44 protein-coding genes and 2 pseudogenes are annotated in these 45410 nt (G+C 34.5%); 15 read left to right on the forward strand and 31 right to left on the reverse strand.

Annotation, left to right across the window (positions count from 1 at the left end):
* Positions 1-182: 182 nt before the first annotated feature.
* A pseudogene (locus tag HMPREF3239_RS03525) lies at positions 183-989 on the forward strand (VOC family protein).
* Positions 990-1090: 101 nt separating this feature from the next.
* Here the strand turns inward: HMPREF3239_RS03525 and HMPREF3239_RS03530 are convergent.
* The 4 genes from HMPREF3239_RS03530 to HMPREF3239_RS03545 all read right to left on the reverse strand — a co-directional run bounded on the left by HMPREF3239_RS03530 (position 1091) and on the right by HMPREF3239_RS03545 (position 4948).
* Entirely contained in the window at positions 1091-1393 is a 303-nt protein-coding gene (locus HMPREF3239_RS03530) for a TM2 domain-containing protein (RefSeq protein ID WP_070854732.1), read from the reverse strand.
* A 117-nt stretch (positions 1394-1510) separates the two neighbouring features.
* Positions 1511-2419, reverse strand: a complete 909-nt coding sequence (locus tag HMPREF3239_RS03535; protein ID WP_070854733.1) for a phosphate/phosphite/phosphonate ABC transporter substrate-binding protein — start codon at positions 2417-2419, stop codon at positions 1511-1513.
* Positions 2420-2575: 156 nt separating this feature from the next.
* The gene (locus HMPREF3239_RS03540; protein WP_070854734.1) at positions 2576-4069 is read right to left on the reverse strand and encodes an aldehyde dehydrogenase family protein; all 1494 of its coding nucleotides are present in this window, start codon (positions 4067-4069) and stop codon (positions 2576-2578) included.
* 222 nt (positions 4070-4291) lie between these two features.
* A complete protein-coding gene (locus HMPREF3239_RS03545; RefSeq protein WP_070854735.1) occupies positions 4292-4948 on the reverse strand; it encodes an NAD(P)H-dependent oxidoreductase in 657 nt (218 codons plus the stop codon).
* A gap of 318 nt (positions 4949-5266) precedes the next feature.
* Between HMPREF3239_RS03545 and HMPREF3239_RS03550 the strand changes: the two genes are divergently transcribed.
* Complete coding sequence (locus HMPREF3239_RS03550; protein ID WP_053028806.1) at positions 5267-6259, forward strand: D-lactate dehydrogenase; 993 nt, start codon at positions 5267-5269, stop codon at positions 6257-6259.
* A 66-nt stretch (positions 6260-6325) separates the two neighbouring features.
* Here the strand turns inward: HMPREF3239_RS03550 and HMPREF3239_RS03555 are convergent, their stop codons facing one another.
* Both HMPREF3239_RS03555 and srtA read right to left on the reverse strand, forming a co-directional pair.
* A complete protein-coding gene (locus HMPREF3239_RS03555; RefSeq protein WP_053028808.1) occupies positions 6326-7123 on the reverse strand; it encodes a Cof-type HAD-IIB family hydrolase in 798 nt (265 codons plus the stop codon).
* A 270-nt stretch (positions 7124-7393) separates the two neighbouring features.
* Positions 7394-7996 carry a class A sortase SrtA gene (gene srtA / locus HMPREF3239_RS03560; RefSeq protein ID WP_053028810.1) on the reverse strand — a complete coding sequence of 201 codons (603 nt, stop codon included), beginning with the start codon at positions 7994-7996 and terminating at the stop codon, positions 7394-7396.
* Positions 7997-8153: 157 nt separating this feature from the next.
* On the opposite strand from srtA, the gene HMPREF3239_RS03565 reads away from it, so the two are divergent.
* On the forward strand, positions 8154-8648 hold the full coding sequence (locus HMPREF3239_RS03565) for a GNAT family N-acetyltransferase (RefSeq protein ID WP_053028812.1): 495 nt from the start codon (positions 8154-8156) through the stop codon (positions 8646-8648).
* Between the two features lie 232 nt (positions 8649-8880).
* On the opposite strand, the pseudogene HMPREF3239_RS12590 reads toward HMPREF3239_RS03565, so the two are convergent.
* From HMPREF3239_RS12590 to pgsB, 10 genes and pseudogenes are all read right to left on the reverse strand, one after another.
* A pseudogene (locus HMPREF3239_RS12590) lies at positions 8881-9048 on the reverse strand (hypothetical protein); the annotation flags it as partial.
* 180 nt (positions 9049-9228) lie between these two features.
* Positions 9229-10125, reverse strand: a complete 897-nt coding sequence (gene sdaAA / locus HMPREF3239_RS03575) for an L-serine ammonia-lyase, iron-sulfur-dependent, subunit alpha (protein ID WP_053028816.1) — start codon at positions 10123-10125, stop codon at positions 9229-9231.
* Positions 10126-10138: 13 nt separating this feature from the next.
* On the reverse strand, positions 10139-10825 hold the full coding sequence (locus HMPREF3239_RS03580; protein ID WP_053028817.1) for a serine dehydratase beta chain: 687 nt from the start codon (positions 10823-10825) through the stop codon (positions 10139-10141).
* A gap of 2 nt (positions 10826-10827) precedes the next feature.
* Complete coding sequence (locus tag HMPREF3239_RS03585) at positions 10828-11874, reverse strand: PTS sugar transporter subunit IIC (RefSeq protein WP_070854737.1); 1047 nt, start codon at positions 11872-11874, stop codon at positions 10828-10830.
* Between the two features lie 519 nt (positions 11875-12393).
* Entirely contained in the window at positions 12394-13887 is a 1494-nt protein-coding gene (gene xylB / locus HMPREF3239_RS03590; RefSeq protein WP_176747941.1) for a xylulokinase, read from the reverse strand.
* A gap of 356 nt (positions 13888-14243) precedes the next feature.
* Positions 14244-15839, reverse strand: a complete 1596-nt coding sequence (locus tag HMPREF3239_RS03595) for a gamma-glutamyltransferase (RefSeq protein ID WP_070854739.1) — start codon at positions 15837-15839, stop codon at positions 14244-14246.
* Position 15840: 1 nt separating this feature from the next.
* Positions 15841-16002, reverse strand: a complete 162-nt coding sequence (locus HMPREF3239_RS12420) for a hypothetical protein (protein WP_174841346.1) — start codon at positions 16000-16002, stop codon at positions 15841-15843.
* Positions 15992-17065: a CapA family protein gene (locus HMPREF3239_RS03600; protein WP_053028825.1), complete on the reverse strand. Its 1074-nt coding sequence runs from the start codon at positions 17063-17065 to the stop codon at positions 15992-15994. Before HMPREF3239_RS03600 ends, HMPREF3239_RS12420 begins: the two co-directional genes overlap by 11 nt.
* A gap of 23 nt (positions 17066-17088) precedes the next feature.
* Positions 17089-17541 carry a poly-gamma-glutamate biosynthesis protein PgsC gene (gene pgsC / locus HMPREF3239_RS03605; protein ID WP_053028826.1) on the reverse strand — a complete coding sequence of 151 codons (453 nt, stop codon included), beginning with the start codon at positions 17539-17541 and terminating at the stop codon, positions 17089-17091.
* 1 nt (position 17542) lies between these two features.
* Positions 17543-18700 (reverse strand): poly-gamma-glutamate synthase PgsB, encoded by a 1158-nt coding sequence (gene pgsB / locus HMPREF3239_RS03610; RefSeq protein WP_053028827.1) that lies wholly within the window; start codon positions 18698-18700, stop codon positions 17543-17545.
* Positions 18701-19127: 427 nt separating this feature from the next.
* Here pgsB and HMPREF3239_RS03615 point away from each other — a divergent pair, with 427 nt between their 5' ends.
* Positions 19128-19448, forward strand: coding sequence for a hypothetical protein (locus tag HMPREF3239_RS03615; protein WP_070854740.1), 321 nt, complete (start codon positions 19128-19130; stop codon positions 19446-19448).
* A 17-nt stretch (positions 19449-19465) separates the two neighbouring features.
* Here the strand turns inward: HMPREF3239_RS03615 and HMPREF3239_RS03620 are convergent, their stop codons facing one another.
* Positions 19466-20350, reverse strand: coding sequence for an AraC family transcriptional regulator (locus tag HMPREF3239_RS03620; RefSeq protein ID WP_053028829.1), 885 nt, complete (start codon positions 20348-20350; stop codon positions 19466-19468).
* 114 nt (positions 20351-20464) lie between these two features.
* Here HMPREF3239_RS03620 and HMPREF3239_RS03625 point away from each other — a divergent pair, with 114 nt between their 5' ends.
* Entirely contained in the window at positions 20465-21379 is a 915-nt protein-coding gene (locus tag HMPREF3239_RS03625) for an EamA family transporter (RefSeq protein ID WP_239469306.1), read from the forward strand.
* A 108-nt stretch (positions 21380-21487) separates the two neighbouring features.
* Here the strand turns inward: HMPREF3239_RS03625 and HMPREF3239_RS03630 are convergent, their stop codons facing one another.
* Positions 21488-22459, reverse strand: a complete 972-nt coding sequence (locus tag HMPREF3239_RS03630; RefSeq protein WP_070854742.1) for an alpha/beta hydrolase fold domain-containing protein — start codon at positions 22457-22459, stop codon at positions 21488-21490.
* Positions 22460-22622: 163 nt separating this feature from the next.
* On the opposite strand from HMPREF3239_RS03630, the gene HMPREF3239_RS03635 reads away from it, so the two are divergent.
* The gene (locus HMPREF3239_RS03635) at positions 22623-23582 is read left to right on the forward strand and encodes an L-lactate dehydrogenase (protein WP_070854743.1); all 960 of its coding nucleotides are present in this window, start codon (positions 22623-22625) and stop codon (positions 23580-23582) included.
* Positions 23583-23611: 29 nt separating this feature from the next.
* Here HMPREF3239_RS03635 and HMPREF3239_RS03640 read toward each other — a convergent pair whose 3' ends face one another.
* Positions 23612-23968, reverse strand: a complete 357-nt coding sequence (locus tag HMPREF3239_RS03640; RefSeq protein WP_053028833.1) for a thioredoxin family protein — start codon at positions 23966-23968, stop codon at positions 23612-23614.
* A 20-nt stretch (positions 23969-23988) separates the two neighbouring features.
* Positions 23989-24393: an acyl-CoA thioesterase gene (locus HMPREF3239_RS03645; RefSeq protein ID WP_053028834.1), complete on the reverse strand. Its 405-nt coding sequence runs from the start codon at positions 24391-24393 to the stop codon at positions 23989-23991.
* 201 nt (positions 24394-24594) lie between these two features.
* On the opposite strand from HMPREF3239_RS03645, the gene HMPREF3239_RS03650 reads away from it, so the two are divergent.
* Positions 24595-25647: a zinc-dependent alcohol dehydrogenase family protein gene (locus HMPREF3239_RS03650; RefSeq protein ID WP_053028835.1), complete on the forward strand. Its 1053-nt coding sequence runs from the start codon at positions 24595-24597 to the stop codon at positions 25645-25647.
* A 206-nt stretch (positions 25648-25853) separates the two neighbouring features.
* Positions 25854-26411 carry a LysE family translocator gene (locus HMPREF3239_RS03655; RefSeq protein WP_256323734.1) on the forward strand — a complete coding sequence of 186 codons (558 nt, stop codon included), beginning with the start codon at positions 25854-25856 and terminating at the stop codon, positions 26409-26411.
* 59 nt (positions 26412-26470) lie between these two features.
* Here the strand turns inward: HMPREF3239_RS03655 and ptsG are convergent, their stop codons facing one another.
* The 5 genes from ptsG to HMPREF3239_RS03680 form a co-directional block, all read right to left on the reverse strand.
* Positions 26471-28537, reverse strand: coding sequence for a glucose-specific PTS transporter subunit IIBC (gene ptsG / locus HMPREF3239_RS03660; RefSeq protein WP_070854744.1), 2067 nt, complete (start codon positions 28535-28537; stop codon positions 26471-26473).
* A gap of 389 nt (positions 28538-28926) precedes the next feature.
* Entirely contained in the window at positions 28927-30666 is a 1740-nt protein-coding gene (locus tag HMPREF3239_RS03665) for a pyruvate oxidase (RefSeq protein ID WP_070854745.1), read from the reverse strand.
* A gap of 52 nt (positions 30667-30718) precedes the next feature.
* Complete coding sequence (locus tag HMPREF3239_RS03670; RefSeq protein ID WP_070854746.1) at positions 30719-31405, reverse strand: LrgB family protein; 687 nt, start codon at positions 31403-31405, stop codon at positions 30719-30721.
* 1 nt (position 31406) lies between these two features.
* Positions 31407-31793, reverse strand: a complete 387-nt coding sequence (locus HMPREF3239_RS03675; RefSeq protein WP_070854747.1) for a CidA/LrgA family protein — start codon at positions 31791-31793, stop codon at positions 31407-31409.
* Positions 31794-32106: 313 nt separating this feature from the next.
* Positions 32107-32991, reverse strand: a complete 885-nt coding sequence (locus tag HMPREF3239_RS03680) for a cidABC operon transcriptional activator CidR (protein WP_053028840.1) — start codon at positions 32989-32991, stop codon at positions 32107-32109.
* 192 nt (positions 32992-33183) lie between these two features.
* Between HMPREF3239_RS03680 and HMPREF3239_RS03685 the strand changes: the two genes are divergently transcribed.
* Positions 33184-33399 carry a sterile alpha motif-like domain-containing protein gene (locus tag HMPREF3239_RS03685; RefSeq protein ID WP_053028841.1) on the forward strand — a complete coding sequence of 72 codons (216 nt, stop codon included), beginning with the start codon at positions 33184-33186 and terminating at the stop codon, positions 33397-33399.
* 327 nt (positions 33400-33726) lie between these two features.
* A complete protein-coding gene (locus HMPREF3239_RS03690; protein ID WP_070854748.1) occupies positions 33727-34161 on the forward strand; it encodes a CHAP domain-containing protein in 435 nt (144 codons plus the stop codon).
* A gap of 100 nt (positions 34162-34261) precedes the next feature.
* Here the strand turns inward: HMPREF3239_RS03690 and HMPREF3239_RS03695 are convergent, their stop codons facing one another.
* Together HMPREF3239_RS03695 and HMPREF3239_RS03700 are read right to left on the reverse strand one after the other, a co-directional pair.
* Complete coding sequence (locus HMPREF3239_RS03695) at positions 34262-35536, reverse strand: hydroxymethylglutaryl-CoA reductase, degradative (protein WP_070854749.1); 1275 nt, start codon at positions 35534-35536, stop codon at positions 34262-34264.
* 4 nt (positions 35537-35540) lie between these two features.
* A complete protein-coding gene (locus HMPREF3239_RS03700; RefSeq protein ID WP_053028844.1) occupies positions 35541-36692 on the reverse strand; it encodes a thiolase family protein in 1152 nt (383 codons plus the stop codon).
* Between the two features lie 295 nt (positions 36693-36987).
* On the opposite strand from HMPREF3239_RS03700, the gene HMPREF3239_RS03705 reads away from it, so the two are divergent.
* A complete protein-coding gene (locus HMPREF3239_RS03705; protein ID WP_070854750.1) occupies positions 36988-38154 on the forward strand; it encodes a hydroxymethylglutaryl-CoA synthase in 1167 nt (388 codons plus the stop codon).
* An 84-nt stretch (positions 38155-38238) separates the two neighbouring features.
* On the opposite strand, the gene HMPREF3239_RS03710 is transcribed toward HMPREF3239_RS03705, so the two are convergent.
* Positions 38239-38760 carry a methylated-DNA--[protein]-cysteine S-methyltransferase gene (locus HMPREF3239_RS03710; RefSeq protein WP_053028846.1) on the reverse strand — a complete coding sequence of 174 codons (522 nt, stop codon included), beginning with the start codon at positions 38758-38760 and terminating at the stop codon, positions 38239-38241.
* A gap of 91 nt (positions 38761-38851) precedes the next feature.
* Here HMPREF3239_RS03710 and HMPREF3239_RS03715 point away from each other — a divergent pair, with 91 nt between their 5' ends.
* A complete protein-coding gene (locus HMPREF3239_RS03715) occupies positions 38852-39172 on the forward strand; it encodes a YrhK family protein (RefSeq protein ID WP_070854751.1) in 321 nt (106 codons plus the stop codon).
* Positions 39173-39399: 227 nt separating this feature from the next.
* Here HMPREF3239_RS03715 and HMPREF3239_RS03720 read toward each other — a convergent pair whose 3' ends face one another.
* The gene (locus HMPREF3239_RS03720) at positions 39400-40350 is read right to left on the reverse strand and encodes a CorA family divalent cation transporter (protein WP_070854752.1); all 951 of its coding nucleotides are present in this window, start codon (positions 40348-40350) and stop codon (positions 39400-39402) included.
* Between the two features lie 161 nt (positions 40351-40511).
* The gene (locus HMPREF3239_RS03725; RefSeq protein ID WP_070854753.1) at positions 40512-40982 is read right to left on the reverse strand and encodes a hypothetical protein; all 471 of its coding nucleotides are present in this window, start codon (positions 40980-40982) and stop codon (positions 40512-40514) included.
* 274 nt (positions 40983-41256) lie between these two features.
* Here HMPREF3239_RS03725 and HMPREF3239_RS03730 point away from each other — a divergent pair, with 274 nt between their 5' ends.
* Together HMPREF3239_RS03730 and HMPREF3239_RS03735 are read left to right on the forward strand one after the other, a co-directional pair.
* Positions 41257-41805, forward strand: a complete 549-nt coding sequence (locus tag HMPREF3239_RS03730) for a TetR/AcrR family transcriptional regulator (RefSeq protein ID WP_070854754.1) — start codon at positions 41257-41259, stop codon at positions 41803-41805.
* Positions 41806-41938: 133 nt separating this feature from the next.
* Complete coding sequence (locus HMPREF3239_RS03735; RefSeq protein ID WP_053028851.1) at positions 41939-42388, forward strand: VOC family protein; 450 nt, start codon at positions 41939-41941, stop codon at positions 42386-42388.
* 133 nt (positions 42389-42521) lie between these two features.
* Here HMPREF3239_RS03735 and pruA read toward each other — a convergent pair whose 3' ends face one another.
* Positions 42522-44066: an L-glutamate gamma-semialdehyde dehydrogenase gene (pruA, locus tag HMPREF3239_RS03740; protein WP_053028852.1), complete on the reverse strand. Its 1545-nt coding sequence runs from the start codon at positions 44064-44066 to the stop codon at positions 42522-42524.
* A gap of 280 nt (positions 44067-44346) precedes the next feature.
* Between pruA and HMPREF3239_RS03745 the strand changes: the two genes are divergently transcribed.
* Positions 44347-45297: an NAD-dependent epimerase/dehydratase family protein gene (locus HMPREF3239_RS03745; RefSeq protein WP_053028853.1), complete on the forward strand. Its 951-nt coding sequence runs from the start codon at positions 44347-44349 to the stop codon at positions 45295-45297.
* Positions 45298-45410 lie beyond the last annotated feature (113 nt).

Genomic DNA, 45410 nt, shown 5'->3' on the forward strand with positions numbered 1-45410 from the left:
AAGCAAAGCAAGTTGGGAGAGGGACAACGAATTTTAAAAGAATTCTGTCCATCTCCCTTTTTTCATGCATTTAAATTTAGAAAACAACTTTCTTGCTTAATTTAATGATTAGTAGTATATTTATTATACTTAATATAAATAATAAATAAAGATGACCCTTTCATCTTAGGAGGCACTACATTATGAATGCATTTCACACTACTGAAGCAACACAAGTTACGAATATTACATTGAACGTTGAAGACTTAACTAAAATGACTAACTTTTATAAAAACATTCTTGGATTTTCAATTAAAGAACAAGACGACCAACACGTTATTTTCAATGTTGGCGCAAATGGACATACATTAACTTTACATTATCTTGAAGATGGACGTCGTCCAGGATTTAGAGAAGCTGGTTTGTTCCATATTGCTTACTTACTCCCTACACGTACAGATTTAGCAAACTTTTTATTCCACGCTAGTCGTTTAAACGTACCTGTAGGTGGTGGCGATCACCTTGTTAGTGAAGCATTATACTTTAATGATCCAGAAGGTAACGGCATTGAAGTATATCAAGATCGTCCATCTGAAGAATGGCAATGAGATGGTCATTTCGTAAAAATGGATACACTTGCTGTAGATGCAGATGATTTAATTGCACAACGTACAGAAGACGGTTGGGCTGGTTGGCCAGCTGATGGCAAAATCGGTCACTTACATCTTAAAACACACGATTTAGGACAGGCACGTGACTTTTATATTGAACAAATTGGATTAGAACATATTTCTAATTTCCCACAAGCCTTATTCATGTCTACACAAAATTATCATCATCATATCGCCGCTAATGTTTGGCAATCAAATCAAGTTAGAACAGATAATGACAATACTTACGGCTTAGTTCACTTTGATATCTATAAACCAAACGCTAAAGAAGAAAATATAACGTCACCTGAAGGTTTCGATATTACAATTCATAGTGATACAAGCGTAGTTCCTGGATAGAATGATTCGTTTAATCACTACTTGCCATCGTTTAATAAACATGTCATTTTAAAAGGATTGAGAGAAGATAAATGACTTTGTCTTCTCTCAATCCTTATTTTTTATGATTTCATATTATTTACTTCTCGCATTGCAAATTGACGGACTCGATTTTCATCCTCTTTAACCCATCCAGGTATTAAAAATGCATCAATAATCACCCAGATTAATGTTGGGATACCAAAGGTAAACCATGCTGTTAATATGGTAAGTACTAATAAACCTACTGCGGAACCCGTTTTACCATGATAAAAACGATGTCCACCAAATCCACCTAGGAAGAACCATAATACATAAGAGATAAGCGCTGTTTTTGAACGGTTCGCTACTTGTTGCTCAATATACGTTTTTTCTTCTAAATTCATCACATTGTCCCCATTCCTAAATATTAAATTAGTTGATGATTAAGCTATCAATTTAATCCTAATTCAAATCATATTATATTTATCAGGATGGTCACATATTGTCCTTAGCTTATTTTTTTATTCTTCAACAAGCTTGCGATACTTTCTTACTGTGTCAAAATCGCTATCTTTCGCTTTCTCATAGCCTTGATGTCCATAAATATCTGTCAGTATTGTTTGACCTTTCTTTGTTTTACTCATCTCTAAAAATGCGTTACTGATTTTTGTTTTCCATTGTTGATCCATATCACTACGCACTGAAATCGTATCATTAGGTATTTTTTCTGTTCTATAAATCACTTTAGTATCTTTATAGATATTTGGGTAATCACGTTTTAAATCTGCACGTGCATCCTGGTATGTTGCTACAGCATCGACATCACCATTTAACAATGCTATCAATGCTTGATCATGACCTTTGATTTGAGCAATTTTAATGTCATTTTGATGGATATGTACCTTTTTTAAGCTAGCCATAGGATAAATATATCCAGATGTAGATTCTGGATCTTGTAATCCTACCTTCTTACCTTTTAAATCTTCTAACGTCTGTAAATGACTATATTGACGTACTACAATTTGTGAACGATAGTAGTCGACCAATTTCGAAGTTGGATCTCCTTTATCATCTACCAAATAGCCTTTAGATTTTAATAGTACATCTGCAGCACCTTGATCATGCGCAATTGTATAAGACACAGGGGAAATAAAGGCCACATCTACTTTTTTTGATTTTAATGCTTCTACCATCGTATTATAGTTAGTTGCTATATGTACCTTCACAGGAATGCCTAATTCCTTTGATAGCAGTTGTTGTAAAGGTTTAACTTTAGCATCTAATGTCTTTGCATTTTGTGAAGGTACAAATTCAACATTTAGCGTTTCTGGTTTATAATCGTTTGAACGTTTGTCCTCTTTTGGTGAGCAACCACTGAGTGCGACGACAAGCACGATAAAGCTCATGAATAATACAATTATTTTTTTCATCATTTTTCCTTTTGTAAAATATAAATTTTAAAGACTTAAATTGTATTATAACGTATTTCTATTATAAAGAAGTGTAAATGTATAAAAAAGCTATCCACAAAGTCTTTGACTTTGCAGATAGCCCTGATTCAGTTTGTAACTGATATACGTATTAACTTAGTATAAGCCTTTAGTTTCATTACTTGTATCGATAAAGATGTTTTTAACTTGTTGATAGTTTTTGATTGCATCTTTATAAATTTCTCGACCGATACCTGATTTTTTATAACCGCCGAATGGTGCACCAGCTGGGAATTGATTGTACGTATTAATCCAAATACGACCTGTTCTTATCGCTTTAGCCACGTTTAATGCACGGTTAATATTTGTCGTGAAGATACCGCCTGCTAAACCATATTCAGAATCGTTCGCAATTTGGATTGCTTCTGCTTCATCTTCGAATTTCTCAACAACGACAACTGGTCCGAAAATTTCTTCTTGTGCCAATTGATGGCTATTGTCGTTAATTTCAATAATTGTTGGTTCGAAGAAATATCCTTTATCACGTCCATTGTCAGTTAAGCGATGACCACCTGTTAAGATATTGGCATTGCTATCTTCTTCGGCAATTTTAACGTAACTTTCAATTTTTTCAAGTTGTTCTGGACCTGTTTGCGCACTCATTTTGACATCTTCATCGAATGGGTCGCCTACTTTAATATTTTCAAACGCTTCTTTAAGTTTCGGCATTACTTTATCATAAATTGATGATTGGACTAATAAACGTGAGCCTGCACTACAAACCTCACCTTGGTTAAATAAGATACCTAATTGAACGCCTTCAATCACTAAATCTAAATTAGCATCATCAAAAATGATATTTGCACTTTTACCACCGAGTTCTAATGTTGTTGGTACAATGCGTTCAGCGCCTGCTTTAGCAACACCATAACCTACATCCGTAGAACCTGTGAATGATAATTTATTAACGCCTTCATGATTGAAAATCGCGTCACCTGATTCAGAACCTTTACCTGTTAAGATGTTCACAACACCTTTAGGTAATACGTCTTGGAAAATTTTTGCAAGTTCAATTAATGATAAAGGTGTTGAAGACGACGGTTGGATTACAATCGTATTACCTGCAGCTAATGCTGGCGCTAGTTTCCAAGAAGCTAACAGAATTGGGAAGTTCCATGCAACGACAGCACCAACGACACCAACTGGTTCATTGATCACTAAACTCATTGTATTGTCATCAATTTCATTGACTGAACCTTCATCAGTCGTTAATACACTTGCGAAATATTTAAATTGATTGGCTGTTAATGGCACATCAATTGTTGATGTTTCTCGATAAGGCTTACCATTTTGAAGTGATTCAATTGTCGCGAAGTGTTCAACCTTTTCGTGAATTCGACGACTAATTTCTAATAAATAATCCGCACGTTCTTCTTTAGATGTTTTACTCCAACTGTCAAAAGCATCTTGTGCAGCTTTAACTGCTTTATCAACATCAGATTTACTTGCTTTGGCTACTTTAGCTAAAGCTTCACCATTAGCGGGGTTAGTTACAGTTAATGTCTCTCCACTTTCACTTGCTTGAAATTCACCGTTGATAAATAAACCGTATTGTTCCTCTAAGAAATCTTTAACGTTTACTTTTGTCATTTTTCATCATCCCTTTATAAAAATTTATGAAAAACCATGTGTGCGTTGTGTTTACATCAAATGTAAGCGTTCGCTTAAAGCTAATGCTATTTTACCTTATTTAAATTTTTAAATACACTAACTTGCTTGTATTTCGTTTCCATATTTGTAAGTAGTTAAACATTAAGAACAGAGAGCGTCTGAGACATTGATTGATGTCCAAGACGCTCTCTTTACACTTTATTAAACCCATTCGATGACATCATCGGCTGGTTGACGTACTTTAGCTTTAGGATCATGTTTACGATAGCCAAACGCAACCATTACAGATGGCGCAAACTGTTCTGTATCTATAACTTGTTCTTCAGCTAAAATTTCAGTAACTTTATCTAAATCAAATCCTTCCATAGGACATGAATCAATACCTAATAATGCTGCAGATGTCATCATATTAGCTAAAGCAATATACGTTTGCTTACTTGCCCAATCTAACAATGTTCTCTCGTTATCGTTAATATGGAAACTCGTTTGAAAGTCATTGTATTTGTCTTCTACTGCTGGAATCGTACTTTCTTCATATTTTTTGATACTTCGAACGATATGTTGCACATAGTCTGAGTCAGCAGTCACATTTTTACGTGCAAGAATAATAACAAAACGACTAGCAGTGCTGAGTTGTTTTTGTGCACCCCAACTATAAGGTTTTAATTTCTCTTTTAAATCTTCATCCTCTAGAACAATAAAACGCCAAGGTTCTAACCCTAATGAACTTGGTGATAAGCGCCCCGTTTCCAATATTGTATGAAAATCTGAATCGCTCACATGTTTCTCTGGATCAAATTCCTTCGTTGCATGTCTGAAATTAAACGCGTTTAGGATTGTATCTTGCATCGAACTCATAAAATATTTCCTCCTTAGATTATACTAATTTGATTATATAAGACGTTTCCTTTAGCCTAAAGTTATACGCTTACAATTGTCATCAATTAAAAATAAATGGAAATTTACCATTTTTATGTGAAATTTTTAACAATTGAAAAATAAATTTCAATTTCCCTATTGATTTGTGAATAAATTCACAATATAATATATTTGTAAGTTAAGTAATAGAGATGTTTCAAATCATTATTCCTATTAATAATTCACATTTCTATAGACAACTTAGGAAAACTTATTTATTAATTATAAATTCATACAAAATGAAGTGAGGTTATTAAAATGACAAAAATTATGTTTTATGGAACTCGTGACTACGAGAAAAATGACGCTTTAAACTGGGGTAAAGCAAACAATGTTGAAGTTGTTACAACTGAAGAAATCTTAAGTGAAGATACAGTTGATTTAGCTAAAGGTTTCGATGGTGTCACTACAATGCAATTTGGTAAATTAGCAGAATCTGTTTATCCAAAACTTGAAGAATATGGAATTAAACAAATTGCTCAACGTACTGCTGGTTTCGACATGTACGATTTAGAATTAGCTAAAAAACATGGCATCATCATTTCAAATGTACCTAGCTACTCACCAGAAACAATTGCTGAATATTCAGTGTCTATCGCTTTACAATTAGTACGTCGTTTCCCTGCAATTGAAAAACGTGTTCAAGAACATAATTTCAAATGGGCTGCTCCTATCATGTCTACACCTGTTAAAAATATGACAGTGGCGATTATCGGTACAGGACGTATCGGTGCTGCAACTGGTAAAATTTATGCTGGTTTCGGAGCTAAAGTAGTAGGTTACGATGCATACCCTAACAATTCTTTAGACTTCTTAGAATATAAAGATTCAGTTGAAGAAGCAATTGCTGATGCTGATATCATTTCATTACACGTACCAGCAAACAAAGAAAGTTTCCACTTATTCGATGCTGATATGTTCGCTAAAGTGAAAAAAGGTGCAGTATTAGTAAATGCGGCTCGTGGTGCTGTTATTGATACACCAGAATTAATTAAAGCAGTTAACGATGGTACATTATACGGTGCTGCGATTGATACTTACGAAAACGAAGCAGACTACTTCACTTATGACTGGACTGGTAAAGACATCAAAGATGAAACTTTATTAGAATTAATTGAACATGAAAGTATTTTGGTCACTCCACATATCGCCTTCTTCTCTGATGAAGCTGTGAGAAATTTAGTTGAAGGCGGATTAAACGCAGCATTATCAGTTATTAATACTGGTAAATGTGAAACTCAATTAAACTAAGATATGTGTTTAATAAATAAAAATCAGGAGAACGCTTTAAGTTGCGTATTCTCCTGATTTTTTTAGTTATTTCAATACTTCTTGTTCTATCACTTGTAAGACGCCTTGTTCATCATTGCTAGGTGCGACTGCTTTGGCGATTTCAAATAATGTTTCATCATGACTATTAGCCATAACATAGCTGTGCTCAGCTAATTCAAGCATATCTTTATCATTGTTCGCATCTCCAAATGCCATCAAATCAGAAGCAGACATATCCCACGCTTTTAACAAGCGCTGAAGTGCTTGGCCTTTTGTCATATTTGGCATAATAATGTCTATACTATCATGTCCACTAGATACGAGTTTAATGATGTCGCTAAATTTCTCTTCTAGATCCTCATCTAATGTTGAATGTGTGTCTCTGTTGATATTTAATGCAATTTTGACATATTCATCTTCTGGCAAAGGTTGAAAAGAATCAATTTCCTCTAACTGGTGATAGTAGAAATGTGCATCTTTCTTAAAAGCTTCACTCGTGTCTTTCAATATATAGGCACTTTTCAATCCACAAACTATAAATTCTTTAATATTTCGCTCAATATTTAAATAATCAACCACTGCTTTGTAATTCGATGTATTAAAGCTACGATAATTGTATAGCGTATTTCCTTTATAGATCACTGCACCATTTTCAGAAATAAAGAACATATCTCTTTCGCCAAATATAGATTTTAGTTTCGCAAATTGATTGCCACTTGCGGCTATGAATTCTATATTACGTTCTTTTAACGCTTTGAAGATCTTCTCAAAACGGTCTTTATCATAATGCTTATTTGAATCTAAAAACGTGCCATCCATGTCTACTGCTATTGCTTTAACCATGTGTACTCCCCCTAGTCCGTTGTATTCACATTTATTATATCTGTCATCTCTTTAAGGTTGAAGTTTACGCTTTCATGATGAAACTATATTCACATTCTGAAATTGTATACAAACGCTAAAAATAACGTCCTTCATTTTGATAGCTAAATTAAAAAGAGTGAAACAGAATCCTTAATGAATGTACTGTTTCACTCCGATTAACTTACGTTTCTAAATTTAAGTAATGCTTAAATCCAAACACTTAAATGCTTTAACTTTTAAGGTAATTCATTATTTCACTTGTTTCGCAACAAATATTTTACGCTTTTCCCAAACGCCAGTTTGTTCATTATAATCATCACAAGTGATTAATGTTAATTGATTCTTCTCGCCTTTATGTTCATTAAGGACTTCCACTTGGTCTGGATTAACATCACGGATACTTGTCATTTTATATTCTCGTGTTTCATTCCCTATTTTAAAGTAAACCTTACTCCCTTTTTTAGCTGCTTTTAAATTAGTGAATTGGTAATGTGGTCGATCGGTAAATGTGTGACCAGCAATAGAAATATTCTGATCACTTAGTGACTCATCCTCTTCAGCAAAGCTTACACCGCGATTTAACTGTTCTGGTGTCGCGGGACCAGGGTAAACAGGTTCTTTAATTTCTGCATCTGGTACTGAAATATAACCAGCCATTTTAGATTTGTCTTTAGGAATTGTCGGCGTTTGCTTACTATTTGACTTATCGTTTTTATCATATTGTTCAATTTTGTTGTCGTTGTCTTTGTCATGTAAATAATTATCAATGTGTGGCTTAGCAAATAAATATATTGCTATTAAAATGAGGATGACCCCAATGATTGTCATCAATCGATTGATCCAATTCTTCATTATGTGTTACTCCTTTAACGTACTTTCTTAGGTCATAGTATATCATTTTTACTTCATAAGTTTAATTTAATTCATCGTGTCATATTTAATGACATACAGTTGCAACAAAACAATTCTCGCTATAAACTGAAACAAACTTTGAAAAGTAGGTGCCATAATGATTAGAGAAGCAGTACTTGAAGATTTACCGGCAATCTTAGCTATTTATAATGACGCAATATTACATTCAACAGCCGTTTATACCTATGATGTCCAAACGCTAGATGAACGAAAAGCTTGGTTTGATGCAAAACATCAAGCACAAGAACCGATATTTGTATTTGAATATGAAGGTAAAGCTGTGGGGTTTGCGACTTATGGTCAGTTTAGAAATTGGCCTGCCTATTTATATTCTATTGAACATTCAATCTATGTTGATCAATCGAATCGTGGCAAAGGCATTGCTTCCCAATTACTACAACATCTTATTGACGATGCGAGATCGAAGAATTATCGTACCATTGTAGCCGGTATCGATGCGTCGAATAACAGTAGTATCCAATTACATAAGAAGTTTAACTTTAAACATGCAGGCACCATTACGAATGTTGGCTACAAATTTAATCAATGGTTAGACCTAGCATTTTACCAATATGATTTACATGCAAAATAAAAACAGTCTGGGACACAAATAATATAATAATGCTATTTAGCAAATTCGCAGTAGCTGACTGAACTGAGAAGACGCTTAAATCAAGCTTTTCTCAGTTCTAGTCATCCTTGCGGGGGTGGGACAACGAATTTAAAAGAATTCTGTCCCGCTCCCTTCTTTTATCGTCTTTTTCAAAAAGGTCTTCTTTCTCGTGAAAAATTTCTTTTTTAAATAACGTTTCTATTTGTTTCCTCTTTTTCTCCGCAATCACAAAACCCACATAATAAAATAGGAATACAATAATCATACTTAATGACATTGATTGTAGTAAGAGATTCTCCCATGTTCCCTCGACAGTCCATAATTGTGTGATAGTTGTGTTAGTTACGAATACAAAAAAGATGATACATAACCTTAGCATATCATCATCCCCTTTTGAGTTATTTTATCTGTATTGGTGAAATTTTGCAATAACTTTTTTAATTTTCTGATAAATATATGCAATTTTAAATTGTTTATATGACACACCTATGACTAAATAAAAAAAGCCATCCTCAAATGCCTCACAGACATTCAAGAATGACTTATAACTATGGCGGGATTATGAGAAGCTATTCACTTCTGCTTCACCAAAGATTTTACGTTTGATTGCTTCACCAGTTGGTGTACCTGCTAAACCACCAAGTCCTGTTTCTCTTAATTCAGCTGGTAAGCCACGTCCTACTTTATCCATCGCTTCGATAACTTCATCCACTGGAATTCTACTTTCAACACCAGCTAATGCTAAGTCAGCAGAGATTAATGCGTTACCAGAACCAATTGCATTACGCATTACACATGGAATTTCAACTAAACCAGCTACTGGGTCACATACTAGACCAAGTAAGTTACTGATCGCTAGTGCCATTGCGTGACCAGATGCCTCAGGTTCACCACCGAAGATGGATACCGCAGCAGCTGCAGCCATTGCTGAAGCTGAACCAACTTCTGCTTGGCAACCACCTGTAGCACCTGCAACACTTGCGTTATTAGCAACAACGCGACCAAATAATGATGAAACGAATAAGAAATCTATCATTTGTTCTTCTGTAAGGTCATGTGTTTTTTCTAATTTAAATAATACGCCCGGAATCGTTCCGGAGGATCCAGCTGTTGGTGTTGCACAAATGATACCCATTGCTGCGTTTACTTCGTTAGTAGCAACGGCGCCTTTCACTGCTTCAACCATTTCATGGCCTGATAAAGCATGATTATTTTCATTATATTTAGCAAGTTTAATCGCATCTTGACCAGTATAACCTGTTACACTTTTAACGCCTTCGCCAGTTGATCCTTTAACTACAGCATCTCTCATGACGTCTAAGTTCTGTTTCATTGTTTCTCTAACTTCGTCACGTGTTTTACCTGAAAGTTCCATCTCTTCTTGGATCATAATATCTGCGAAAGACATTTTATTTTCGACTGCGTAGTCTATTGTTTCTCTAATTGAATCAAACATCTTTAATCCCCCTCTATTTAATATAGGATATATTTAAGTGACTATATTTTTCTTTAATTTGATCTAACGTTGATTCAGATAATGCCTTGTTTAGTGGTAATACTGCTAAACTGAAATTATCGCCCGTTTGTGTCATTTCTTCTTTTATGTCAGCACCAAGTTCACTTACATCATTGATAAAATGATTAACTTCTGATTTATTTGCCGCCCCATCCATTTCTAAGATAGGTAAACCATAGTTAAAATCAATGTCTAGACCTTCTACGCTAATGCGTTTTAATTTAATTGTACCGCCACCGATTGAATTCCCAATGACTTCAATGTGACGTCCATTACCTTCTGCAACAAGATACGCACAGTTAGGATGTTCACCAATACTGTCGCCTTCTTCTTCAATAATGTTCACTTCGATATTTTGGTCTTTAGCAATTGCTAATGAACTTTTAATACGACTATCAAAAGTGCTGTAACCCATTGCACCACCAACGATGGCTAAATCCGTACCGTGTCCTTGATGTGTTTGCGCAAAGGATTCGTAATAATGAATTGTGAGTTTATCTGGCTGTACGCCACCTAATACTGCATATGCAGCATTACCAATTTTAACTGCTCCTGCTGTATGAGAACTTGAAGGTCCCATCATGACAGGCCCAATAATATCAAATGCGCTTTGATAATCGTAGCTTTTTTTAGTAGCCATAATTAAACACTCTCCTTAGGTTGTTTCTGTTTACTAGGCAATTTAATACTCATGTCCATTAGGTTGAATTTTTTAATTAATGTACTGAAGATAAATGCTAAGATAACACTTACAACTGCAACTGTAACGATTGTGATAATTGATCTTGTAGCATCGTTAAATCCGAATAATACGATTGCACCTGCAATTGGTGTTGCCATACCTTTAACACCGATAACAAGTCCACTAAATGTTACGATACATGCGTTTACTACACCGATAATTGCGTTTGTACCATATAGTTGTAGAGGGTATTTTGCAATTAAATCAATTTGTGTTAATGGTTCAACAAACACTGCGAATGCTTTTGATTTACTTCCGCCAATGTTAAGTCTGCTGAATAATACATAGTTAACAAATGATGAACCTGTACATGTTAATGCACCGATAGCCATTGGTATACCAGTTAGTCCTAATAAACTCGTTAATACCATTGAACTTAGTGGTGTCATACCCGTTACAGGAATAACTAATCCTAAAATAACTGCTAATGCGTATGGATTGCTGTCTCCTACTGATGTAACTGCGCCACCGATTTGATGTAATACAGCCATAACCCCTGGGCTAATAGCTGTTGCTAAACCAAATACAACTGCTGGAGCAATTAAAATCACAGCAATTAAGTCCAAGCCTTCTGGTACTTTTTTCTCGATAAATTTAATACCGAATGAAATAAGGTACGCTGCGATAAATGCTGGTAATAATTTAAAGTCATGTAATACGAGACCAACAATGACTGCAAATACAGGTGAGATACCCATTTTCAAACAAGTTAAGATACCAACTGCAACACCTGCAAGACTTCCTGCTAAGTCTCCTATAGTTTGTAAAAATTCAATATGGAATACGCCACCAATAGCGTAACTTAGGAATGCTTGTGGTAAGAAAGTCGCACAAGCAGCTCCTGATAATGCTTGTAGTCCTTGTTTACCGTATGGCGCAAAGTTTAAGAATAGCGTCATAACGATAAGCACTAATACGAGTGTACCCACTCCTAAAATAATATTCATTCCCCAAAACCTCTTTCAATTTATTTAAGAACCATAGTCATACTACACCCTCTAGAAAACGATTTCAAGACTTATTCAGTGACAAAAATGTAAATTTGTGAAATAAATCACATTAAGAGACTTTTTGAGGATAAAATATTTTTAATTTGAAATCTTTTGAAAAAATCTAAATAATTTTAGTTATTTTACACCGCTAAAACTACCTTTGTAATCCTTTTCAAGGCAACACTAATATTTGTAATAATTAGTTAAATTGTACACATTTATTTTGTTATATATCCACTTTAACGTGTCAATTTATAGTTACATAACAAACTGCTCACAAATGAAAAAATTGTAAAATTTAAATTATTAAGTTTTTAGCACAATAAACGGGCGTGGAGCAGAATTTGTTATGAATTCATTGTTCCACGCCCAACTTGCTTGGCTTGTAGTATTGCTTCTTATCATCTTTTTATTGCGTTCTCTCCTAAAAGGCTAACGCTCATTTGGTTCTATCCTAATTGTCGATTTGAATGATTAATCTTCAATCTTTAATAAAGCTTCTGTTAATTGATGTGTGTGATGGTAAATGTCTTTGTATACTTTATAATATGCTTCATATTGTGCGTGTCTTGTAGCGTCTGGTTCAAAGGTTTGAGCAACATCAATAAATTTCTCAACACATGCATCAAAGCTATCAAACCAGTTCAATCCATAAGCTGCAATCATCGCCGCGCCCATACTTGGCCCTTCTTCATGTTTCAATTTTCTGATCGTCGCATTGAAAATATCTGCTTGCATTTGTAACCAAAATGAACTTTTGGCACCGCCACCGATTGAAGTGATATGCGTTATCGTCTTACCTGCTTCTCGCATTAATTGTATAGAGTCATATAATGAGAAGGTAATACCTTCTAGCACTGCTCTCGCAAAATCCGCTTTCTTATGGCTGCCATTAATACCAATAAAACTGCCACGTATAAATGCATCTCCATGTGGTGTACGTTCACCTGCCAAATATGGTGCAAATAATAAATGGTTAGCGCCAATGGCTGACGTACTGGCTTGTTGAACAATATCATCAAAGCTATCCTGTTCAAAGAAGGTTTGTTTAAGCCAATTTAAACTGTAACCCGCAGCTAACGTCACACCCATAGCATAAAATGTTTGAGGCACACTATGATCAAAGAAATGGATATTGTTAGTGTATTCAGTATAACCTTCACTTTCTACATTAAGGACAACACCAGAAGTTCCGATACTACAAAGCGTATCATTACCATTGATGATACCCGCTCCAATTGCGCCACAGGCATTATCTCCCCCACCAGCATAAACTTTCACAGGTGATTTAAAACCAAGTGTTTCCACTAGTTCTGAGCGTACTTCGCCAACCGCTTCTGTCGAACGCACTAAAGGTGGGTAAATATCTCCAATACCTAAACGTTCACCAACATCTTTAGTCCAATCATGTGTTTTTGGACTTAATAATAGTGTACTCGCCGCATCTGAATATTCCATATGTATTTGGCCTGTTAAACAATAACGCACATAGTCCTTAGGCAATACGAAGACACTCACTTGTTCCCATAATGATGGCTCATGTTGTTTCATCCAAAGCATCTTAGGTAACGTAAACCCTTCAAGTATTGGATTGCCATTTAATCTTTCTCCATATATGTCTTTGATTTGCATACATTGTTCGGAGTTGCGTGTGTCATTCCAAAGAATCGCGTGACGTACTGGTTGATGATTGCTATCTAGAGGCACTAAGCCATGCATTTGCCCTGAAAATGATAGCCCTTTAACACTATAATTTGCCATTTCAGGTGCTTGATTTATACGTTTAATCCCTTGTTTCACCGCTTCAAACCATTCATTTGGATCTTGTTCACTATAGCCAGCACGGCTTTGTATCAAGGTTAAAGGTTCACTTGTCGAAGCAATCACTTCACCCTGTCGATTAACCGCAATGATTTTAACTGCACTGGTACCCAAGTCAATTCCTAATACTACGTCTTCCACAACCATTCCACCTTTATCAATCAATTGTAAGCGCACATTTCCTTACATATTAAGTAAGCAATTCAATATCTTTTTATTTTATATAAATTTTAAATTAAATTCAAAACCTTTATATTTATCATATCGATTCTGCTGATATTTTCAATAGTAAACTAAGATTTAAAATCTTTTTCAATAAAAAATGAAGCAAGGGTGGAACAGAATTCACTTTGAATTCATTGTCCCACCCCCATAATAATGACTAAACATCGATTATGTTGATATACATTGCTTCTCAGTTTAGCCAACACATGCACATTGATACTAAACTATCAAACGTTTTGGAACCAATTGCTTACGATGCTTTTTCTAATAGATCACAATTATCTATTACCCACATCTTGGCCAATTTCAACCGTTTGATCATTTTTATTATAAATGGCGCCTTGAACACTACCAAAGTTAGCGTCATTACGTTTTTCTTGAATGCCGTAGCCCATACTCTTGAAGATATTAATATCTTCATCGCTCGTTGCATTTTCATAATAAATCGTACCGCCATCATTATAGAAACGTGGTTTATCAATAGATTCTTGTAAGGTACCATTTCCTCTAAGGTAGTCAATAAGTACTTCGTTTAAAATCGTAGGAATTTTGTTTCCGCCTGGTGTACCAATACCCATATAGAAATCTGGTCCAACAACAATCGATGGTGACGTATATGAACGTGGTGCTTTATGTTTATCACCATAGTTTGGACTATTCGGATCACTTGAGAAGTTTGTTAACGAGTTGTTCATATAGAAGCCTTGCTTCATAAATTTACCTGCGCCAAAGAAACTAGATAATGTATTCGTTGTACTAGCGACTTTACCATTCTTATCAATCACTACGAAATGCGTTGTACTCGTAGTATCAAGTGACGTATCAAAGTCACTGTTCGTTTCATTGCCACCACTGTTAACATTATTTAAGTTATCTAATAAATAGTCTTCTGATAAATGTGAATCACTATTTGCTTCTTGACCATTAACGATATCCCTATTTCGATACATTACATCACGTGATTTAACAATACCATTAATGTAATCTGCTCTATCATTGCTCGAATTGGCACTTTCATCAATTTTCAATCCTTGTAACATTAAAGCACCACCTAAAGGGTTTGAAGCAGAGTAGATTGTGTTATTGAAATATTTGGTTGCTACAGGTCGTTTTTCTTCAGTTTTAAATGTTGAAAAGTCTTTTTCAGTTAATTCACTATCGACTTGTTTAGATATACTTTTAGCGATGTCTTTATAAAAATAATCAGGCCCTTTATCTCTAATACCTTTAATTGTTTTAGCTAATGCAGGTTGTTTCACCACATCACCTTCACGTACCGTACGTTTTCCTTTAAAGAATGGAGAATTACGGTCGATATCTGATCCATAAATTTTTAAACTACGTTCCAATTCTGAATCCACTTCGAAACCATCTTCGGCTAATGGCACAATATAACTGAATATTTTCTTCTCGTCCATTTTACCTTCACGTTGATGCATATCATGCATACCTCTAACGAATCCTGGCGTACCCATTTCATCGCCTTTCTTATAATTATAAGAAGACAATGTTTTATATTCATACATCTTAGGTTCTTCACCATCATTACCATTGTATGTAAGTGTGGCACCACCGCCACCTAATCCTGATGAGTGTGGTTCCGTTACTGCTAATGCATAGGAAACACCTACAGCCGCATCTACTGCATTACCACCATCTTCAATAATTTTATTTCCGACACGTGTGGCAATAGGGTTATTTGATGCTACACCATATTTTTTACTACTGCCAGAGGATTTATGATCTGCAATTTTATTTTCGAATAGTGTATCTTTATCAGGATTGTCTTCTTTATTGAAATAGTAAAAGACAAAGGATATCAAAATGGTGATAACTAAAATGACTGATAATGTCACTTTACTATAAATATTCATACTAACTGGCCCCTTTAGATAAATATTGCTCCGTTGCATCTTTTAATTCATTTTTCTCAAAATTATCAAGGCCTTCGTTCGCTTTGGCAAACGTTACCATTAACAGAATTGCAATTATAATGAGCGTTGTTACAATACCTAACCAATGCTTTTTAATATTCAAAGGTATATCCTCCATTCTCCTTTTTAAGGTGAATTGATTTGTCGTTAATATTATTGTAATAACGTTGTGCCTCTACCTTGTTCATGTTGTCTTTTGTTATCTTGCCATCTGCGCCACGTACTGGCGTAATGCTGAATTTATGATGTTGTCCATTCCAATCGTGTTGAACGACCATCCCTTTTTGATTTTTAGATAGGAATGAATCTGACGTTAAATTACCTAAACTATAAAAGATACTCGCATTTTTATATTTTTCAACTTTTTGAACGACCGAATTATGGCCGATGATGACATCTGCGCCAGATTGCACTAAAGCATGTGCATACTCTTTTTGACGATCCGTTACACTACGTTCATTCGTAATACCCCAATCCACGTTAACAACAACTAAATCATTATTTTCCTTTAAATTTTTAATCAGCGGAACAAAGATTTTAGGATCTAAACTAATAGATGTTGTATTTTTAAGTGGATCCTCATAATTCGAACCTACATCCGTAAATGACACATTGGCTATTTTTTTGCCTTTTACCGTTTGTTGTACCGTTTTACTGTTAATTGGATTCGAACCGTTGCCAGTCATAAAGTTATAATCGGTTTGCGCTTCCACTTGTTTACTCAAATCTTGGGCTTGCACATTATCAATCGTGTTATTGATTAAATTGACACTTTTAATATTTTGCTTTTTCAAGAACATAATATTCTCAATATTTTTCTTAATATTCGTTTTCGGATCATTTGAGAAATGGCTTACTAAGAGTGACGCCGTTGAGAAGTCACTGTGTTGAAGTGGTTGTTTCAAGCCATTAAACACATCGTTAAGATCCATTTGTCTAAAATGTTTATTCAATGTGATATTACCTAAATATGTACTACGAATATAATCATTACCTGAGCTTGGCATAGCCTCAACTGGCTCAACTTTCACAGCTCTAATAGCGAATACCAGAAGTACAAGTGCAACAATTAAAACGATAAGTGTATAAATGAAGTTAAGGCGTTTGTGTCGTTTAGATTGCTTAAGTAACCATTCGCTCGCTGATAACCGTTTTTTCTTTTTCATTACTCTGCGCTCCTTGCTCGCGATTAATTAATAAAGCTATATAAGAATAAGATGACATACGTGATACAAGTAAGTAACATCGTTGTTGACAACGTGATCACGACACCTTGTTTTTGAATTGTATTCGCAATGATCCCTGGAATAACGACACCAATACCAGACACTTGAACCATTTCAAATGGCGTCAATGGATAAATCAAGTCGAATAGGAATTTAAGAACCATCCCAGTTAAAATCATCGCCGCAAATTTTCTTCTTCCGTACAAAATAACCCATCTACTAATACCATATGTAACGATGAAAAATGTTAAACAACTAATAATTAACACAGATAATAACATGATGGGCTGATCGAATATAAGTGCCAAATAGCCTGGTACAACGAGCCCTGCTGGATTAATCCCAAATTTCTCGGCAAATATTAAACTTAATACGATACCGACAAATAGGGAGAAGTATAATTCTGAACCTATCATTTTATTCTATCCCTTCTATAAATTCTGCTATTCTACCACCTGGACCATGAATATTACCTACACAGAAAATGAGTGCATTGTGTGATTCTTGCATGATGGCTTTTTCAATTTCTGGGAACTCACGGTTTTCAAAATTAAGATATTTTTTGTCAGGTAAGTGTTGCATTAAGTCTGTCACCATTTGCGTACTTTTACCGGTACAAATCAGTGTGTCAAAGTCTACATCGTCAATAAAGTTCTCAACAAATTGACGTGTTCTATCTACCCTGTCTGAACGACAATTTAAAATAACTACTTTTTTGGTATATGGATAGTTGTAAGATTCAACTTTGTTCAAAATCGCTTTAGTCGATTGTGGTTCATTGGCAGCAAATGCGTTAACAAATACATTTCGTGTGCGATTTGCATTAAAATATTTAATTTCTACTGCGCCAGGATCTGGTGGTGCATTTAACATACCTCTTAATGCAGTATCCTTATCTATCCCAACAGCTTGCGCAACGCCTAATGCGATCGCAACGTTATCTGGAAAGACAAGATAAGGGAACTTTCTTAAATAGGATTCAGGAATTTTATCTTTATCGACAACGATTAACTTCGTTTTTCGTTTTTTAGCTTCTTTTGCGAAAAATTTAGTATAATCGTCTTTCATCACAACTAATGTCCCTTTGTATGGAATTGTTGCAGTAAACGCTTGTGCAACATCTTGAAGCGTAGGTCCAAGCACATCCATGTGGTCTTCCATAACATTGACGATAACGCCAATATTGGCTTTGACTAAGTCCTGTTGAAAGGTAATCTGATAATCTGGATTAACTGCCATACATTCGTTCACTAGCGCCTCGGCTCTTTGTTTAACCACTTTGCGCACGATGTCACGTTGTTCCCCAATATTAGCACCTTGGGGTTTCCTAATGACTGGATATTCTTTGTCAGTAAACCAATATAACATTCGGGCATCTGTTCCTGTCGTTTTACCTATCACATGATAATGATCCTCTCTTAGAATGCTATAAATCATTCTAGTGATAGTTGATTTACCTCGAATACCGTTAATGTTGATTCTAATCGGAATCTTATTAAGTCGATTTGTATGACGCTTTTTCTCTTTAATACCGAGCCATAAAATCAATGCGATACAAATTATAATGAGAATCACAGTATAGTCCCTCTCTTTGATTGTTTTTAATATTAAGTTGTCTAAACACGTATTGCGTTAATATGTATATCAAAAGTGATGTTTCAACACTTTCTATAGAAGTTGTTAATTAATAAAACGTCTTTTCTATCATGAACACCTTAAACGAATTATTACTTCTAATAAGGGTATGCTATCATTTACGTATTTAGTCAGTTTTAATATTGTAAATCTAATGTAAAATTATATTAACAAAGATTAATTTTTTTAGAAATGTTCAATAATTTAAAATTACAAATAAAGACTAATTTTAAAAATATTTTTCTAAATTTAATATTTACTATGTGTTATCTGATAAATCATTAAATATTTACGCCATATTTACATTAGATTAAAATTCTGATGTTACTTTAAAGGTAAATAAAGATACAACTTTAGGAGGATACTGATGGGTAAACCTTTGACTAAACCTGTGAAAATAGCAATTGGCATCTATTTAGCAATGGTATTATTCGTTTGTTCAAGCTATTTAGTATTTATTCTTGTAGGTAGCTTACAAGGAAACGATATGAGTAATTCAGTTTTAGACACAGACCATCAACACATTAATAGTGTTACTAAAGATTCTAACGAAGGCATCGATGATACAAAGTTAAACAAAGCATCTGCAACGCGTGATGATGTTGCGAAAGAAGAAATGACTTTAAATTCAAATGATACAATTTTAAATACAGATACCGAAAAAGTAGGCGCACATTCATCTGATTGATGAACATTGCACCTACTTTATTTTAAATGTTTCGCATATTTGATTTGGAATTGCTTCGGTGTAAGCGAATATTTATGTTTAAAACTTTGTATAAAATAACTTGTTGTTGAAAAACCACAATCCATCGCTACTTCAGTCACATTTCGATGATGATACATCAGCTGCTTTGCACTTTGCTCTAGGCGATAGTTTTGTAAAAAGTTCAATGGTGTGTCCCCTGCAAATCGTTTAAATAACTTGATTGTTTCCGCCTCACTCATATGAACCATACGACTTAATTCGCTAAGTTTAACTTTTTTATAATAATGACTTTGTAAGTATTGAATACATTGCTTCACTCTTGGATCAAAGAAATATTGAGTGACTTGTTGATACTGATCAAAGATATTTAACAGGTGATTTAAACATTGATAAAATTCACTAAGAATTTGTAGTTGAAAATAACCTTTTTGAGCGATATAAATTTGCCCTACTTTCTCAATCCGTTTCAATAAATGGATGCTCTCTTCATCATTTGGACTTAATTTAATAAACGGAATAGACTGCGCTTGATCTACAATATGACTAACATACGTAAAGTTAATATATTCTGTAACATTAGGTAATCCAATATTCCAGCAATAAAAACGCGCCCCTTCATCTACATCATGAATTTCATGTACAACGTTGGAGTTAATAAATAATCCTTCACCCTCATGAATCACTAGTGTATTTTCTGCTAACTTCACCTGAATTATCCCATCTGTCACATACATAAATTGTAATGCATAATGCCAATGTAGCGGTATATAGCCGAGTAATGTCTTATTTAGCGTCGTATGTAAAATAACATGTGGCCAACGACGATCAGGATAATTAATCTTTTCTTCTAAATTTGCATTTACAGTCATTTCAGACGTCATCTGTAATCACCTCAATATTTTGATACTTTTACTCATTATTTGAGTATTATCCATTTCATAAACATTATATTATGAGATTTATAATAAAACAAAATACAGATGGAGGTGCATTGTATGACTCACACACAACATAGACTAAAAGGTGTGTTATTTGCAATTATAGGTGCTACTTTGTGGGGATTAGGCGGAACGGTTTCAGATCTACTGTTCAATCAACGCGGTTTAGATGTTGATTGGTATGTCACTGCACGCCTATTAATCAGCGGCGTCTTCTTACTCAGTCTTTATAAAATACGACGCCCTAAACAATCTATTTTTATTGTTTTTCGAAATCCTAGAACAATCGTTAGTTTGTTTATTTATAGTTTAATCGGTATGCTATTTGTTCAATACGCCTATATGGCATCGATCGCAACTGGTAATGTTGCTGTAGCTACCCTTTTACAATACATTGCACCTGTGTATATCATCATTTGGTTCGTTATACGTGGTCTCGATGTATTCCGTCCATTTGATATTTTAGCCATTGCAATGACATTAATTGGAACATTTTTACTTTTAACAAATGGATCGATTTCTCATTTAGTTGTATCTCCTACAAGTTTATTCTGGGGCATTATCGCAGGTTTAGCACTTGCGTTTTACACGATCTATGCCACAGGTTTGCTTGATAAGTTTCCATCTATTTTAATCGTTGGATGGGCAATGATCATTTCTGGTTGTGCCATGAACTTTAAACAACCTATTTGGGATGTTAGTTTGAATACTATGAGTGCGTCTACAATCGTTTATTTGATATTTGGTATTATTGCTGGGACTGCTTTAGCATTCTATTTATTTATCGATAGTCTCAAATACCTATCGCCTAAAGAGACAACATTATTAGGTACCATAGAACCAGTCATTGCAGTTGTAACAAGTGCCTTATGGCTTGATGTTACGTTTCAATCGATACAAGTGGTCGGCATTGTATTAATTCTAATCTTAATTTTAATGTTATCGCTTAAGAAACAACCTGAAGAGATATAACCAATGAAAAACGCCTAAGACGTTTACCATGATTAACACAAGTGGGATAGCATTTACGATGCATTAATTTATCCACGCGGTGAATCATTTCGTCCTAGGCGCTTTCTTTTATAGAATAATAGATTTAAGTTGTGTAAAGAATTTCTGTCTTTCTGGTAATGGGAAAATCGGATAAATGTGGAATAAATTATACCCTGGTATAAAATCATGTTCAATGCCTTTCGCATTCAACATTTTAGATAATTTTAAAGCATCTGGATATAACGTTTCTTTCGTACCGATGAAGATGGATAATCGTCCTAATCCTTCTAAATCACCATTAATCGGAGAAATTCTATAATCCTCAATTGGTAATTCACCTGCCCATAATTTGATGAAGTATTGACTACCTTCTATCCCCAACATAGGATCGATGCGTTCATATGTTTTAGCATCTGGATTGCGCATCGTACCATCTAACACTGGTGATAGCATTACGATATGACCCGGTTGAGGCAACGTCGTTTCTGCTTTCAAATATTCTGCAAATGATAATGCGATTTGTCCCCCTGCTGAGTCTCCCATAATAATGAGTTGATCTGTATGTTCAACTTTGGCAACCTGTTTATCATAAATGAGCTTTAATAATTCAAATGTCGTGCGGTAATCACGATGAGGCACTTTAGGATAAATTGGCATAATGACCTTCGCATCAAGTTGTCCTGCAAGTTCATCGATAAAATTAAAATGGTTCTCTAGCGGATCTTGGAACCACGCACCACCATGAATATATAACACCACTTTTTGTTGATGATTACATTGATCATTCACAATATATGTCACACAGCCATTCCAACTTTTTGTTCGAACATCATGTTTAAATTCATAACTTGTGCCACCATATTTACCGGCCGTAATTGCTTTAGTTTCTTCTAATGCTTTTTTAGCATCTGCCTCATTCTCAAATGTTTTTTTCATACCAGACATTCGTATATACTTTTCAGTTATATAACTCTTATAACTACGTTTTTCTTTTACTTTAATAAATGCTAATGTACCTAATATCGCAGATGTTGCTACTGTTAATACACTTTTTTTCATCGTCTTGATGACCTCCTATACATTTATATATTATAAACCTTAAATTCCAAATCATTTAGTAATTAACACTAAGAATATCAAACAATATTTTCAATTTAAGTCAAACGTGCTATCCTTATATCAATTATCTGAATTTTCAATTTAAAAGAGGAGGCAAGCATTGATGTCACGTCATAAAATTGTTCTTATAGGTAGTGGTTATGTAGGTTCTGCGTTTGCCCACGCAGTTGTAGCTAAAGGATTAGTCGACGAATTGGCAATTATTGATATTGACGAGGATAAAGCGAAAGCGGATGTATGGGATTTGAATCATGCTACGCCATTTGGTGATCACTTCGTTAATGTGCATGTAGGACAGTACGAAGATTGTAAAGATGCAGATATTGTGGTGATCTGTGCAAGTGCGAAACTTGCTAAAGGTGAAACACGACTTAAATTATTAGAAGATAATGTCGATATCTTTGTTCCAATGGTTCAACGTATTGTCGATAGTGGCTTTGATGGTTACTTTGTATTACCTTCTAATCCTGTAGATATTATGAGCTATGTCGTTAAACACGTCTCAAATTTCCCTAAAAATAAAATCATTGGGTCAGGTACTTCTTTAGATACGGCTCGTTTTCAATTCTTCTTAAGTCGCGCGTTTAATGTTGCACCAAATCAAGTATATGCGCCCATTATTGGCGAACATGGAGATTCGCAAGTCGCAGTATGGTCACATGCTCAAATTGCAGGTGAATCCATCCTAGATTTATTGCCATCTGATACAAATATTGAAGCGTTTAAAGCATCCATAGCAGAACAGACAACGCAAGTTTGTTATGATATTTATGTTCGAAAAGGCACAACCAATTTCGGCATATCGCTTAGTTTAGTTCGAATTGTAGAGGCGATTCTATTCAATAAACAGATTATCATGAATGTGTCAAGCTATTTAGAAGGCGAGTATGGACTGACCGATGTCTATATAGGTGTGCCAACAATCATTAACGGTAACGGAGCAGATAAAGTCTTTGAATTCGCTTTATCCGAAGATGAACACGCACAATTACATCAATCAGCCCAAGTGATAGCAACCTATCAACAACGTGCCGATGATATCATTCAACGTATGCGTAAATAAATAACGGACACATGGGATAGGGATAGAATTCAATTTGAATTCAAAGTTCCATCCCCTGTTCCAAAACAGCTATCATACATTAAATCCAATTGGTGTTCGAAACGTTGCATATCTATAAAACGTGCTTGACGATGCATTTCTTTACCATCCATAAAAATTAAATCTACAGGCACAGTAAATATAGATAACTCACCTGCAATTGCTTCGATATCTGATTGGTTTATAATGGCAAGTTCTGCATGAGGATAAGTAGCTACAATATCCTCAATTTGAGGTAACACCGCATGGCATACCGAACAATGATTTCGCATTACATGAACAACTACTAGTTGATGGTCTTTAATAAATTGATGAAAAGCTTCAATAGTACTCAAATGCTTCGTCATTTTCTCACCCACACTTTCACTTATTTTAATAAATCTTGAAATACTTCTGGCATCTTAGTTATTCTTTGACGTTCTAAATCAAAGAAACCACCCGTTTGATATCCAATACAATGCACTTTATCTCCGGAAGAAATTTCAAATTTAAATACCCATTTCATTCTTCCACCTTGAACAAACCAGCATCGTCCTACTGGCTTATCATGTATCGTTATCGGAACTTTATATTCTATTTCTGTTTTCATTAATATTGGCGATATATGTTGCTTCATCATTTCTGAGAAGGTCATGTAGTTATTAATGAATATTGTACGTAGATCTTCAAACCAGCGAATATATACAATATTACTCACGATACCCATCGCATCAATGTCGTAATTATTTACTTCAATCTCTTTTTCAGCTACTAATAAGCCTTCATTTTCCATAGATATACTCTCCTTTAAATCATCTTTCAATTATATTTTACGACGATTAAATGCATTTTTCATCCACTTTAACTATAAATTTCATGATGGCAGACTTATATATGTCAATTTTATTATATATTATTTTTATTAAATACATAATCAAATTAACATGCTATAATTATTGTGAAATAATTCACAATTAACAGGAGGATGATTCATTTGAAAGCTTATATTTATGAAAAGCCAGGTGTCGCAAAACTCATTGACAAAGAGAAGCCGGTTGTTACTGAAAGTACAGATGCTATTATCAGAATGGTCAAAACGACGATTTGTGGTACGGATTTACATATTATTAAAGGGGATACACCTGAAGTGCCTGCAAATACAACATTAGGTCATGAAGGTATTGGTATTGTTGAATCTGTTGGTTCAAGTGTCAACAATTTTAAAGTTGGCGACAAAGTTATCGTGTCTTGTATTTCTTCATGTGGCAAATGTTATTACTGTAAAAAAGGCATCTATGCGCATTGTGAAAATGATGGTGGTTGGATTTTAGGTCATTTAATTGACGGTACACAAGCCGAATATGTTAAAGTTCCTTTCGCAGATAACTCTTTATATCATGCACCAGAGTCTTTACCTGACGAAGCATTAGTCATGTTATCCGACATATTACCTACTGGATATGAAATTGGTGTATTAAAAGGGAAAGTGAAACCGGGTAGTACCGTTGCAATTGTTGGAGCTGGACCAGTCGGATTAGCTGCATTATTAACTGCACAATTTTACTCACCTTCTAAAATCATTATGATTGATTTGGATGATAATCGTTTACAAACTGCGAAAGAATTAGGTGCAACGCATACTGTTAATTCTAGCAATGTGGAAGAAGCTATTGCGCAAGTCAAATCACTGAATCATCGTGGTGTAGACGTAGCAATAGAAGCAGTCGGTATTCCGCAAACATTCGATTTATGTCAAAAATTAATTGGCGTCGATGGCACAATTGCTAACGTAGGTGTCCACGGTTTACCGGTTCAATTCGATATCGATAAATTATGGATTAAAAATATTAACGTAACAACAGGACTTGTGTCTGCAAATACAACTGAAGAACTGTTAGAAGCTTTGAAAAGTAAAATTATCCAACCTGAACAATTGGTTACACATTATAGTAAGTTAAGTGATATTGCACATGCCTATGATTTGTTTAGAAACGCTACAGATCATAAAGCGATTAAATTACTTATCGAGAATGATATAACACAATAATCCTTAATCATCACTTTATATTATTAATTTCTATAAGACCTTTAACCATTCTAACCATTGATTTCAAAATGCATAGTCATTGGTTAAAGGTCTTTTTTACATAGAATCCAATTATAATTATCAGAATGATCTAAATTTAATCTCATTTTTTATTTCAATTGGTGTTAAAATGGATTTATTCAACTTTTCGAGGGGATAGATGGTCATTGTTCTCTTACTTACTGTTTATTACTACCATGTCATTCACACCTGGACCTAACACCATCATGGCGATGTCCGAAGGTCAACGTAAAGGCTTCATAAGCGCTTTACCTTTTAATTTAGGTGTTTTCATAGGTATTTTATTTACACTCGCAATTACTTTATTATTTTCAGAGCCACTAAAACATAACCATAGCTTTATTATCATTATGAAGATTGTTGGTACGCTTTATTTATTATATCTTGCGTATCATGTATTGATTTCAAAGCCTGATAATGTAAAAGAGGCATTAGATCGTCCTGTACTTAAAGGTATCCTCATTCAAGCTACGAATGTTAAAGCAATGTTATACTTTTTAACTGGTTTAACAACATTCACATTACCTGATGCTTGGAATTCTACTTTTGGACGCTCAATTTTACTTATTGTCATCGGTATTGCTGGTGCAATCGTTTGGAGTCTATTAGGCCAAGTGATGAATCGAATCTATCAACAACATTATAAAATCATTAATATCGTTATCACAGCTTTATTACTTTATAGTGCTGTGGAACTTTGGTAGTTCATTTTCCCGATTAAAAAACCTCCTGTCATTATTTCTGACAAGAGGTTTTTTCAAGATTATTTAATTTTCATAATTGCTTTACCTGGGTCTACTGATTCAACATCTTCTACTGTTAATGTTTTATCTCCCAAGTTTGTAATAATGATTGGTGTTACTGTACTTGGTGCATGTTCTTTTAAGTATGCTAAGTTGATTTTCATTAAAGGTTGACCTTGTGTAACTGATTCGTCAGCATTTACAAGACTTTCGAAACCTTCACCGTTTAATTTCACTGTATCAATACCAATATGAATAAGTACTTCCACACCAGATTCAGATTCTAATCCGATTGCGTGTTTCGTTGGGAAGATAGTTTTAACTGTACCATCAAATGGTGCTACGATTTCTCCTTTTTCAGGTACAAATCCAACGCCGTCACCCATCATTTTTTCTGAGAATACTTTATCAGGTACTTCTGATAATGGAATAATGTGTCCAGTTCCTGGTGCATAAATTTCTGTCTCTTTAATTTCTTCCACGTTTATAGGTTCATCTGATGTTTCTTCAGTAACTGTTGTTTCACTTGGTTTAGTGATTTCACCTTTCATGATAAGTGACATATCATGTTTAATTTGATCTGATTTCGGACCGAAGATTGCTTGCATATTATTACCTACTTCAAGCACACCTGAAGCACCTAACGCTTTCAAACCTTGTACATCGACTTTAGATTTATCATTTACTTCAACACGAAGACGTGTGATACAAGCATCTAAATGTTTGATATTTTCTTTACCGCCCATTGCGTCTAATACATCAAATGGTAATCTTGCTACACTTGAGTTACGAATTTCTTGTTCTTCATCTTCACGGCCAGGCGTTTTAAGATTGAATTTCTTAATTGCAAAGCTAAATAAGAAATAGTAAACAACTGCATAGACTAAACCAACTGGAATAACTAATAACGCATGCGTACGATCCCAGTTTAATAAACCATAAAGAATATAGTCGATAAATCCACCAGAGAAAGTCATACCAATCTTAACATCAAGTAAGTGCATGATTAAGAATGATGATCCTGCTAAAAATACATGAATAACATATAATAATGGTGCTACGAATAAGAATGAGAATTCTAATGGTTCTGTAATACCAGTTAAGAATGATGTTAAAGCAGCTGATAACATTAAACCACCAACTACTTTTTTACGTTCAGGGCGTGCATTTTTATAGATTGCTAATGCAGCAGCTGGTAAACCGAACATCATAAATGGATATTTACCAGTAGTAAATGCACCTGCTGTGAATGGTACGCCATCTTTCAATTGAGCCATCCAAATACGTTGGTCACCGCGAACGAGTTCACCTGCATGGTTTGTATATTGTCCGAACTCGAACCAGAACGGCGCATAGAAAATATGATGTAATCCGAATGGAATTAATGAACGCTCAATAATACCAAAGATAAATGTTGTTAATGTTAAGTTCTTATTCAATAAGAAGTTTGATAAGCTATTTAACCCTTCTTGAATTGGTGGCCAAACGAAACATAATGCAATACCTGTGATGATTGCAACTACTGATGTCACGATTGGCACGAAACGTTTACCTGCAAAGAATCCCAAGAATGGTGGCAATGTAATATTGTAGTATTTGTTATAACACCAAGCAGCAAGCGCCCCCATAATGATACCGCCGAACACACCCGTTTGAAGTGTTGGAACACCTAAAATTAAGGCATATGCTGGTAGTTTATCAGCTTGACTTAATTCTTTAGCGCCATTAGCGTAACTATAAATATCATCAATTGTGATATGCATAATTTGACCCATAGTGGCATTCATAATTAAGTAACCTACTAAAGCTGCTAAAGCGGCAACACCGTCTCCACCAGCTAATCCAAGTGCTGTACCCACTGCAAATAGCAATGGCAAGTTATCAAATATAATTTGTCCAGCCGCTTCCATAACAGATGAAATCATCACGAAGACGTCCATTTTTAGCCACGGTGCAATGCTAACAAGTTGTTCATTGTGCATCGCATTACCGAACGCTAATAAAATCCCGGCAGCTGGTAAAATTGCAACTGGTAACATTAAGGCTTTACCGATACGTTGCAATTGACCGAAAAATTTCTTAAACATAATCCTTATTCCCTTCTACCTAAAATTTGAACACGATAACATAAAAAAAGACATAAGCAATACTAAGAAAAGTAAGTTTGAGAAATGCATAGCGATACAGTGATTTAAAATCATGTACACTCGTCCCTTTAATTTCTCTTCTACTTTCAAAAATACATCTCTAAGTAACCCAAATTATGAAATGTATTTTTACTAAGGCTATTCCATGCCTTAGTCTCATTGATTGCTTATGCCTAATTTAATAGTAACACGCAGTTCTTTTTTTCAATTAATTTATATTATATACCTATGATAAAACGGTTTCAATACTTTTTAAATAGAAATTGCCGACAAAATCAAAGTTTTGTCGGCAATTTTGTCTCAAGCGTTATGAGAGCGCTGAATATTTATTATAAGAAACGTTTAGCAGCAACTGAAATTGGTGGCATTTCGTCGAAGTCTAATTTTTTATCTTCAGTAATTGATCTGTAAGCCCATTTACCATAATTAATTGCTTCTTCGTTCACAATTTTACCTGGTAATGGTGCAGCATTTGGATCAACATGTACGTCAACAATAGTTGGTACATTTTCATTTAACGCTGCTTCTACTACTTCATCAATACGGCTTGGGTCTTTTAAGACATAACCTTTACCACCAGCAGCTTCTGCGAATTTAGCGTGATCCATATCAGAGAAGTCAATGGCATATTCTAATTCACCAGCAGCTTGTTGTTCATATTTAATGAATGATAATTGTTTGTTATTCATAACAAAAATTGTCACTGGTAGGTCATATTGAACAGCAGTTGCAAAGTCTTGCATTACCATTTGGAATGCACCGTCACCACTAATAGAAATTGCTTGGCGTTTAGGGAATGCAATTTTAGAAGCAATTGCGCCTGGTAGACCGCAACCCATTGTACCTAACCAAGAAGAAATAATAAATTTATTATTAACTGATAAGTTTAGGTAACGTGTTGACCAAACTGTAGACGTACCTACATCAATTGAGAATACCGCATCGTCATCACTATATTTGCTAATAGCTTTCATTAAGCGTTCTGGACGGATTGGCGTACTTTCTTGATTCATGTCTTGTTCCATCCATTTATCCCAAACAGCTTTACGTTCTAATGTTTTTTCTAAGAATGCACGTTGTGGTACGTGTTTAATGCTATCAGTTAATTGGTGGAAAGCAAGTTTAGCGTCACCAACGATACCTACGTTGACACTGAAACGATGACCAATGACATCTGGGTTTGTGTCGATTTGAATAGCTTTAATATTTTTCTTAGGTAGGTAATCAACGTATGGATAGTTTGTTCCTGCCATGATTAATAAATCGGCATCTTGAATTGTTTGATAAGATGTTTTTGTACCGATTTTACCTAAGTTACCAATGCTATATGGGTGATCATCAGGAATGATTGTTTTGGCTGGTAACGTATGAATAACTGGAATTTTAGCTGCTTCAACAAATTCACGTAATTCATCTTTAGCATTTTGTGCACCTACACCAACGATCATAACTGGTTTTTTACTTTTATCGATTAATTTTGCAGCTTTTTTAATGCTACGTAGTGTTGGCGTTGGCGCTTTAGGTTTAGTAGTATCTATAGCACGGTTTGTAGTGTCTTTAATTTTTTGAGTTAATAAGTCGTTAGGACATACAACTACTGCGACACCACGTTTTTCGTATGCAGTACGAATTGCTTCGTTTACAATTTCAAATACGTTGTCACCTTTTTTAATTTGGTGGTTGTATACAGAAACATCTGAAACCATATCTGTAATGTTTGTTTCTTGGAATGCTTTTGTACCTAATAATGTACTGTTTGTTTGACCTGCTAAAATTAATTGAGGAACACGATCCATTTTTGCATCGTACATACCATTTAATAAGTGAACGATACCAGGACCACCGATACTTAATGCTACCCCAATTTTTCCTGTCATTTTAGTGTATGAAGCTGCAGCTAAACTTGCTACTTCTTCATGACGCACATGATAGAATTTAAATGAATCTCTAACTGTACGTAAACTATCTACTACTGCGTCAATTGAATCCCCAGGAATGCCATATAAGTGGTCAATATCCCATGCTTCTAACGCTTTTACTAATGCTTCGTTTGCTTTTATCTTCGCCATTATTACAATAGCCCCTTTCTCTTTTTCAACGAGTACTAAGTATATATTCCCTTTAGTAGAACAAAATAATCATGATTGGAATAAGTATTGAACTTATGACAGCAGTCAATATCATTCCAATTGAACTGAATGCACCGGATTCAATATCGTGTTCTAATGCTTTTGCGGTACCGAACGCGTGTGATGCATTCCCATATGTTAAACCTCTCGCTATAGAGGTCTTAAAATTACCTACTTTCAATAACATTGATCCCATCATACTACCGATTAGTCCTGTAGTGATGATGAATAAGACTGTTATCGTATCCGTACCACCTAACTCTTGTGAAACTTCAATACCAACAGCAGCTGTTATTGAACGTGGTAATATTGTTACGATGGTTTCCTCGTCATAACCCAATAAGTTCAACGAGGTAAACACTAACACAAAATTAAGTATTACGCCAACCATCACGCTCGTAAAGATAATACTTAAATTTTCAATGATTTTATGTCGATTCTTATATAGTGGGTAAGCTAAACATACAACAGTGGCATTTAATAGATGGTTAATCCACTTACCACCTGTCATGTAATCATGATAGTTTTGATGTGTTAACAATAATACGATAATGACGCCAACTGAACCAACTAATGCTGGATTCAAAAATGGATTATCGTATTTTTGTTGTAGTTTTTTTGCAGCAAAATACATAACGACGGTTAACAATATCATTAAGATTGCTTGAATAAGTGTCATACTATTGATGACCTCTCTTAACGTTAGGTTGTTTAACCATCTTTTCAGCAATGTAACCAGAAGCAAGTGCAACGCAACTTGTACCTACAATAATTAATAAGAAGAAAATGATATAACTCTTCGTGATATCAGACACAATATCCATAATACCTACAACGGAAGGTATAAAGAAAAACACCATTGTAGCTAATAGGAATTCTGCACCTTCAGATATCCAATTCATGCGTATCACTTTCAACTCAAGTAAAATGTACAACAATATCATGCCTACGATACTTCCAGCTAGTGGTATATGCAATAATGTTTGCAACAAACTACCTAAGTAACTAATGACTATGATAATGGCAATTTGTATGATAACTTTTGAAATAAATAATATTTTTTTCAAGATGACTGACCTCCCACTAAAATATGTCGAAATTGTTACAGTAATTTTTGAACCTATATTCATTATTCTAATTCAACGTTCAAAAATAGAAAAATATTCATTTTAAATACGACCTATAGTTTTTTTCTATGTAATCGCTTTAACGATTATCATTAGTAGTTTCAAATAATGTGTTTATATTGTGAAAAATGTATTCAAACCTTCATTTTGATTACATAAAAAAGTTGGAATGCGAATACACATTCCAACCCTTAAATAAAACATATGATATAAGACGTTATTTTAGTTTATATAATTGTATAGACCTATGATTTTAATCATATTTCAATCGCTCACTCATAAAACCTATCCATTTAGATGTTGCATGACTTAATAGTTTATCTTTTTTCCAAATGGCACCTAATTCCCAGCTCATACCTGTATCTTCAATTTTAATACTTTTAATATTATCTTTGAGCATATTTGCAATATGTTCTGGTAAGATACTAACACCTAAATGTGCTAGCAATAAGTACTCAATAAAGTTCCATTGCGAAACATTCGAAACTGTATTTGGAAGAAAACCTGCATTTTTAGCTGCAGCAATAATTTTATCATTGAGGTAAAAATCTTCGTTAAATAGTATAAAATCTTCATTCTTCAACTCAGCCATCGTCACTGAATCACGTGTAGCAAGTTCATGCTCTTTACTTACAACCAACCTTAAATCTTCACTGTATAAAGGTAAATAATCAAAGACATTTTCATCAATCGGAATAGTTGTAATACCAATATCAATTTGGTCATTGATCAGACGTGTTTCTATCGATTTACCGCCACTCTCATTTAAATTGTATGTCACGTTAGGATACAGTTTATGGAACTCACCAAGAATATAAATAAATTGTTGCATATCCATTACTGCTGACATTCCAATGTTGATATGGCCTGTTTCCAATCCCAATAGTCCATTAATTTCAAAAGGAATATTATCATATAAGGCAATAATTTCTTCACATTTTTTGTAGAATATTTTACCTGCATCCGTGAGTACGAGATAGCGTTTTTGACGATCAAATAATGTCATCTTTAATTCATTTTCAATATCTTTAATCGCTTTACTAATCGTTGGCTGAGCGATATATAAAGATTTTGAAGCATTTGTCATACCACCTTGATTTACCACTTCCATAAAATATTTCATATGTTTGATATCCAAATGCTCACCCTCTTTGTTCATTATTATAATTTCATTATACACGAAATATTTTTGAGAAAATAAAAATATTTAAAGTAAAACTATATGTTTCCATGCACTATGATATTTAAATTTCAATGTTTGACCCTATATGTTTCCTTTTCAAAAAATGTTATAATCACATAGGCTCAATTTGATTAAAGAGGTGAGGCATTGAGCTTTTACGAATTTATGCAAAATTTTGTTGGTGATGACACACCATTAGGTGAATTGGTAAATTGGATTAATCAAGATAGCAATTTCCCTAAAGACGTGAAGAGCCAAGTAGAAGTATTGTCATATTTTCGAAATAATCCATGTCCAGAAAACATACCCGTGACTATCGTTAAAAGAGCATTGGCTGTTTTTAACCAATTCACAAATGTATGATTTCTAACTTGTTATTATACATCATGGACGTATCATCTCACTAAGCGCCTTTATGGCGCTTTTTTTGGGAGTGGGACAGAATTCTAATTCAATTCGTTGTCCACCCTCGCATTTGAAATTAAAAGTCTTTCGAACTTTAAAACATTACTATGCTACTGTGTGAAATTGTGCAAATTTACTTTAATGTAAAATAAGTTACAAATTACACTGTTATATTTCATATATATTACAGTTATTTGTATAATTCGTTTCTTATATTGTATTAGACCTTTTTAACGAATATGATTAATACAGTTTTTAATTCTTTTATATTTTGAGGAGAACACAATGAAATTTAAAAAATTATTTTCACGTCTTTTACTCGCTACTGGAATCATGTTCGCAGGAACTTTTACATATCAAACGATTGAACACACGCACGTATCTGAAGCCGCTTCTTATAATTACTATACGAAAGGTCAATGTACTTGGTGGGCATATCAACGTCGTGCTCAACTAGGTAAACCTGTATCAAATCGTTGGGGAAATGCTAAGAATTGGTATTACAACGCACAACGCTCTGGTTATAGAACTGGTCATACACCTAAACGCTACGCAGTAATGCAATCTACTGCAGGTTATTATGGTCATGTTGCTGTTGTCGAAGCCGTATATAAAAATGGAAGTATTAAAGTTTCTGAATATAACTATAATAGACCAAATGCTTACGGTACTCGTTACTTAAGTAAATGGTCAGCGCGTAATTATAATTACATCTACTAAATGAAATCATGACATTAAATGAATAAATAAAAGCCACTACCATGAGTAAGGTACTTAAATACAGTCCTTAAGTCATACGTAGTGGCTTTTCTATATATCATTATTGTCGTAAATCTTCTAAAATTTGTTGCGCTGTCTCAGTGTTTGCTTTAGGCGCTTGTTTTAATGCTTCGGCAACACGCGCGATTTCATCACCTTTAGCGCCTACAACAATGGCTAACGATTTGTATTGTAAGCTCATATGGCCTTTTTGGATACCTTCAGAAACTAACGCTCGACACGCTGAAAAGTTCTGCGCTAATCCCACGGCAGCAACAACTTGACCTAGTTCTTGTGCTGATTGAACATTTAATAATTCGAGTGAAGCTTTCGCAATTGGCAACACTTTTGTACCGCCACCAACAATAGCTAATGTCATCGGTACTTCTATCGTTCCAATTAAACGTCCACGTTCTTTATCATATTTCCAGGTTGCGATACCTCTATATTGCCCATCACGACTTGCATATGCATGTGCGCTCGCTTCAGCACCACGTGTATCATTCCCTGTTGCTAAGACAACTGCATGGATACCATTCATTACCCCTTTATTATGAGTTGCTGCACGGTGGATATCAACTTGTGCTAATACTGAGGCACGTTCCATGCGGTGTGCAACTTCTTCTCCAGAACGATCACCTTTATTTAAATCATTAATATCAATTTCACCTTGTACACGTACGACTGAGGCTGTCGCATGGTTAGACAAAATACTCATAAGCACATCACGATTTGGAAATTCATTCTTTAAATGTGCTGTAATAGCTTCTAAAATCGTATTAAGCATATTGGCACCCATTGCATCTTTAGTATCAACAAAAACCTTCAATGACAATAGTTGATGTTCTGGAAACGTATCGATTTCAATTCGTCTATATCCACCGCCACGTTCTATAATTGATGGATATGCTTCAGCTGCAATTTGCTTAATTTGTGGTTCTAATGCTTGAATGTCTTGAGCTAAAGCCTCTGTATCGTTGACATCATCAAAGACGATTTGACCAATCATTAAGCGTTCACTTTTAACCGTCTTAAAACCACCTGTATTGTTGACTAATTTGGCACCATAACTTGCTGCAGCTACAACAGAAGGTTCTTCAACCATCATTGGTACAACATATGCTTTGTCATCAACAATAATTTTAGGTAATAAACCTACAGGCAACGTTCCTTGGCCTATTACATTTTCGATTAAACTATTCGCAACCTCTTCATTAATTAATGGATTATTTAATAATACATGATAGTTGTCATCTGTTAGCCAACCATAATCAACGAGTTGTTTTAATTTATCTTCACGAGATAAATGTCGAAACGACTTATCTAATTGCTTCATACTATTATTCCCCTTTATCGATCATTAAAGCGATGCCTAGTCCGCCACCGATACATGCCGTTGCAATACCAGAGCGTTTATTCTCTTGTTCAAGTGCATTCACTAATGTTGTGACAAGTCTAGCACCACTTGCACCAATTGGGTGTCCTAATGCAATCGCACCACCATAAATGTTTAACTTGTCATCTGGAATATGCAAATTATCTTTAACTGGTATACTTTGTGCCGCAAATGCTTCAGTCATCTCTACAATATCGACATCATCGATTTTACTATCTGTTTTATTCAGTAACTTCTCAACAGCATAGAATGGTGCATAGCCCATATATTGAGGATCGCAACCTACTTCAGCATAGTCTCCAACAATACCAAGAATGTCATACCCGTGTGCTTTCGCATACGATGCTTCCATCAAGATAAGCGCAGATGAGCCATCGTTAATACTTGAAGCATTACCACCTGTGACTGTGCCATCTTCTTTAAATATTGTCTTTAATGTTGCAAGTTTCTCAACACTACTATTTGGACGCACACCTTCATCTGAAGTCATTTCTTCACCTTCAGCGTCTGTCATGCTAATAATTTCATTGTTAAATTTACCTTCTTGAGTCGCTTTTGCTGCTTTTGCTTGTGAATGATTTGCAAATTCATCTTGCATTTCACGTGTGATGTCGTATTTTTCAGCGATATTCTCAGCTGTTACGCCCATTGGTACATAATGAAACGCATCTGTTAACCCATCGTGCATAAAGCTTTCAACAGGTTCTTGACCCTCTTTTAAAATTAATTGAGGGGCATTGGTCATACTTTCAACCCCACCGACTGCAACAACATCCGCTTCGCCTAATTGAATTAACTGTTTCCCTAATATGATCGCTTTAAGCCCAGAACCACATACTTCGTTAATTGTCATAGCTGGTGTTGTATCAGGTACACCGGCTTTGATCGCAATTTGGCGTGCTGGGTTTTGTCCTACGCCACTTTGTAATACGTTACCAAAAATAACTTGTTGTATGATATTAGGATCAATGTTCGCAGCTTCGATGGCACCTTTCAAAGCTGTCGTTCCTAATTCAACTGCAGAATAATTTCTTAATTTCCCTTTATATCTACCGATTGGTGTTCTTTTAGCACTGACTATAGCAATTTTTTTCATTCTTTATCTCCTTATATGTAGTTTATATATAAATTGTAATTTAGTTATTTAATTTGGTAAAATAACTATTAATATGATTATTAATAATAGCCGATAGAAGTTTTCTCAAACTCAATGTTATACCATGCGGTTTCACGTATTTTATTATATTACGCTATTAAACGACATGCGTTATTACATTTAACTATTAGAATGAAAACGCTTTCTATTAGTGAGCATTTTAAATGAAATTGTCACAAAAAGCTACTATTAATATGAATTATAAAAATTAGAATAATGAAAGGATGTAGTGCCCGTGAGTATAGGAATTGATAAAATTAACTTTTACGTCCCTAAATACTATGTAGACATGGCTAAGCTTGCAGAAGCTCGCCAAGTTGATCCAAATAAATTTTTAATTGGGATTGGTCAAACCCAAATGGCAGTCAGTCCAGTATCACAAGATATTGTATCTATGGGGGCTAATGCTGCTAAAGATATTATAACAGATGATGATAAAAAACATATTGGAATGGTCATTGTAGCGACTGAATCTGCAATTGATAATGCCAAAGCTGCGGCAGTTCAAATACACAATTTATTAGGTATTCAGCCATTTGCACGCTGCTTCGAAATGAAAGAAGCTTGCTATGCTGCAACACCTGCCATCCAATTAGCTAAAGACTATATTGAGAAACGTCCTGAAGAAAAAGTCCTTGTCATCGCAAGTGATACAGCACGTTATGGTATTCAATCTGGTGGTGAACCAACACAAGGTGCTGGCGCAGTGGCTATGTTAATTTCTCATAATCCTAGTATTTTAGCCCTAAATGATGACGCTGTTGCATATACAGAGGATGTTTATGATTTCTGGAGACCAACTGGACATCAATACCCATTAGTTGCAGGAGCTTTATCTAAAGATGCCTATATTAAATCGTTCCAAGAAAGTTGGAATGAATATGCGCGTCGTGAAGGTAAATCACTATCTGACTTCGAATCATTATGTTTCCACGTACCATTTACTAAAATGGGTAAAAAAGCATTGGATTCTATTATTAATGATGCCGATGAAACAACACAAGAACGTTTAACTTCTAGTTATGAAGATGCAGTATACTACAATCGTCATGTAGGTAACATTTATACAGGTTCATTATATTTAAGCTTAATCTCATTATTAGAGAATCGATCACTTAAAGGTGGTCAAACAATTGGATTATTTAGCTATGGCTCAGGTTCAGTTGGAGAATTCTTTAGTGCCACTCTAGTTGAGGGTTACGATAAGCAATTAGATATTGATGGACATAAGGCATTATTGAATGATCGTCATGAAGTCTCAGTTGAAGACTACGAAAGTTTCTTTAAACGTTTCGATAATTTAGAATTCGATCATGATACGGAACAATCAAATGACGACACATCTATTTACTATTTAGAACGTATTCAAGATGATATTCGTCAATATCACCGTCCTGAATAACATCATTCATAGTAAAGAGGCGTAAGAGACATGCACTTTTAGCAAGGTGTCTCTTATGCCTCTTTTTATTTATATTCACTATGATCACGGTTTGGTTGAATGTTTAGGTCGATACAGGTGAGTCATGTCTACTTGTTCAAGTTCGAGTAGTTTGATTTTATGATTAATTGTGCCACCATATCCTGTTAAGCTACCATCTTTTCCAACTACACGGTGACATGGAATAATAATTGAAATAGGATTGCTACCTACTGCGCCACCCACTGCTTGTGCAGACATATTGGGTTTACCGCGTTCTTCTCCTACAAGATGTGCAATCTCACCATATGTTTTTAATTGACCATATTCTATGTGTTGTAATTTCTGCCATACGCTTTTTTGAAATTCAGTACCTTCTGGTTTAAGCGAAAAATCAATAGTCGGACGCTGTCCATCAAAATATTGATTTAACCATTTAACTGCTTTTTTGAAGACATCTAGCTCCGGATTAGTAGGATGTGTCACTGTCGTGTCCTGATATTTATAAAGTAGATGTGTGAGTGACTTGCCATCACTAATGAGTTCTAAATTTTGCACGGGTGATTCGTAAAGCATTGAATACGCCATCAAACCCCTCCTTTCTGACCATTATGACGAAGTTTGATGCCAATGTACAACGGGAAGTATGTAACAATACTTAAATAATGGGGGTGTACCTGTGGCTGGTTTAAATAAAGATGATGTTGATTTGCATTTCAATACAAACCGATTTAATGAAGATAATCATGCTAAACAAATTTCATTCTTCTACAAAGCCCTATATCAAATCAATGATATTGTATTAGGCATTATATTCTTGATAGGAAGCTTTTTATTCTTTAGTGATCAAACTATGATTGCTGGCACAATATTATTTGTGATTGGTAGTCTTCAAATGACTGCAAGACCTGTAATTTCTTTTGTTCATGATATGAAACTATCAAGATATTACAAACGAAAGTATAGTCAACACGTTACCGAAGAGACACATAATCATTAATAAAGTGCAGTCTGGGACAAAAATAATATAATGAAGCTATTTTGCAAATTCGCAGTAGCTGACTGAACTGAGAAGGCGCTTAAATCGAGCTTTTCTCAGTTCTAGTCATCCTTGCGGGCGGGGCCCCAACAAAGAGAATTTCATCAAGAAATTCTACAAGCTAAGCAAGCTGGGGTGGGACGACGAATTTAAAAGAATTCTGTCCCACTCCCCACGCTTTATTTGTGTTAGAACCAATCTTTCTTTTTAAAAAGTGTAATGAGTGATACAACAACTATGATCGAAATAGCGATAAAGACAAAGTAGCTATAATGCCAATTGAGTTCAGGCATATAGGAGAAATTCATGCCATACCATCCCGTTAAAAATGATAATGGAAAGAATATGGATGAAATAATCGTTAACACATTCATCACGCCATTAATTCTATTAGAACGATAAGACTCATTATTATCTTTGATATCATCTGTAATATGTTCACATGCCATTAACGTATCGTTCTGCCTTAATAACCTACTATGAATATGCTTAATCAATAACTGATACTCGTGTGATACGTTTAATGATGTTTCATCTATCATTTCATTTAGTAGTTGTTCCATTGGGATCAATATACGCTTTAATTTAATAATTTCAGAGCGAATGCGATAGACATCATCCATTAATTTACGGTTATTAACTTTATCTACATTCTGATTTTCAAAAGAAAAGACAATGTCTTCCACACGATTGACATAGTTAAAATATTCCTCTGTAAATCTATCAATCATGACGGCTACCAGTTCAGTTACAGTTATCTCTTTCGGCAACGTATTGAATGACGAAATGATGTCTGATAAAACCTTCATGGGATATTTATGTACGGTAATCATCCAATTATGCTTTACAGTTATACTTAGTGGTTCTGCTGAAAAATCATTGTGATTTATCGCATGGAGTATGAGATATAAATGTTGTTTATGCGGATGGGTACTTATTTTAGGTCTTGTTACTGTAAATTCAGACGCTTCTATGTGGTGTTTAGCAATACTGAACCGTTGCGTCAGTATTGCTTGATCATTTTGAGTTGGATTTTCGAAATCAACCCATACAAGTCTAGCATCTTCAGGTATAGCTGAAAATGTACATGCAGTATGAAAACGATGTGCTTGGTCTTGATAGTGGACACGGATTGCCATAGTATCTCCTACTTTTTATATCTTTTATTCTTCCATACCACTTTTCAGAAAATAAAAACAAAAGGCTAAGACACACAGAAAGTCGCATTAAATACATTGCTTAAATCCGTTAATGTCTTAACCTTAATTCCCAACCATATTACACGTGTAAAGTAATCACATTAGTTTTGATTAAAATTATATAATTCATGACCTTTGTCTTTAGCATATTCAATGGCTAAAATTTCTAAAACGTTAATAAATGCTGGTTCATTTTTAACATTGACATATTGGAATTTCAAATTGTAATCTTCAGCTGTAATTGATTTTATATCGTCTACATTAACCCCTTTTTGTTGAGCTAAGCCTTTTTTAAATTTAGTCGTCCCTACACCTGATTTTAAATTATATTGACCTAATTTATTAAATAAATCCTTAGTAATTAGTTGATAACCTGTAGAGTAACCACCAGTTTGTCCAACGAAAATAGGCGTTTTCTTATCAAAAATAACATAAACGCCAAATTTATCTTGAACCTTTTCACGGTCTTCTTTACTAAATGTTAGCGCGCTCTCTTTATCATATTTAAATAATTTCTTAAGTTGCTTCTTATTATCTTCTTTAATTTGATCTAATTGTTTACTGCCTTTCATAATTGAAAATCCTCCCATACAGAACTCGTTTAATATCATTCGTTAAGCAATGTTTCTATTTGCATAACATATACCCTTTCACAATGCTTTGAAACGCATCGTCTAAATCATCGTACACGATATTTCAGAATTTTCATATCAGTTTAATTTTTATACGTTATTTACATCTTTAATGTAAATACATGTTTATTTATGTATTTATATAATCTATAATTAGATATTATGTTTCTATAAAATGATTAGATTCTTCTATAGATGTTAGGGGAGAACAATTTTGAATGATAAAGACTTACGGGTAATTAAGACCAAAAAAGCATTAACAGATAGTCTATATTCGTTGTTAGAAGAAGAAGCATTTTCAACTATAACGGTAAATATGACTTGCAAAAATGCTGGTGTGCATCGCACGACGTTTTACAAACACTTTTATGATAAATTCGAATTATTAAATCAGCTATTGAAATTAACACATGATGATTATTTTGCGACTGACATTAAAGAACGTTTGAATAATCCTTTTCAAACACTAGCCAATACATTTAATAAAGAAGAAATATCTAGAATTGAACATAAACAATTCAATGATAAAGCATTTTATGAAGCGCGCAATAACTATTTGATTGAAATCATGCAGAACGACTTCAAAGCAAACATGCATCGCATTACTGTTGACGGTGTCGTTCCTAAGAGTTTAGTATTCTATGTCTTCGGTTCCGTGCTAAATGCATTTATGGATTGGAAAAAGGATGAAAATGTAGAAATCAAACCTAAGCAAATGGACCAAATTTTTCATAAACTTATCAATGTCAAAGCACACGATTAAATCAACATGAGGAAGTAGGCATCAAAGCTACTTCTTCATGTTTTTTTATAGTCGTCAATAGGTATTAATCGCTATTTATTATAAATCAATATATAATGGCATTGGTTATAAACTAATAAAAAGGGGTTAAATCATGACTGAATTATTTCCATATTTAGCATTCGAAAATGCAAAAGAGGCAATATCCTATTACGAGGACGTCTTTGGCGCTACAAACGTTAAAAGATTAGACATTAGCGAAGCACAAGCAGAACAATTTGGCATGACGAAAGAACAAGCTGCGGACGCTACTATGCACGCAGAATTCGAAGTATTAGGCGTCAAAATCTTATGTTCCGATTCATTTGGACGTGTAGAGAATATTAATAATGGTATTTCACTGCTTATCGATTTCGATGTCAATGATCATAACGATTCAGATAAAGTTCAACAATTTTACGATAAAATTAAAAATCACGACTCTGTAAACATCGAAATGCCGCTTAAAGAACAATTCTGGGGTGGAAAAATGGGTGCCTTCACTGATAAATATGGCGTACGATGGATGTTACACGGGCAAGATTACACACAACTTAATTCATAATCCACATCATTTTCTGTTTTATTTCATTAACAATGCGCTGTAATAGAATCTATAATATAAGGGAGTGGGACTGAATTCTTTTTAAATTCATCGTCCCACTCCCAGCTTTATATTTATAAAATGTTTTTTGATCTTAGAACATTTCTGAAACGACTTTTTGTTCTAAGAAGTTTAATAAGTAGTCTGGACTACCTGTTTTGGCATCTGTACCAGACATTTTGAAGCCACCAAATGGATGATAACCTACAACTGCTGCAGTACATCCACGGTTAAGGTATAAGTTACCTACATCGAATTCATTCACTGCTTTAATCCAGTTCTCACGATTATTCGTAATCACTGCACCTGTTAAACCATAGTCTGTATCATTCGCAATTTCAATTGCTTCTTCGAAATTATCAAATTTAGTAAAGCCAACCACCGGACCAAAGATTTCTTCTTGCATTACTTGGTCAGATGATTTTAATCCTGAAATAATGGTTGGTTTAATGAAGTAACCTGTTGAATCATCAGCTTCGCCGCCAATTTCAATTTTACCTTCTTTACCACCAATTTCGATATATTTTTTAATTTTGTCGAATTGTTTTTTATTAATTACAGGACCCATAAATGTATTATCTACAGTATTGCCAACTGTTAATTCTTTTGTTAATGCTACTGCTTTTTCTAAGACTTCATCATAAACTGAACTGTGTACGATAGCACGTGAACATGCTGAGCATTTTTGGCCAGAGAAGCCAAATGCTGACGTTACGATTGACTCTGCAGCTAAATCCGTATCAATATTTTCATCAACGACAATCGCATCTTTACCGCCCATTTCTGCAATAACACGTTTTAAGAATGTTTGGCCTTCTTGAACCACTGCACTACGTTCATAAATACGTGTACCAGTTGCACGAGAACCTGTGAACGTAACAAAGTGTGTATGCACAGAATCAACTAAATAGTCACCAATTTCTTTAGGATCACCAGGTACAAAGTTGACAACACCTTTAGGAAGACCTGCTTCTTCTAAAATTTCAATTAATTTATACGCAGTTAATACTGTATCTTCAGCAGGTTTCAATAGAACTGTATTACCAGCTACTACTGGTGCTAATGTTGTACCAGCCATGATCGCAAATGGGAAGTTCCAAGGTGGAATCGTTACACCTGTACCAATTGATTTATAGAAGTACTTGTTATGTTCCCCTTCACGGTCTAATACCGGTTTACCATCTGCTAATTCCATCATTGAACGTGCATAGTATTCGATAAAGTCGATACCTTCAGCCGCATCGCCTACTGCTTCATCCCAAGGTTTACCTGCTTCGTATACCATAACCGCAGAAATTTCTTCTTTACGACGACGAATAATTGCTGCTACACGTAATAATAATTCTGCACGATCTTTATGTGACCATTGACGCCACGCTTTATATGCTTTATTTGAAGATTCAAATGCTTTATCAACATCTTCCTTAGTTGCTTTAGATACTTTAGCAATTAATTCCGATGTATTAGCTGGATTAATTGAATCAAATGTATCATCTTTAGTAATGTGCTCACCGTCAATCACAATTGGAAGTGTTTGACCAAATTCACTTTTAACTTGTTCTAACGTTTTTTGAAATCTTTCTACATTTTCTTGTACTGAAAAATCAATCCCAGGTTCATTTTTGAAAGGTACTACCATTCTTAATTACCCCCTATGTATTTGTAAGAATTATAAAAATCAGTAAAACATTGACTTACTTAAAATGATAATTTGTATCATTAATTTCATTCTACTATGCTTCGGGTTATTTTTGCAATCGCTTACATACATATTATCTGAAAAGTTTTAATTATTAGTCAGATGTGGTGTTTCACTCAAAAACACATGCGAACGATATTATTATAATTTTATATTTTTATAAAAATAAAGTATAATAAATTTACACAAATTAACGACATCAAGAAAAGGAAGTACACAAATGAAAGCATTAATTACAGGCGGAGCAGGATTTATTGGCTCACATGTAGCCGAACATTTTGTTAAGCAAAATATCGAGGTACATGTTATCGATAATTTAAGTTCAGGATACTTACATAATATTCCCTTTGTTAATAAAGAACATATTTACGTTAAGGATATCACCGATTTTGAGTTTGTAACGCAATTAATACGTCAAGAGCAATTTGATTATGTTATTCATTTAGCAGCCATGGTGAGTGTTGTTGAAACAATTGAGAAGCCATCTTTATCTAATCAAATTAATATTGATGCCACAGTTCATCTTCTAGAAACCATTCGAACGTACAATAAGCAAATTAAAAAATTCATATTTGCCTCATCGGCAGCCATTTACGGTGATCTACCAAGTTTACCTAAATCCGTTTCTCACTCAAAACCATCGCCATTATCTCCATATGCAATACAGAAATACGCTGGAGAGCAGTATGCTAAGATTTATCATCATTTATATGATATGCCTTGCGCTTGTCTCAGATTCTTTAATGTTTATGGTCCAAGACAAAATCCTAACTCGGATTATTCAGGTGTCATCTCAATAATGAATCATAAATTTACGCATCAGACTGAATTTACTTACTATGGTGATGGTGAACAAACTCGTGATTTTGTTTACATTGATGATTTAATTGCCGCTATGTGGCTTGTGCTGAATACTCCAGCAACAAGTGGTTCAATATTCAATGTAGGTACGGGCATACAAACAAATCTGAAAGCAGTTTTTAAAGCGTTTGAAAAGGGCTTCAATTACAGTATCCCATACCAATTTAAAGCACCAAGACTTGGAGATATTAAACATTCTTGTGCTGACATTACACCACTTGAATCATTGGGTTATCATCCTCAATATGATATAGCTAAAGGCATTCAATCTTATTTGGCATATAACAAAGAACATAAAGTAAAATTATAAAAGCATCGACTCAGATAAATTAAAAGCATCTTGTTGCAAATGCCCTTTTAATTCAGTCAACTACTGTCAATATATTTGTAGGGAGTGGGACAGAATTCTTTTGAATTCGTCGT

The sequence above is a fragment of the Staphylococcus sp. HMSC34C02 genome (genome assembly GCF_001838705.1).
GTDB lineage: Bacteria > Bacillota > Bacilli > Staphylococcales > Staphylococcaceae > Staphylococcus > Staphylococcus borealis.

Bases quoted from the DNA above. Each gene is read 5' to 3' on its own strand.
- HMPREF3239_RS03725 (WP_070854753.1), bottom strand. From the start codon at position 40,982: ATGAAAGGCAGTAAACAATTAGATCAAATTAAAGAAGATAATAAGAAG.
- HMPREF3239_RS03555 (WP_053028808.1), bottom strand. From the start codon at position 7,123: ATGGTTAAAGCAATAGCAGTAGACATGGATGGCACGTTTTTAGATTCA.
- HMPREF3239_RS03540 (WP_070854734.1), bottom strand. From the start codon at position 4,069: ATGACAAAAGTAAACGTTAAAGATTTCTTAGAGGAACAATACGGTTTA.
- HMPREF3239_RS03630 (WP_070854742.1), bottom strand. From the start codon at position 22,459: ATGAAAAAAAGTGTATTAACAGTAGCAACATCTGCGATATTAGGTACA.
- HMPREF3239_RS03580 (WP_053028817.1), bottom strand. From the start codon at position 10,825: ATGGCTACTAAAAAAAGCTACGATTATCAAAGCGCATTTGATATTATT.
- HMPREF3239_RS03530 (WP_070854732.1), bottom strand. From the start codon at position 1,393: ATGAATTTAGAAGAAAAAACGTATATTGAGCAACAAGTAGCGAACCGT.
- HMPREF3239_RS03625 (WP_239469306.1), top strand. From the start codon at position 20,465: ATGACTCACACACAACATAGACTAAAAGGTGTGTTATTTGCAATTATA.
- HMPREF3239_RS03645 (WP_053028834.1), bottom strand. From the start codon at position 24,393: ATGGAAAATGAAGGCTTATTAGTAGCTGAAAAAGAGATTGAAGTAAAT.
- HMPREF3239_RS03545 (WP_070854735.1), bottom strand. From the start codon at position 4,948: ATGAGTTCGATGCAAGATACAATCCTAAACGCGTTTAATTTCAGACAT.
- HMPREF3239_RS03640 (WP_053028833.1), bottom strand. From the start codon at position 23,968: ATGACGAAGCATTTGAGTACTATTGAAGCTTTTCATCAATTTATTAAA.
- sdaAA (WP_053028816.1), bottom strand. From the start codon at position 10,125: ATGTTTGATTCAATTAGAGAAACAATAGACTACGCAGTCGAAAATAAA.
- HMPREF3239_RS03565 (WP_053028812.1), top strand. From the start codon at position 8,154: ATGATTAGAGAAGCAGTACTTGAAGATTTACCGGCAATCTTAGCTATT.
- HMPREF3239_RS03585 (WP_070854737.1), bottom strand. From the start codon at position 11,874: ATGAATATTATTTTAGGAGTGGGTACACTCGTATTAGTGCTTATCGTT.
- HMPREF3239_RS03700 (WP_053028844.1), bottom strand. From the start codon at position 36,692: ATGAAAAAAATTGCTATAGTCAGTGCTAAAAGAACACCAATCGGTAGA.
- pruA (WP_053028852.1), bottom strand. From the start codon at position 44,066: ATGGTAGTACCTTTCAAAAATGAACCTGGGATTGATTTTTCAGTACAA.
- HMPREF3239_RS03745 (WP_053028853.1), top strand. From the start codon at position 44,347: ATGAAAGCATTAATTACAGGCGGAGCAGGATTTATTGGCTCACATGTA.
- HMPREF3239_RS03615 (WP_070854740.1), top strand. From the start codon at position 19,128: ATGGGTAAACCTTTGACTAAACCTGTGAAAATAGCAATTGGCATCTAT.
- HMPREF3239_RS03690 (WP_070854748.1), top strand. From the start codon at position 33,727: ATGAAATTTAAAAAATTATTTTCACGTCTTTTACTCGCTACTGGAATC.
- HMPREF3239_RS03720 (WP_070854752.1), bottom strand. From the start codon at position 40,350: ATGGCAATCCGTGTCCACTATCAAGACCAAGCACATCGTTTTCATACT.
- HMPREF3239_RS03670 (WP_070854746.1), bottom strand. From the start codon at position 31,405: ATGACACTTATTCAAGCAATCTTAATGATATTGTTAACCGTCGTTATG.
- HMPREF3239_RS03695 (WP_070854749.1), bottom strand. From the start codon at position 35,536: ATGAAGCAATTAGATAAGTCGTTTCGACATTTATCTCGTGAAGATAAA.
- HMPREF3239_RS03550 (WP_053028806.1), top strand. From the start codon at position 5,267: ATGACAAAAATTATGTTTTATGGAACTCGTGACTACGAGAAAAATGAC.
- HMPREF3239_RS03710 (WP_053028846.1), bottom strand. From the start codon at position 38,760: ATGGCGTATTCAATGCTTTACGAATCACCCGTGCAAAATTTAGAACTC.
- HMPREF3239_RS03595 (WP_070854739.1), bottom strand. From the start codon at position 15,839: ATGAATATTTATAGTAAAGTGACATTATCAGTCATTTTAGTTATCACC.
- xylB (WP_176747941.1), bottom strand. From the start codon at position 13,887: ATGGTTGTGGAAGACGTAGTATTAGGAATTGACTTGGGTACCAGTGCA.
- HMPREF3239_RS03535 (WP_070854733.1), bottom strand. From the start codon at position 2,419: ATGAAAAAAATAATTGTATTATTCATGAGCTTTATCGTGCTTGTCGTC.
- HMPREF3239_RS03620 (WP_053028829.1), bottom strand. From the start codon at position 20,350: ATGACGTCTGAAATGACTGTAAATGCAAATTTAGAAGAAAAGATTAAT.
- pgsC (WP_053028826.1), bottom strand. From the start codon at position 17,541: ATGATAGGTTCAGAATTATACTTCTCCCTATTTGTCGGTATCGTATTA.
- HMPREF3239_RS03665 (WP_070854745.1), bottom strand. From the start codon at position 30,666: ATGGCGAAGATAAAAGCAAACGAAGCATTAGTAAAAGCGTTAGAAGCA.
- srtA (WP_053028810.1), bottom strand. From the start codon at position 7,996: ATGAAGAATTGGATCAATCGATTGATGACAATCATTGGGGTCATCCTC.
- HMPREF3239_RS03735 (WP_053028851.1), top strand. From the start codon at position 41,939: ATGACTGAATTATTTCCATATTTAGCATTCGAAAATGCAAAAGAGGCA.
- HMPREF3239_RS03635 (WP_070854743.1), top strand. From the start codon at position 22,623: ATGTCACGTCATAAAATTGTTCTTATAGGTAGTGGTTATGTAGGTTCT.
- ptsG (WP_070854744.1), bottom strand. From the start codon at position 28,537: ATGTTTAAGAAATTTTTCGGTCAATTGCAACGTATCGGTAAAGCCTTA.
- HMPREF3239_RS03600 (WP_053028825.1), bottom strand. From the start codon at position 17,065: ATGAAAAAGAAAAAACGGTTATCAGCGAGCGAATGGTTACTTAAGCAA.